The organism is Spirosoma radiotolerans (genome assembly GCF_000974425.1).
In the GTDB taxonomy this organism is placed as follows: domain Bacteria; phylum Bacteroidota; class Bacteroidia; order Cytophagales; family Spirosomataceae; genus Spirosoma; species Spirosoma radiotolerans.
This window is the reverse complement of record NZ_CP010429.1, coordinates 1,153,429-1,211,099: the sequence shown is the minus strand read 5'-3', so window position 1 is coordinate 1,211,099 and position 57,671 is coordinate 1,153,429. Positions and strand designations below refer to the sequence as shown.

Annotated in this window: 46 protein-coding genes and 1 riboswitch (2 of these 47 only partly in view); of the genes, 19 read left to right on the top strand and 27 right to left on the bottom strand. The window is 51.0% G+C overall.

Annotated elements, in window-relative coordinates:
- A protein-coding gene (locus SD10_RS04650) for a DUF5686 and carboxypeptidase regulatory-like domain-containing protein (RefSeq protein WP_046375901.1) crosses the window boundary here: on the bottom strand, positions 1 to 13 show its start. 2,708 nt of this gene lie to the left of the window's left edge; only the first 13 of its 2,721 coding nucleotides appear in the window; the start codon lies at positions 11 to 13; its stop codon lies off the left edge, out of view.
- A 213-nt stretch (positions 14 to 226) separates the two neighbouring features.
- Between SD10_RS04650 and SD10_RS04645 the strand changes: the two genes are divergently transcribed.
- Positions 227 to 1,594 (top strand): M24 family metallopeptidase, encoded by a 1,368-nt coding sequence (locus tag SD10_RS04645; RefSeq protein ID WP_046375900.1) that lies wholly within the window; start codon positions 227 to 229, stop codon positions 1,592 to 1,594.
- A gap of 81 nt (positions 1,595 to 1,675) precedes the next feature.
- Here SD10_RS04645 and SD10_RS04640 read toward each other — a convergent pair whose 3' ends face one another.
- The 3 genes from SD10_RS04640 to fbaA form a co-directional block, all read right to left on the bottom strand.
- Positions 1,676 to 2,812, bottom strand: a complete 1,137-nt coding sequence (locus SD10_RS04640; RefSeq protein WP_046375899.1) for an efflux RND transporter periplasmic adaptor subunit — start codon at positions 2,810 to 2,812, stop codon at positions 1,676 to 1,678.
- Positions 2,796 to 6,095 (bottom strand): efflux RND transporter permease subunit, encoded by a 3,300-nt coding sequence (locus SD10_RS04635; protein WP_046375898.1) that lies wholly within the window; start codon positions 6,093 to 6,095, stop codon positions 2,796 to 2,798. The genes SD10_RS04640 and SD10_RS04635 overlap by 17 nt, the downstream gene beginning before the upstream one ends.
- A gap of 504 nt (positions 6,096 to 6,599) precedes the next feature.
- Complete coding sequence (gene fbaA / locus SD10_RS04630; protein WP_046375897.1) at positions 6,600 to 7,679, bottom strand: class II fructose-bisphosphate aldolase; 1,080 nt, start codon at positions 7,677 to 7,679, stop codon at positions 6,600 to 6,602.
- Between the two features lie 338 nt (positions 7,680 to 8,017).
- Between fbaA and SD10_RS04625 the strand changes: the two genes are divergently transcribed.
- On the top strand, positions 8,018 to 9,583 hold the full coding sequence (locus SD10_RS04625) for a hypothetical protein (protein WP_046375896.1): 1,566 nt from the start codon (positions 8,018 to 8,020) through the stop codon (positions 9,581 to 9,583).
- Here SD10_RS04625 and SD10_RS04620 read toward each other — a convergent pair.
- The gene (locus SD10_RS04620) at positions 9,549 to 9,782 is read right to left on the bottom strand and encodes a DUF2905 domain-containing protein (protein ID WP_046375895.1); all 234 of its coding nucleotides are present in this window, start codon (positions 9,780 to 9,782) and stop codon (positions 9,549 to 9,551) included. The two genes, SD10_RS04625 and SD10_RS04620, sit on opposite strands and share 35 nt — an antisense overlap.
- Before the next feature lie 524 nt (positions 9,783 to 10,306).
- Here SD10_RS04620 and SD10_RS04615 point away from each other — a divergent pair.
- A complete protein-coding gene (locus SD10_RS04615; protein WP_046375894.1) occupies positions 10,307 to 12,472 on the top strand; it encodes a DEAD/DEAH box helicase in 2,166 nt (721 codons plus the stop codon).
- A gap of 154 nt (positions 12,473 to 12,626) precedes the next feature.
- Here the strand turns inward: SD10_RS04615 and SD10_RS04610 are convergent, their stop codons facing one another.
- Genes SD10_RS04610 through apaG form a run of 3 tightly spaced genes read right to left on the bottom strand, consistent with a single transcriptional unit; the run spans position 12,627 to position 15,222 of the window.
- Positions 12,627 to 13,991, bottom strand: coding sequence for a monooxygenase (locus SD10_RS04610; protein ID WP_046375893.1), 1,365 nt, complete (start codon positions 13,989 to 13,991; stop codon positions 12,627 to 12,629).
- 57 nt (positions 13,992 to 14,048) lie between these two features.
- Positions 14,049 to 14,828 (bottom strand): O-methyltransferase, encoded by a 780-nt coding sequence (locus tag SD10_RS04605; RefSeq protein ID WP_046375892.1) that lies wholly within the window; start codon positions 14,826 to 14,828, stop codon positions 14,049 to 14,051.
- A gap of 7 nt (positions 14,829 to 14,835) precedes the next feature.
- Complete coding sequence (gene apaG, locus SD10_RS04600; RefSeq protein WP_012924864.1) at positions 14,836 to 15,222, bottom strand: Co2+/Mg2+ efflux protein ApaG; 387 nt, start codon at positions 15,220 to 15,222, stop codon at positions 14,836 to 14,838.
- A 142-nt stretch (positions 15,223 to 15,364) separates the two neighbouring features.
- Here apaG and ung point away from each other — a divergent pair, with 142 nt between their 5' ends.
- Entirely contained in the window at positions 15,365 to 16,030 is a 666-nt protein-coding gene (ung, locus tag SD10_RS04595; protein WP_046375891.1) for a uracil-DNA glycosylase, read from the top strand.
- 52 nt (positions 16,031 to 16,082) lie between these two features.
- Here ung and lepB read toward each other — a convergent pair whose 3' ends face one another.
- From lepB to SD10_RS04555, 8 genes are all read right to left on the bottom strand, one after another.
- Positions 16,083 to 17,255, bottom strand: a complete 1,173-nt coding sequence (gene lepB / locus SD10_RS04590) for a signal peptidase I (RefSeq protein WP_046375890.1) — start codon at positions 17,253 to 17,255, stop codon at positions 16,083 to 16,085.
- Positions 17,256 to 17,366: 111 nt separating this feature from the next.
- Positions 17,367 to 18,101 carry a 4-hydroxy-tetrahydrodipicolinate reductase gene (gene dapB, locus SD10_RS04585; RefSeq protein WP_046375889.1) on the bottom strand — a complete coding sequence of 245 codons (735 nt, stop codon included), beginning with the start codon at positions 18,099 to 18,101 and terminating at the stop codon, positions 17,367 to 17,369.
- Between the two features lie 87 nt (positions 18,102 to 18,188).
- Complete coding sequence (locus SD10_RS04580) at positions 18,189 to 19,037, bottom strand: DUF5683 domain-containing protein (RefSeq protein WP_046375888.1); 849 nt, start codon at positions 19,035 to 19,037, stop codon at positions 18,189 to 18,191.
- A gap of 67 nt (positions 19,038 to 19,104) precedes the next feature.
- The gene (locus SD10_RS04575) at positions 19,105 to 20,019 is read right to left on the bottom strand and encodes a ParB/RepB/Spo0J family partition protein (protein WP_046375887.1); all 915 of its coding nucleotides are present in this window, start codon (positions 20,017 to 20,019) and stop codon (positions 19,105 to 19,107) included.
- An 83-nt stretch (positions 20,020 to 20,102) separates the two neighbouring features.
- Complete coding sequence (locus SD10_RS04570) at positions 20,103 to 20,885, bottom strand: ParA family protein (protein ID WP_046375886.1); 783 nt, start codon at positions 20,883 to 20,885, stop codon at positions 20,103 to 20,105.
- A 165-nt stretch (positions 20,886 to 21,050) separates the two neighbouring features.
- Positions 21,051 to 22,076 (bottom strand): SPASM domain-containing protein, encoded by a 1,026-nt coding sequence (locus SD10_RS04565; RefSeq protein WP_046375885.1) that lies wholly within the window; start codon positions 22,074 to 22,076, stop codon positions 21,051 to 21,053.
- Positions 22,077 to 22,214: 138 nt separating this feature from the next.
- Complete coding sequence (locus tag SD10_RS04560) at positions 22,215 to 24,215, bottom strand: alpha-amylase family protein (RefSeq protein WP_046375884.1); 2,001 nt, start codon at positions 24,213 to 24,215, stop codon at positions 22,215 to 22,217.
- A 130-nt stretch (positions 24,216 to 24,345) separates the two neighbouring features.
- Positions 24,346 to 24,927 carry a hypothetical protein gene (locus SD10_RS04555; RefSeq protein WP_227699144.1) on the bottom strand — a complete coding sequence of 194 codons (582 nt, stop codon included), beginning with the start codon at positions 24,925 to 24,927 and terminating at the stop codon, positions 24,346 to 24,348.
- A 109-nt stretch (positions 24,928 to 25,036) separates the two neighbouring features.
- Here SD10_RS04555 and SD10_RS04550 point away from each other — a divergent pair, with 109 nt between their 5' ends.
- Together SD10_RS04550 and SD10_RS04545 are read left to right on the top strand one after the other, a co-directional pair.
- Entirely contained in the window at positions 25,037 to 26,104 is a 1,068-nt protein-coding gene (locus tag SD10_RS04550) for an Ldh family oxidoreductase (RefSeq protein WP_046375882.1), read from the top strand.
- A 31-nt stretch (positions 26,105 to 26,135) separates the two neighbouring features.
- Complete coding sequence (locus SD10_RS04545) at positions 26,136 to 27,122, top strand: aldo/keto reductase (protein WP_046375881.1); 987 nt, start codon at positions 26,136 to 26,138, stop codon at positions 27,120 to 27,122.
- A 72-nt stretch (positions 27,123 to 27,194) separates the two neighbouring features.
- On the opposite strand, the gene SD10_RS29030 is transcribed toward SD10_RS04545, so the two are convergent.
- A complete protein-coding gene (locus tag SD10_RS29030) occupies positions 27,195 to 27,806 on the bottom strand; it encodes an outer membrane beta-barrel protein (protein WP_158500540.1) in 612 nt (203 codons plus the stop codon).
- Positions 27,807 to 28,133: 327 nt separating this feature from the next.
- The gene (locus SD10_RS04535) at positions 28,134 to 28,826 is read right to left on the bottom strand and encodes a PepSY-like domain-containing protein (RefSeq protein WP_046375879.1); all 693 of its coding nucleotides are present in this window, start codon (positions 28,824 to 28,826) and stop codon (positions 28,134 to 28,136) included.
- A gap of 430 nt (positions 28,827 to 29,256) precedes the next feature.
- Between SD10_RS04535 and SD10_RS04530 the strand changes: the two genes are divergently transcribed.
- The 4 genes from SD10_RS04530 to SD10_RS04515 all read left to right on the top strand — a co-directional run bounded on the left by SD10_RS04530 (position 29,257) and on the right by SD10_RS04515 (position 37,949).
- Positions 29,257 to 30,762, top strand: a complete 1,506-nt coding sequence (locus SD10_RS04530; protein WP_046375878.1) for a circularly permuted type 2 ATP-grasp protein — start codon at positions 29,257 to 29,259, stop codon at positions 30,760 to 30,762.
- 188 nt (positions 30,763 to 30,950) lie between these two features.
- A complete protein-coding gene (locus tag SD10_RS04525; protein WP_046375877.1) occupies positions 30,951 to 31,931 on the top strand; it encodes a glycosyltransferase in 981 nt (326 codons plus the stop codon).
- 75 nt (positions 31,932 to 32,006) lie between these two features.
- Positions 32,007 to 34,910, top strand: a complete 2,904-nt coding sequence (locus SD10_RS04520) for a T9SS C-terminal target domain-containing protein (protein ID WP_046375876.1) — start codon at positions 32,007 to 32,009, stop codon at positions 34,908 to 34,910.
- A 147-nt stretch (positions 34,911 to 35,057) separates the two neighbouring features.
- Positions 35,058 to 37,949, top strand: coding sequence for a T9SS C-terminal target domain-containing protein (locus SD10_RS04515; RefSeq protein WP_046375875.1), 2,892 nt, complete (start codon positions 35,058 to 35,060; stop codon positions 37,947 to 37,949).
- A gap of 31 nt (positions 37,950 to 37,980) precedes the next feature.
- On the opposite strand, the gene SD10_RS04510 is transcribed toward SD10_RS04515, so the two are convergent.
- Positions 37,981 to 38,694, bottom strand: coding sequence for a YebC/PmpR family DNA-binding transcriptional regulator (locus SD10_RS04510; protein ID WP_046375874.1), 714 nt, complete (start codon positions 38,692 to 38,694; stop codon positions 37,981 to 37,983).
- 137 nt (positions 38,695 to 38,831) lie between these two features.
- Positions 38,832 to 40,103, bottom strand: coding sequence for a diaminopimelate decarboxylase (gene lysA / locus SD10_RS04505; protein WP_046375873.1), 1,272 nt, complete (start codon positions 40,101 to 40,103; stop codon positions 38,832 to 38,834).
- A 42-nt stretch (positions 40,104 to 40,145) separates the two neighbouring features.
- Between lysA and SD10_RS04500 the strand changes: the two genes are divergently transcribed.
- The 6 genes from SD10_RS04500 (at position 40,146) to SD10_RS04475 (ending at position 47,502) form a co-directional block, all read left to right on the top strand.
- The gene (locus SD10_RS04500; protein ID WP_046375872.1) at positions 40,146 to 41,546 is read left to right on the top strand and encodes an alkaline phosphatase D family protein; all 1,401 of its coding nucleotides are present in this window, start codon (positions 40,146 to 40,148) and stop codon (positions 41,544 to 41,546) included.
- A 237-nt stretch (positions 41,547 to 41,783) separates the two neighbouring features.
- On the top strand, positions 41,784 to 42,515 hold the full coding sequence (locus SD10_RS04495; RefSeq protein ID WP_046375871.1) for a glucosamine-6-phosphate deaminase: 732 nt from the start codon (positions 41,784 to 41,786) through the stop codon (positions 42,513 to 42,515).
- 142 nt (positions 42,516 to 42,657) lie between these two features.
- Complete coding sequence (locus SD10_RS04490; protein WP_262507422.1) at positions 42,658 to 43,902, top strand: NCS2 family permease; 1,245 nt, start codon at positions 42,658 to 42,660, stop codon at positions 43,900 to 43,902.
- Between the two features lie 192 nt (positions 43,903 to 44,094).
- The gene (locus SD10_RS04485; RefSeq protein ID WP_046579048.1) at positions 44,095 to 44,922 is read left to right on the top strand and encodes a 5'-methylthioadenosine/adenosylhomocysteine nucleosidase; all 828 of its coding nucleotides are present in this window, start codon (positions 44,095 to 44,097) and stop codon (positions 44,920 to 44,922) included.
- Between the two features lie 148 nt (positions 44,923 to 45,070).
- Positions 45,071 to 46,255 carry a glycoside hydrolase family 1 protein gene (locus SD10_RS04480; protein WP_046375869.1) on the top strand — a complete coding sequence of 395 codons (1,185 nt, stop codon included), beginning with the start codon at positions 45,071 to 45,073 and terminating at the stop codon, positions 46,253 to 46,255.
- Positions 46,256 to 46,419: 164 nt separating this feature from the next.
- Entirely contained in the window at positions 46,420 to 47,502 is a 1,083-nt protein-coding gene (locus SD10_RS04475) for a lipase family protein (RefSeq protein ID WP_046375868.1), read from the top strand.
- A gap of 24 nt (positions 47,503 to 47,526) precedes the next feature.
- Here SD10_RS04475 and SD10_RS04470 read toward each other — a convergent pair whose 3' ends face one another.
- The 4 genes from SD10_RS04470 to SD10_RS04455 all read right to left on the bottom strand — a co-directional run bounded on the left by SD10_RS04470 (position 47,527) and on the right by SD10_RS04455 (position 51,417).
- Positions 47,527 to 48,255: an esterase family protein gene (locus tag SD10_RS04470; RefSeq protein ID WP_046375867.1), complete on the bottom strand. Its 729-nt coding sequence runs from the start codon at positions 48,253 to 48,255 to the stop codon at positions 47,527 to 47,529.
- A 74-nt stretch (positions 48,256 to 48,329) separates the two neighbouring features.
- Positions 48,330 to 48,923 (bottom strand): GDSL-type esterase/lipase family protein, encoded by a 594-nt coding sequence (locus SD10_RS04465; RefSeq protein WP_046375866.1) that lies wholly within the window; start codon positions 48,921 to 48,923, stop codon positions 48,330 to 48,332.
- Positions 48,924 to 48,929: 6 nt separating this feature from the next.
- A complete protein-coding gene (gene metX, locus SD10_RS04460) occupies positions 48,930 to 50,009 on the bottom strand; it encodes a homoserine O-acetyltransferase MetX (protein WP_046375865.1) in 1,080 nt (359 codons plus the stop codon).
- A 94-nt stretch (positions 50,010 to 50,103) separates the two neighbouring features.
- On the bottom strand, positions 50,104 to 51,417 hold the full coding sequence (locus tag SD10_RS04455; RefSeq protein WP_046375864.1) for an O-acetylhomoserine aminocarboxypropyltransferase/cysteine synthase family protein: 1,314 nt from the start codon (positions 51,415 to 51,417) through the stop codon (positions 50,104 to 50,106).
- A 211-nt stretch (positions 51,418 to 51,628) separates the two neighbouring features.
- Positions 51,629 to 51,732: riboswitch (SAM riboswitch) on the bottom strand.
- 188 nt (positions 51,733 to 51,920) lie between these two features.
- On the opposite strand from SD10_RS04455, the gene SD10_RS04450 reads away from it, so the two are divergent.
- Positions 51,921 to 52,247 carry a DUF721 domain-containing protein gene (locus tag SD10_RS04450; RefSeq protein ID WP_046375863.1) on the top strand — a complete coding sequence of 109 codons (327 nt, stop codon included), beginning with the start codon at positions 51,921 to 51,923 and terminating at the stop codon, positions 52,245 to 52,247.
- A 72-nt stretch (positions 52,248 to 52,319) separates the two neighbouring features.
- On the opposite strand, the gene SD10_RS04445 is transcribed toward SD10_RS04450, so the two are convergent.
- The 3 genes from SD10_RS04445 to SD10_RS04435 form a co-directional block, all read right to left on the bottom strand.
- Positions 52,320 to 53,132 carry a polysaccharide deacetylase family protein gene (locus SD10_RS04445; protein ID WP_046375862.1) on the bottom strand — a complete coding sequence of 271 codons (813 nt, stop codon included), beginning with the start codon at positions 53,130 to 53,132 and terminating at the stop codon, positions 52,320 to 52,322.
- Positions 53,087 to 54,082, bottom strand: coding sequence for a glycosyltransferase family 2 protein (locus tag SD10_RS04440; protein WP_046375861.1), 996 nt, complete (start codon positions 54,080 to 54,082; stop codon positions 53,087 to 53,089). Before SD10_RS04440 ends, SD10_RS04445 begins: the two co-directional genes overlap by 46 nt.
- Before the next feature lie 184 nt (positions 54,083 to 54,266).
- Positions 54,267 to 55,868 (bottom strand): Na+/H+ antiporter, encoded by a 1,602-nt coding sequence (locus SD10_RS04435; RefSeq protein WP_046375860.1) that lies wholly within the window; start codon positions 55,866 to 55,868, stop codon positions 54,267 to 54,269.
- 103 nt (positions 55,869 to 55,971) lie between these two features.
- On the opposite strand from SD10_RS04435, the gene SD10_RS04430 reads away from it, so the two are divergent.
- Together SD10_RS04430 and SD10_RS04425 are read left to right on the top strand one after the other, a co-directional pair.
- On the top strand, positions 55,972 to 56,964 hold the full coding sequence (locus SD10_RS04430; RefSeq protein WP_046375859.1) for an ion channel: 993 nt from the start codon (positions 55,972 to 55,974) through the stop codon (positions 56,962 to 56,964).
- A 103-nt stretch (positions 56,965 to 57,067) separates the two neighbouring features.
- Positions 57,068 to 57,671, top strand: the 5' portion of a protein-coding gene (locus SD10_RS04425) for a S66 peptidase family protein (RefSeq protein WP_046375858.1). The gene runs 308 nt beyond the window's last position; the window shows 604 of its 912 coding nt (coding positions 1-604); the start codon lies at positions 57,068 to 57,070; the stop codon falls past the right edge of the window.

Genomic DNA, 57,671 nt, shown 5'->3' with positions numbered 1-57,671 from the left:
ATGTAAATTTCATACAATCCGGCGGGTTGACAGTTTGCGAATGTACCTGTAAAACGAAGTACAGCTCAAATCTTTTCGATAAACGGAAAATTTCGATTCACCAACGAAATGAACTCATTTGTATTGGCAAGATGCGTACCTGAATATAAACGTTGCCTACCGATATTGTTAAAAATCTATAACGTCTTTGTGTATCTTGCTACAAACTGCTCATAATCTGAACCCTATGCACAAATCAGTACACTTCTTCAGTCAATTATTCATATTTCTGATTTGCCTATCGACGGCTAATGCCCAACTCTCCTCGCCATCCACTGTTCTGACGGAACGAGAGCGGTCGCGGGTTGTCGACGAAATTCTGGAAGACCGCTTCACCAATCTTCTTCCCCAGCTGATGCGCCGGGAAGGACTGGATATGTGGGTTATTATTTCCCGCGAATATAATGAAGACCCGGTTTTGCGGACAATGCTTCCCAGTACATGGCTCTCTGCCCGCCGACGAACTATAATGGTCTTTTACGATCAGGGGGGCGACAAAGGAATCGAGAAGCTGGCTATTGCTCGGTACGATGTCGGTAATCTGCTCAAAGGTGCCTGGGACATCGACGTTCGGCCGAACCAGTGGGAAGCACTGGCAAAAATTATCGAAGATCGAAAGCCTAAAAAAATAGGCCTCAACATGTCGACCAATTACGGGCATGCCGACGGGCTCTCCTTTTCTGAACACGAGGAATTCATCAAGAAGCTACCGGCCGACTATCAGAAACGGATCGTCTCTGCAGAGAAAGTCGCCGTTGGCTGGCTTGAAACCCGTACCGAAAAAGAGATGGCAATTTATCCGCTCATCTGCCGGTTGTCGCACCAGATTATACAGGAGGGCTTTTCGGAGCAGGTCATTCAGCCGGGCGTGACCACCACAGACGATGTAGTTTGGTGGTTCCGCCAGCGCATTACCGACCTGGGCCTAAGCACCTGGTTCCACCCAACAGTCGACGTACAACGCGCCGACCGGGAAGACTTCAATCACCTTCGTACGTTTTCAAAACGGCCCGACAAGCAGGTCATTCAACCCGGCGATTTGCTACATGTTGATTTTGGCATTACTTATTTACGCTTAAACACCGATCAGCAGCAACACGCTTACGTCTTGCGCCCCGGCGAATCTGACGTTCCAGAAGCCATCAAAACCGCCTTCAAACAAGGGAATCGCTTACAGGATATTCTGACGGAACAGTTCAGCGCGGGCAAAACAGGCAACCAGATGTTGCTGGCGGCCCTGGAGCAATCTAAAAAAGAAGGGATCAGTGGCACCATTTACTCGCACCCCATTGGTGTACATGGCCACGCGGCTGGCCCAACCATCGGCTTATGGGATCAGCAGAAGGGCGTTCCCGGCCCCGGCGATTACCCGTTGCTGGCCAACACCGCCTACTCCATTGAACTTAATGCAGCCGTCGAAATTCCGGAATGGAAGAAAATAGTACGTATTATGCTCGAAGAAGATGGCTTTTTCGACGGCAAAACCTTCCGCTACATCGACGGTCGCCAAACGGAGATTTACACCATTCCCAGAAAGTTAGGATACGTCAAGTAGAAACGCCTATTTGCGTCTCATTCGCGCCAGCAATAGTTAATAAACAAAACCATCCGGCGAATGAGACGCATACTTGCGTCTCTACTTGGTGTTCACCGGCGAGCCGTCCCGAATTTCTTCGTTAGCCTTTGCAATCAGTTGTTCGCCTTCGGTCAACGGGCCAAACAGTTCTACTTTCTCGTCAGCTTCAAGCCCTCTTTTTACAGGAACCCACTCTGCTTTTCCATTAACGACCTTAATCACAAATACGCCGGTGGTTGCATTGACAATAGCCGTTTTCGGGACGATAAATGTGCTATTCTTCGTTGGTAAAGGTACGGTTACCTCGGCAACCATGCCGGGCAGCAGTTTCTTGTCATTGTTGATGACATCGACCTCTACCCGCTCCGACCGTAGCCGCTTATCTAGGGCACCCGCCTGGCGCTTAACCTGCCCGGTAAATTTTTGATCGGGAAAGGCTTTGACGGTAAACGTAACCTGGTCATTCAGGTCGACATAGCCCGTATAAGCCTCAGGAATAGAAATAACCAGGCGTAGTTTCTTTTGCTCCGTCAGCACGAATAAGGGAAATTCGGAGCCCTTACCGGCGGGTCCGATGTAGGCGCCAGTACTGGCGTTCCGTGCACTGATAATACCATTGAATGGGGCGCGTATCTCCAGGTATTTCTTAAGATCAGCCACTTCCCGATAAGCCGATTTTGCAGCTTCCAGTTGAGCCAGGTCGGCATTACGTTTGGCAAGCGCCTGATCAACGTCGTTTTTCGATACGGCACCGGAGAATTTACTGGCTTCCAGAATCCGCTCATAATTGGCCTTGCTGGCAATAGAAAGTGCTTCCTGCGCCTTAAGCTTCGAGTCAGCGGAAGATAGTTGCGCACTTAATTCGGGGGCTTCGGCCAAAGCAAGCAGTTGTCCCTGCTTCACTTCAGTGCCTACATCGGCATTCAGCGATTTGATATAGCCGCTTACTTTGGCATAAATATCGACATCCCGAAACGCAACCAGTTCGCCCGGCACTTGCAACGAGGATGATAGTTTCCCGCGTTGCAGCGGGAAGACCTCAACCGTGGCGGGTGCATCCGCTTTCTTCGCTTCTTCTTTTTCCTTCCGTTCCTCTTTGCCTTCCGACGAATGACAACCGACTAACGAACCGATCAGAAGAACACTACTAAAGGCAACCAGTAAGCGATATATGGATAGATCAATTGGCCGTTTCATACGGGGAGGGAATATAAAATTTACTTTCTTTATCTTCAGGATCGAGCGACACCGACTCCGTCGAGGTATTGCCCTGTACCCAGGCAAATACCAAAGGTAGAATAAACAGAGCGGCAAAGGTCGACGCAATCAGACCACCAATAACGGCCCGGCCCAGGGGAGCCGTCTGCGACCCACCCTCACCCAGCCCCGAAGCCATCGGAATCATACCGACTACCATGGCCACGCTGGTCATCAGAATGGGGCGCATCCGCAGAGAAGCCGCTTCACGGGCCGCCAGCAACGCATTGCCACTTCGCATCCGCAGTTCCTCAGCGTTGGTAACCATCAACACGGCATTGGAAATAGACACACCCACCGACATAATCATGCCCATATAGGATTGCAGATTGAGCGTTGAGTCCGTAAGCATTAGCAACACTAAGGAGCCGACCAATACGGCGGGTACGGTGCACAAAACTACCAGTGACACTTTAAATGACTGAAAGTTGGCCGACAACATCAGGAAGATCACGACGATAGCCACCAGCAAGCCATTTTGCAGACTGTCGAGGGTGCTAATCAACACCTCGGTCAGGCCCTGCATTTTTACGGTCAATCCGCGGGGCAGCTCACCCAGCGAGTCGATTGCTTTCTGAACATCGGTAGCCGCTGTCCCCAAATCCATGTCATTCAAATTAGCCGTTACTGACAGCACCGGAATAGCGCCAACGTTGTCATTTTCGCCATAGGTTGTTCCTTTTTGCAGCGTAGCAACATCACTCAGAACCGGGCGGCTCGCATTGGGCGAAATGGGTATTTCGCCTAGATCACTGATAGTAGTCATCTGATTTTCAGGCACCTGAATCTGCACACTGTAGCTTTGGCTCGATTTCGGGTCGATCCAGACACTTTTCTCCGTATAACGCGACGACGAGGTGGCTGCCACCAGCGAGCGTGAAATCGCTGAAATATCCGTTCCGAGCTGGGCGGCCCGTGTCCGGTCAATCGTTACATTGATGGCGGGGTATTTCGTAGCCTGCCCAATCTGCACATCACGCAGGTACGGGATTTGGTTCAGCTTGGCAATTACTTTGTTAGCGTACTCTTCGTTCTGCTTTTTGTTTTTACCAATAAGTCGTACCTCAATCGGCGTTGGCGAGCCCTGGCTTAGAATCTTATCCGTTAATTCAATGGGCTCAAACGACAGCTTAACCCCAGGCAGCGCTTTTTTCATGCGGGCTCTGAATTCATCCTTCAACTCATCCAGATCAACCTCATAATCTTCGTTCAGACTCACCTGCAAAACGCCCTCCTGCGGACCCGCCATAAACAGATAGATCGGGCTCGTTGAGAATTGGGCGCCGTGCATACCGACCATGGCTGAGGTAATCTCGACATTCTCTTTACCGACCAGGTTATTTAGCACATCGATGGTTTTCAGCATCGTGGCTTCCGTTTTTTCGAGTCGGGTTCCGTCGGGGTTCCGGAGCCGAACCTGAAACTGCCCGGCATTGCCTCGGGGCAACACATCGCGCCCAATCACTGTAATGAGCAATGCCGCGAGCCCCAGGGCTCCAACAACATACACCAGCACAATCGGTTTTCGATACGGTAATATTCGGCCGATAAAGCGCACAAACCGAACCCGAATCCGCTCGAAATAGCTGAGCTTACCGTCGTGATCAATGTCTTTCTGATGGGCCAGTTTCTGCTTTTCCTCCAGCAAATCGCCATGCGATCCTTTTCCATTACCCGATACCATCCCATTGGTATGAAGCACTTTTCCATTCACAGGGTGCGTAGCCTGACCATTGTTGACCTGCGTGTGTTCTTTCATCATCCAGTTGGCCAGCACCGGCACCAGCGTCTGAGCCATCAGGTACGACGTAATCATCGAAAACCCGATCGCCAGGGCAAGCGGTAGGAACAAGGCTCCCGGTATGCCTTTCATGGTGAAAGCAGGCGCAAACACGGCCAGAATACAGAACAGAATCAGCAGCTTAGAAAAGGCGATTTCCTTACAGGCATCCCAGATAGCCAGCGCTTTGGGTTTCCCCATATCCATATGCTGGTGGATGTTTTCAATCGTTACAGTACTTTCATCAACCAGAATACCGATCGCGAGTGAAAGGCCACTCAACGTCATGATGTTGATGGTTTGCCCAAACAACGACAGAAAAAGCACGCCAGCAATGATACACGTTGGAATGGTGATGATCACGATCAACGCTCCCCGAACATCGCCCAGAAACAGGAGCACCATTAGGCCCGTCAGAATCGCGCCAATGGCCCCTTCGGTCATCAGGCTTTTTACGGCGTTGATCACATAAACGGATTGGTCGAATGTGTAGGTCAGGGTTACATCTTCGGGCAGTAGCGCCTGAAAACGGGGCAGAGCCGCTTTCAGATTCTGGACAACCTCCCAAGTCGACGCATCCGACGACTTGGTGATGGGCAGATACACCGAACGCTTTCCATTAACGAGCACATATCCCTGCGTAATATCGGCACCGTCTTCAATGGTAGCGACATCCTTGAGATATAGATTCTGAACCGTTCCGGTGAAAAGTGGAATGTTACCAAAATCCTTAATGTTCAGAACGGTCGTATTGGCGGGCGTAAAGTAGTTCAGGTCGCCCACGCGCACATTTCCGGCCGGGGTTGCCTGGTTATTAATTCGCAGCGCGGCCACCAATTGGTCGGGCGTCAGGTTGTGCGAGCGTAATAACTCCGGGTCGGCTTTAATCACGATAGACCGTGAGTTGCCTCCAAACGGGGCGGGCGATACCAGACCGGGAATGGAGGTGAAGCCGGATCGGATATACACGTTTGCCAAATCCTGGAGTTCATTATTACTACGAATCGGACTGCTCAGAACGAGCTGCCCTACTGGTAGTGTAGACGCATCAAACCGCAGAATAAAGGGTGGTTGTGATCCTGGCGGAAACTGCGCCTGAGCCCGGTTTGAGTAAGCGGATACTTCAGCGGCCGCCTGCGCCATATTTGTGCCTTCGTAGAACGATAATTTCAGCAGCGTTATCCCCTGGATATTTTTCGTCTCGATACTTTTTACCCCCGACACATAGAGGAGCAGGTTTACGTACTGCTTTCCAAAAAATGCCTCCATCTGGTTGGGTGTATACCCACCAAAAGGTTGAGAAATATAAATTACGGGTAAATTCAGGTTCGGGAATATGTCAATCTTGATGGTACGGACGGCGCTGATTCCGAAAAAAAACAAGCTTGCCACTAACACCAGAACGGTTATGGGCTTGCGTAACGCTGATCGTATTAAATTCATAGTTAATTAAAGTACTATTAAACTCGCCAGTTAATACCGCTGGTAAATTAGGCATCCTCTGGCTTATCTTCTCAGTAGAAAATTAATTCAGACAAAAGCCAATTTTTTCCACAATACATCATATCTACTGATATATCTACCTGAAAGTTAACGAATTCGGCTGGTAATTAGAAGTGCCATCCAGCATAATGAATGGCAACCCTACACCTGTTTAACAGCCTAAAAATTCACCTTCAGTGCATCCAAAAGTTATCGATTAAGTATAAACACTTAGCCTAAACCAAGTAGCACAAACATCAATATTATGCTGATAATCAACACAGCTTGTTTATTGTTTATAAATGTTAAAACGATCAGGCTCTTCCGAGTTACCTATGTATAAACAGGGCAATTACCTACGCTAAATTATTTATAAATTTTTCTCGTAGACGGGCAATAAATTGGGGATAACAATCAGCTAAAAAGCTAATTCGTCATCCCCAATTAATCAATCTTATTTAAAGATTAAGCCAGCCGGTTGATGCAGTTCAAATCTTCGAAAGCGATTTTTAACCGTTGCACCATGCTTTCTTCGCCTTTACGAAGCCACACCCGTGGATCATAGTATTTTTTATTTGGCGAATCAGCGCCTTCAGGGTTACCCAACTGCGATTGCAGATAGCCTTCTTTGGCTTTGTAGTACTTCAGGATGCCTTCCCACATAGCCCACTGCATGTCGGTGTCGAGGTTCATTTTAACGGCACCATAACGAATGGCCTCCCGAATTTCTTCCCGACTCGAACCCGACCCACCGTGGAACACAAAGTTCACCGGCAGCGCGCCCGTTGCATATTTCTCCTGAATATACTTCTGTGAGTTATCCAGAATGACAGGCGACAGTTTCACGTTTCCTGGCTTATACACACCGTGTACGTTTCCAAAGGCAGCCGCAATGGTGAAGTTCGGCGAGATTTTACTTAGTTCTTCATACGCATAGGCCACTTCAGAAGGCTGGGTGTAAAGTTTCGAATCATCAACATCCGAATTATCGACACCGTCTTCTTCACCACCCGTTACGCCCAATTCGATTTCAAGCGTCATACCGATTTTGGCCATGCGCTCAAAATATTTAGAGCAGATTTCGATGTTCTCTTCGATTGGCTCTTCCGACAAGTCGAGCATGTGCGAGGAATACAATGGCTTACCCGTTTGGTCAAAGTGTTTTTCACCCGCTTCGAGCAGACCGTCGATCCAGGGCAGGAGTTTTTTAGCACAGTGGTCGGTATGCAGAATGACCGGTACGCCGTACAGCTCAGCAACATGGTGAACGTGCAGGGCACCCGAGATAGACCCGGCAATGGCGGCTTGCTGTTTGTCGTTTGGCAGAGACTTGCCTGCGTAAAAGATTCCGCCACCATTCGAGAACTGGACGATTACCGGCGAGTTAACAGCTTTAGCCGTTTCCAATACGGCATTAACGGAGTCCGTTCCAACAACATTGACGGCAGGAAGGGCGTAATCATTTTCGTTGGCGTGACGGAAAATTTCGGTGACGCCTTCGCCGGTCACAACGCCGGGGGCAAAACGGGTGGCTACTTCACTCATAGTTAGGACTAATTTTGGATTCGTTCAAGAAATAGTTTACCGAAAATGAGGACGGCTAACCTATTTGACTTCGGAAGGTAAAGTTGGGGATATTGTAAAAAAAATACTAATCTTACCGAAATGCTTCTTGGGAAAACGAATGATTTATATTCGTTTTCCCATCTTTCTGCCAGAAGCAGAAAGACATGGCCCTGGCTCATCTTCGCCGATGATCAGGCCAGGCAGGTGAAGCGGCCCATAACCCGAGCAGGAACTTACAGCAGGAGGTATGATTTTTGTTAGGTATTCTAGGTAACTTCGTAAACATACAATACGCCATCGGTCATAAATCTATTTTCATGCTTCGTATCCTTTACATAATCTGCCTGCTGCTTTTGGCTATCGGATTTCGACCGGCGTGTGCTCAGTTGGCGCAATCCTTACGCCTTGAAATTCCCTCAGACCCAAACGAGGCCGAAGCATTTGATGTGACCCCACTGGACGAACGAGGCCTGTTGATGACAGTTCGTACCGGCAACTTCGTCGACAATACACCGGTTAAACTTAATTTCAGGCGATATGACGTTAACCTCAAATTACTCTGGCAGACCGAATTTAAACAGGATATTAAGTTCAGACAGGTGTCGACTTATGACTCCGACCGGTACGTGTATCATCTTTTTCGTGAATATGATTCGGATGAGTACCAATTTGTGCGGCTGCACCTCGACGATGGTGTTGTTGAGACGTTTGACGGTACGTTGATTGACCAGTTGGATGTTCAGCAGTTTAAGGTGATGGGAAGCCAGGCTTACGTGAGTGGGTATCATCACGGCCGTCCGGTAGTCATGTCTTTTTCTTTTTTCGACCGCACGGTCAAAGTGCTCCCTGGCCTATATGTTAACCGGATGGAGATCAGCAGCCTCGAAATCGATGAAGCCCGGCAAGAGGTGCATGTATTGGTTCATTCGCTTCGGCGTCACTGTAAATTCTCAATACGTACCTACAACTACGATAGTAAACTCATTCGAACGCTTGACTTCGATGGGGCGTCAAACAGCCTGATTTCTGGAAAATTGCTGCCTGTCAATCAACAGGAGTCGTTGTTAGTAGGCAATTACTCGACCGACTGCACCCCTTACTCACAGGGAATCTATGTGACACGCATTCATCACGGCGATACAGGTACTGAACCGGTTAGCGCTATGCAGTACATTGAGTTTTCGCAGCTTCAGAACTTTTTTAACTACTTAAAACCACAACGGCAGCAAAAATTGCTGGCCAAGGCACAGAAGAAAAAGCATGAAGGCAAAGATTATAAGTTTCGTTATCGGCTTCTGGTGCATGACCTGAAGCCTACCGCTGATGGCCTTACCCTTGTTGCCGAAGTCTACTATCCTCAATATCGGGGCAGTACGCTGGCGTATGGCGGCTACCTGCGCGGAAATGACCGCTACGAGGGCTTCCGCTACACCCACGCGTTTATTTGCCGGTTCGACAAAAAAGGCAAGCTCCTGTGGGATAATTGCTTCCCGATCAAGGAACTGGTCAGTACGGATTTAACCGAGATGGTCCAGGTCTCTCAGCAGGGAGATCGGGTTGTGCTGGCTTACCCGAGCGATGGCGAGATCACGACGGAAGTTATTGAGGGCAGTAAAATTCTCAAGGAAACGGAGAAATTTAAATTACAAACCAATGCCGAGAACGAAAAAGTAACATTTTCGGCCCAGGATAACCTGATGGCGTGGTATGGTCAGCATTTTCTAGCGTGTGGGTTCCAGAAAATAGCGCCTTCCAAAACAGCACAGCGGGATGTACCACAACGGGAGGTGTTTTACCTGAACAAGCTGACCTATAGCGAAGACAGCCCAAGCAGGGATTCTGGCAAGGCTACGACCCGAAAAAACGGCGGATCAGGACGATAACTAGGTTTAAAATAAGGCTGACGACAATACAGGTCACGATTGGGAAGTAAAAACCTCCGCCGTCTTTGCCTTCTACCCGAATATCACCAGGTAACCGACCCAGCCAACCGAGTTTGTCTCCGAAAAAGTAAATCACAAGGCCAATTAGCACGATTACGGCCCCGATCAGGATAATAGTTTTGCCAAATGAAGGTGTCATATCATTACTTACAAGTGTATGAAGAATAGACTATTCGTTTATTTTAAACGCAGTTGGCAGCTCATAAAATTTCAGCGAATAATCCTACGGCAATAGGTTGACAAGCCTTGCAGGTAAGTCGTTTCTCAAATAAATACAATATTTCCAAACTAATGCTTGCTTTTCGGATAATTTATCTGTACTTTTGCGTCAGATTTTACAAGCGACATCCGTTCGCGTCTCTGTTTCTCTCCTTTTTTACGTGTTGAGTTAGGTCTGGCAGAGCTTATGTACGGATGTACAGGATGGGTTTCTGTGTGGACGTCCCGCCGTGAGCGGGACCTTAGCGCGTGGGCTAATCGTCAATCAGTCGACCGGTAGATCCGGTTCGTTGTCTTTATTCCCCTTGAAGAGGTTCGGGGAGGTGGTCCTGTTGGGTCGTTGGGCAGCTTGGTTCGTTGGGCAATTCTCGCATTATCGCGCCGTTCACTGGCACATACTCGTCTTCGCTTGGATGATTTACGTATTTAATCATTTCCAAGTTAATGAAAACGAAAACAAATAAATCCGCCGATCAGGATGCACTCCTGGACATTGAAAAAATAGCCACGGAAATGGCCGCTAGTGCGGTCGCTCCAGCCGATGAGGCAACATCTGAATCTAAAACGGCTAAGGTTCCTAAGAAGAAAGTTGCCAAACCAGCCGTTGAATCTGAAACATCGTTTGATGATACCGCTACAGAACTCATTGCTGACGGCATTGCCGATAAGGTAGTGATCGTTGCCGATGAGCCCATGCCAACAGCCGACGCAGCCGCGCCAGTCGTTGCTACAGCCCCAAAAGCTGATCCGAATCAATTGTTATTCTCTGATCTGGCTATTTCGGCAGAACTGCTATCGGCCGTTACAGACATGGGTTTTACGAGCCCATCGCCGATTCAGGCAGAAGCCATTCCCCCTATTCTGGAAGGTCGCGATGTAATCGGACAGGCACAAACCGGCACCGGTAAAACGGCAGCTTTCGGTATTCCCGCGCTCGACCTGATCGACATTCAGGATCGTTCGGTGCAAACGCTTATTCTTTGCCCAACCCGCGAACTGGCGTTGCAGGTAGCCGAAGAAATTAAGAAACTGGCAAAATACAAGCGGGGCGTTCGGATCGAGGCTATCTATGGGGGCGACTCCATTGAGCGGCAAATCCGGTCTCTCAAAAGTGGTGTGCACATCGTTATTGGTACGCCCGGTCGCGTTATGGACCATATGGAACGTAACACGCTCAAACTCAACAACGTGAAGATGATGATTCTTGACGAAGCTGATGAGATGCTGGACATGGGCTTCCGCGAAGATATTGAGAGCATTCTGGAAGAAATGCCTGAAGAGCGGCAAACGATCCTGTTCTCGGCAACGATGTCGAAGCCGATCATGCAGATCACCCAGAAGTTCCAGAAAGATCCTGTCCTGGTGAAAGTTGTCAAAAAAGAACTGACAAACGTTAATATCGAACAGGTCTATTTTGAAGTAAAAGCGAAAGCAAAAGTGGAAGTGATGTGTCGTTTGATCGACATGTACGACCTCAAATTGATGTTGGTATTCTGTAATACGAAACGGAAGGTCGACGAAATCGTTGAAGATTTGCAAATCCGGGGCTATCAGGCCGAAGGCTTGCATGGTGATCTACGCCAGGCGCAACGGAACAACGTGATGAGCAAATTCCGGGCGGGCACAACCAACATTCTGGTAGCGACCGACGTAGCCGCTCGTGGTATCGACGTTGACGACGTCGATGCAGTTATCAACTTCGATATTCCCCTCGACGAAGAATATTACGTACACCGGATCGGCCGGACGGGCCGCGCGGGTAAATCGGGTCGGGCCTTCTCGTTTGTTGGTCGCGATGAGAAATATCGTTTCCGTGAAATCCAGACGTATACGAAAGTTAAGGTGGAGAAAGGGGTTATTCCTTCCTTCGAAGATATCGTTGGCGTACGGAAGGCTCGTTTCATCGAGCAACTCCAACAAACGATTCAGGAGAGTAAAGACCTGAACCTGTACGACGACTTACTGACGCAGTTAAATCACGCCGGTTTCTCGACTGAACAGGTTGTGGCTGCCCTGGTGAAACGGAGCATGGGTCTGGAGAAAAATGAGTTTGCCGATCAGAACCTCAACCTGGAAGATGATCGCCGGAATGGCCGCGACAAGTACGCGGATCGTGGCCGGGGTGACGGGGCCAGTCGTTTTGAGGATCGTCGGGGTGGCCGGAGCGACAGTTCGTCCCGTTTTGGGGATCGTCGTAGCGACGATCGCGGTGGGTCACGCTTTGGTGATCGCGATGGTGGCCGGAGCGACTCCCGTTTCGGTGATCGCCGGAGCGCTGGCGCTGAACGCCCTCGTTTCAACGACCGGAATGACGGTGGTGAGCGTAAGCCTTATTTCGAACGCGATGATCAGCGCGCACCCCGTGAGCGTGATGCCAACATGACTCGCCTGATGGTGAGCATTGGTCGGAAAGATTTCGTTCGTCCGGGCGACATCGTTGGTGCCATTGCTGGTGAAGCGAACATTCCGGGCAGCAGCATCGGTAGCATCGATATCTTCGACAAGTTCACCTATGTTGACGTACCGAAAGATGTAGCCAACCGCGTTGTCGACGCTATGGAAGGTAACACAATCAAAGGTCGCCGGGTTAATATTGAACTCGCCCGGTAATCCTTAAGTAGGTAAGCAAAATTATTTATAACCACATCGGACCGCCGAAGCGAAGGCACAAAGAGTACAGAGTTTTTTTACGACTCTGTGCTCTTTGTGCCTCCGCTTCGGCGGTCCGATGTGGTTGATATATGTAGGTTTTATGAAGAGCCCATTATTCTTCGTAATAGTAACCGAATATAATTCCCATTTCGTCTTCGCTGGTTAACCCAAAACTGACCGCCTTACCTGTGGTATTGTTGTACGTTATCTCGGAAATAAGCCCCTCCCCTTTTTGCAGTTCAATGGGCGTTTTAAACGTAACAATATCGGGATGCTCCCAATCGGTAGATGTATAAACGACTTCCCCATTCCGAGCGCCCCCTACTATTTTGATCACGAATTTCTCGCCCAGTTTATGCATGTGCGAAGTGAGCGTAAGTATCTTACGAGGCTTATTAAACGTAAACGACTTGGTTAGCGTCACACGCTTGTTGGCGGGAATAGTTAGGTTTGTGTTACTCAAATCCAGTGTCTGTACAATCTGCTTTACCTTCGACTTATCGACTGTGTACAGATTAATCTGGGCCTCTCCTTTCATAACCGTCGTCGTTTTATTGACGAAATGGGAGTTAAGGTCGAGCGAAGTCCCTGCCGGGATCAGCAACGCAGCTCCTTCGGGAAAAACATAGTCCTGATACTGCGCCTGTGAGCCCGCCAGATACACGTGGTTGGACATCGTCAGAGCCGTCAATATATTAAGGGAATTATCGGGATTGCGTAAGTCACGAATGTCGTTCAGATTCGGCAGCGCCGTTTTACTTCGAAAATCGTAGGCAACGAAATGGTGGCTGCCGCTCCGCATTTTCGTTTCATACCGATTCACGTAAATATCCTGCGTATTACCGACCATCCGCCGGGTGAATAACTCCCGCTCAAAGTTCGGCTGGATGTCAAACGAAGGCACAGCCATCTGAAACCCCGTTCCAGCAGCGGGCACCGTTAGTGGTTCATAGACGGTAGGCGTCACGGTTTTATCGTCCAGCAAAGTAGCCTCGGCGATTGTACCGGTTTTGGGCGCACCGGCATCAATCCACCGTCTGACAAACTCAACTTGTCCGTCAGACAGCAGAACGCCCCCCAACGGCATCGGATTGCCATATTGTTTGCCTGAATGATGGCTGGCTGTAGTAGTCAGTTTGTGGTAGAGCAGACTCTCCAATGACGCAAAGGCTTTCACCCGTTTTAGTCCGTCGGCTTTCGCATCGCTGTTTTTTGGATCAACGCCAACCAGATTCTGATACGCTACCCCGTCGGCCAGCACAAGTCCATGCTGAAAGAACGTAGCATCTTTTTCGGACAAATGGCAACCCGATGTGGCGCAGGTCGGCGTCAGGATTTTCTGCTGAATCAAATCGAATGATGACGTGGCAGCCGGTGCCTCAGGCTCTGTACTGCTTTTCGTACAGGAGGTTGTATGCAGCAGCAAAGCCAACACGCCAATAGGCAGGCCTAATCGGGTATAAGTCAGGAAGTTCATGTGTGCTAGGCGGGCAAAAAAGCCGTTGAAAGATACTATAATTTGCTCGCTATTCCGTCAAAAACGGAGGATAAAATCCTGCTTTGGCTGCTCCCGCCGAAAGAAGACCAGCCCTACCCAAAACAAATCAACCGTGACGCTGACAGCTGGGTGTGCTTTGATGTACCCCCATGCCTGCTCCATTTCGTCCGACCAGTGAATGTCGTCAAAGACAAATACCGTATCGTTGTGAATTTTGGCTAAACAAGTTTCAAAATAACGGACTGTGGGCTCGTAGCGGTGATTGGCGTCAAAAAAAACAAAATCAACCGAATCAAGAGCCGCCAGTTGGGGAGCCAGCGTCTCGTCCAGATTACCCACTACGATCGCTACATTCTGAATAGCCAATTGCTCAAAATTCTGACGCGCCACAGCCGCTGTTTCAGGGCATCCTTCAAAGGTGAGTACATGACCGCCATAAACCTTGGTCGCTTCAGCCATGTAGGCCGTCGTCATACCCAGGGATGTACCCAAATCCACGATGTTCCTGGCCTCAAACCGCTGAATGAGCCGAAACAGCAGTCGGCCAAACCGGGCGGTTTTCTGGGAGTTCCGGGCAATATCGCCCACAGTACGTTGCCGGGACTCGTTCACTTTAGACCCGGCCCCATAGTCAGCAATAGTAATGACCTGGCGACTTTTACGAAGTTCTTTACGCAAGGCCCGTATAGGGGCAAACAGGGCTTTCGAGCCGGTTTTTGCCCGAATAACCTGTGTATATAACGCAAACAGAAAGGGAGAATGAAGCGCGTGTTCGTCGCGGGCGCGACTCAGATACCGAAAATAAGCAAGCAGCAAGAATGAATCAATTTAACTTATAAGGCACAACCATTGTGAACTCAGGAATACTGACCCGTAGTTGTTTGCCGTCAATAATACGTTCGACGAGGTAGGTACCGGCCATTTTCCCAATGCTCGAACGCAGATTACAGCCCGACACATATTCATGGACCTCCCCCGGCTCCAGCACGGGTTGCAGCCCAACAACACCCTCTCCTTCGACCTCCCGAACGGTGCCATTGGAATCGAAAATCAACCAATGACGCCGAAGCAACTGAATAGTATAGTCGCTCGCGTTTTCGATGGTGATTCGATAAGTAAAAACATAATGCGCCTGGAGCGGACTAGAGTAATCAGCCTGATACTCTGTCTTCACGCTAACTTTTACGCCTTCTGTGACTGACGAAACCATAAATTAGTGTCGTTTTGCAACCTTACAACGAAAATTAGGTTTATTAGTTTTGTTACGCAAGGGCCGCTCTCAATTTTTTTTTCGGGAGGGGATTCTGGCGTTTGTAGGCCTATAATGCCTAAACACTCTTATCAGTTCCTTCATGAATGTATCTATTGCCGAATCCTGGCGAAATCGGCTCCAACCCGAATTCGACAAACCTTATTTTGGCGAGTTAGCTCAATTTCTGCGACATGAATACAGTACGCAGCGTGTTTTTCCTCCCGGCGCGTTGATGTTCAATGCCTTCAACAAATGTAGTTTCGACGATACCCGCGTTGTCATTCTCGGCCAGGATCCTTACCACGGCGAAGGGCAGGCCAATGGGTTGGCTTTCTCGGTAGCTGATGGTATAACAAAACCGCCATCATTGGTCAACATTTTTAAAGAAATCCAGGATGATCTGGGCAAGCCCATTCCTAAATCGGGCAACCTGGAACGCTGGGCCAGCCAGGGAGTTATGCTCTTAAACGCAACATTGACCGTACGGGCCGGTCAGGCGGGTTCGCACCAGGGAAAGGGTTGGGAAACGTTTACCGACGCTGTTATCAAACTCATTTCGGATGAGAAAAAGTACGTCGTTTTTATGCTTTGGGGCGCTTATGCCCAAAAGAAGGGCGCTATTATCGACGGCAAGAAACACCTGGTTCTGAAAGCGAAACATCCGTCACCCATGGCCGCTAATTACGGCGGCTGGTTTGGCAATAAGCATTTTAGCCAGGCAAATACGTATCTGGAAAGTAAAGGATTGCCGCCTGTGGAATGGTAAAGTATCTAAATGAAACAGGCGGGCCATTTGGCCCGCCTGTTTCATTTAGTCATTAGTCAATCGTTCTGAACAGTCGGTTCCAGCGGATTTTATTCCAGGCATTGGCCGGGTTCGGGTCCAGCGACATCCAGACAAACACGGCCTTGCCCACAATATGGTCTTCGGGGACAAACCCCCAGAAACGGGAGTCGAGCGAGTTGTCGCGGTTATCGCCCATCATAAAATAGTAGTCCTGCTTGAAGGTGTATGACGTAATAGGCTGCCCGCCAATTTTGATTACATCCGGCGCTACCTCTACTTTTTCGTTGTCTTCATACAACTGAATGACCGGGCCGTAAAGAGCAATCGTCTGTGCATTGAGTTGAATAGTCGCTCCCTTTTTCGGAATCGTGATTGGGCCGAAGTTGTCGTGATTCCATTTAAACGTTGGCGTACCATAAATCATTGGCGCCATCTCGCCCGGCTTATCGGACATGGGTTCAACGCCTTTCACAAAATCAAAGCTTTTGAATTTAGCAATGACGTCCTGCGTCGTGTTAACGCTATAGCCGACCATAACCGAGGTTTTAGTCGAATCGTTATATTGCTCCAGCGGTTTCCAGTTCTCGGTTGGCTGACTTGGGTCGCGGTAATCGTTCACAATGTCGTACTTACGAAAGAACGTTGCGTCGAGGACTTCGGTCGTTTTGATAAAGTATTTCTGCTCCGAACGGGGTGGCGTTGGAAACGGCTTTCCATTGATGAACACCTCGCGTTGCCGAACCTCAAGTACATCGCCGGGAATACCGATACACCGCTTGATGTAGTTCGTTTTTAGATCAACGGGGTAGTCGATATTGTCGTTCAGGTATTTGGGTGGTACGTTAAACACGACCACGTCTCCATTTTTTACATGGGTGAAACCCGGTAACCTATAAGAAGGCAATTGAATAGCCGTGCTATAAGACGGAATGTTGGTTCCCCATATTTTCTGATGCGTCAGCGGTACCTGCAATGGTGTACGAGGTGTGCGGGTGCCATAATGCAACTTACTCACAAACAGGAAATCGCCTACCATCAGGCTATTTTCCATCGATGGCGTTGGAATCGTGAAGGCTTCCATAAACAACCAGCGGATAAGCGTGGCCGCGACAACGGCAAACAGAACGGAATCGAACCATTCCCGAATGGGCGATTTCCTGGCTTTAGCCGGTCTAGTTTCGGCCTTCGTTTGAGTTACTGACACGTTTACTGAATGATGAATGATAAATGATAAATTATGAATGGGTTGTCGGACTATGCACGATTTGCTACGAAATTACGAAGATGAACTGGTTTTTAGCTAACCGCTCATCATTCAATTCCCCAACAGGTCATCCATCCCGAATATACCCTCACGACCAACGAGCCATTCAGCCGCCACAACAGCGCCTAAAGCAAAGCCCTGCCGACTGTGTGCCACATGCGAGATCTCAATCTGGTCAACGTCAGAGTCGTAGCGAACCGTATGCGTACCCGGCACGGCACCTTCACGAAACGACTGAATTTCAATAGCATCTTCGCCTACCGGCTGTGGCGCATGACCCGCTTCGTTACTAATCCAACGGCGTTTGCTAGCCAGCTGTTCCATAACACCCTCGGCCAGAGTGATGGCGGTTCCGCTGGGCGCGTCTTTCTTTTCTGTATGGTGAATTTCTGTCATTGACACATGATAAGACGGATATTTCCGCATGAACTGCGCCAGGACTTTATTCAGTCGAAAAAACAGATTAACGCCAATGCTGTAGTTAGAGGCATAAAAAAACGCGCCTTTTCTGGTTTTACAAAATTCTTCAATGTCGGCCCGGCGGTTCAGCCAGCCCGTTGTACCACAAACGACCGGCCAGCCACGTTCCAGGCAATAGGTAATGTTTTCGGCTGCCGACTCGGGTGAGCTGAATTCAATAACGACGTCGACGGCGTCGGAGGCAAGGTTGGTTAACTCAGCGTGGTTGTTCGCATCGATTCGGGCTGCAATCTGGTGTCCTCGCTCAAGCAAAATCTGCTCAATCGTTTTACCCATTTTGCCATAACCCAGCAGAAGAATATTCACTTGGTGTTGGGGTTTACGGTTTGTAGTTTACGGTTGGCTGACGCGCCCAGTGTACCTGCGTCAGCCAACCGTAAACTACAAACCCAGTCATTTAAACGTAAACGCCACCCGAACCGCCGGGATAAAACCCATTCCAGGGGCAGGTAGCACATTGGGTTCGACGGTCATCGAAATGTCGTCGGTTAAATCAAACGTCTTCAGATGAGCGGCTACATTGGCTTCAACAATATTTAGTGCCCACAAAACACCGGACAAAAGCAGGTTCAGATCCCGATAACGCCGAAACGTATCATAGGCATTTTTGGCGTTGGCCGTCGTTCGAAAAACAACTTTATTATCGTTGAACGGGCTTACCCCAATTAACACCTCCTCTACTTTAATGTACTGATCCGGCGTGTTAATTAGAGGTCCTCTGATATCCGGGTATAGAGTGGGGTTGAGTTCAGCCTTAAATCCATCGCCTACTTTATCGCCATAAAGCAAACGTCGGTAGCCCGTTTCGGCTTGTTTAGCCAGGCCTCTGTATTTGACAAATAGATAGCCCATTACCCCAAATCCAACATAGATAAACGGTATTTTGTAATACTGCCGGTTATAGGCCTGTCCTAAACCAGGCAGCACCAACGACCGCATTGTCGCCTTTTTCGGGATGATCTTGTGGATTTTAGCTTCCTGCCTAGCCGATACCTGCACCGTGTCGGGCGTATCGAGCGAGGTGGAATCATCGTCTGTCAGCACTGATTTCCCAACCTGAATCTGAACACCGTTACGGCGTATCGTTGACGGAATGGTGTCAAAGGCTGACTCCCCTGTTCGGCTCGAATCAATAGCGGCTGGCGTTGGGGCCGGGCGAATAGCCGGCCGTTGCGCAAACGCGGTAGCGATGGGCAAGCAGAACAGCAGGGTGATTATCAGTAAGAAGAAAGACTGCTTCATGCCCAAACAACGGCCCGTGACCTATTTTTCGGGCCGTTCGTTCACCTTTTAAGGTAATTTAACAGAGTTATGCTTGTGAGTTCAGTACTTCCAGGATCTTGGCCAATTCTTCCTGAGAGGTAAACGGAATCTTTATTTCGCCCTTGTGCTTCTCATCGGCTTTGATGGATACGCGGGTACCGAACATAGAAGACAGCTTGAACTGCAGGCTTCGCATTTCCTGCTTAGGCAGGGTAACGCTGCGTGTAGGGGCCAGTTCGCTGGCATCATCGGATAAATTCCGAACCGCTTCTTCAACCTTCCGCACCGACCATTCTTCATCGACAGCTCTGGTAAAGAGCCGTATTTGTGTTTCTGGATTTTCGATGTTGATAATGGCGCGGGCATGGCCCATCGAAATACGATTGTCACGCAGCGACGCCTGAATGACGGGCGGGAGCTTCAGCAGCCGGATGTAGTTGTTAACGGTTGTGCGGTTTTTACCTACCCGCTCACCCAGTTCCTCCTGCTTCAGGCTACATTCGGTAATGAGCCGCTGGTAGCTGAGCGCAATTTCTATGGCATTCAGGTTTTCCCGCTGAATGTTCTCGATCAACGCCATTTCCAGCATTTGCTGGTCATTGGCCGTCCGGACATAGGCTGGAATGTGGCTCAGACCAACAATTTTGGAAGCCTGCAGACGCCGTTCACCCGCAATAAGCTGATACCGTTCCTTTCCTAACTGACGGACCGTAATGGGTTGAATAATTCCTTGTGTCCGAATTGAGTCGGCCAGTTCCAGCAGCGCTTCTTCATCGAAACGCGTTCGAGGCTGAAAAGGGTTTGTTTCAATCAACGACAAACTGATTTCAGTCATCGTACCGATCGACTCAAATGGGGACGGCTTCGATTGCCGACTGACCGATTCACTATCGTGCAACAAGGCACCCAAGCCGCGGCCCAATCCTATCATCTTCTTATTCGGTGCTTTGGTGTTGTCCATACGTAAAGATGTATGCTATAGGATGTATGATATATGTATGAGTGCCTGTGCGCATACACCCTATAGCATATATCATACCTCATTTAAGCTTCCTGTGGCATCATGCCATTCTTAATCAGAATTTCGCGAGCCAGATTCAGGTAACTGACGGCTCCTTTGCTGTCGGCATCCTGCGCCAGAGCAGGTACGCCAAAGCTGGGCGATTCGCTCAGCCGAATGTTACGCGGAATGATGGTACTAAAAACCATTTGCTGGAAATGGCTTGTGACCTCACCAACGACCTGATTGGATAGCCGAACGCGCAGGTCGTACATCGTCAGCAGAATACCCTCAATCGCCAAATGCGTATTGAGTCTCGATTGAATAATCTTAATGGTATTGAGCAGTTTACCCAGACCTTCCAGGGCGAAATATTCGCACTGAACCGGAATGATCACCGAATCGGCCGCAGTCAGGCTGTTAATTGTAATCAGACCAAGTGATGGCGAGCAGTCGATGATAATGAAATCGTACTCGTCGCGAATGCTGTCGAGCGTCGTTTTCATTTTATCCTCCCGATTCTGGAGGTTGATCATCTCGATTTCGGCCCCAACGAGGTCGATATGTGATGGCAGCAAATCCAGATTCGGAAAATCGGTCTGAATAATAGCATCCTGAGGGCGAACGCCCTCAACCATACATTCGTAAATACTGTTCTCGATTTCTTTCGGATTGTAGCCGAGCCCTGACGTGGAATTCGCCTGTGGATCAGCATCAACAATGAGCGTCTGAAATTCGAGGGCGGCCAAACTGGCGGCCAGGTTGATTGTTGTTGTGGTTTTACCGACGCCCCCTTTTTGGTTGGCGATAGCAATGACTTTACCCATGGCTCTGTACGATGCAGGTTCAAAGATGCCGGTTAGTTTTCACGAAAGCAAGAACTGTTTCACGGAATGTTTCACAAAAAGTAAAGAGCGAATGAGTGAATGAGCGAATGAGTGTCTAAACTTGACTCCACTTTTTCGCTCTTTCACTCATTCGCTCTTTACTTTTTAGTCAGCCCAGACCTTGGTGCCTTCTGTACAGTTGCGGCACATATCGATCTCGGAGCGGGACCGGAGTAAGGTCTGGCGGAAATCGGTGTAGGCCGCACCTTGCCAAAGGTCAGCGAAGGATTCGGTCTGGAGGTCGCCGAGTCGATGGTGGGCGTCTTTATCGAAGCAGCAGGGAACAACGAGTCCATCCCAGGTAATGACGCAGGAATGCCACATCTTCCAGCAGTGATCACCAAAGCCGTTTTTGATTCGATACGTCCCGTCGGCTTGTGGCGCATACCGGCTATACTTATCCAGGGTCGGTATCAGGTCGGAGCCATGCTCGTACTCGTAAATCTGAGCCGTTTTCAACCCCACTTCGTCAACACCCAGTTCGCGGGCCAGTTTGTTCACTTCAGCAATCTGGTGCTCGTTGGGCTTCACAACGAGAAATTGAAAGACCACATGTGGAGTGCGCGACTTGAGCTCTTTTTTCCAGCGAATAATATTTTTTGTACCCTCCAGCACTTTCTCCAGCTTCCCACCTACCCGATATTGCTCATACACGTCCTGCGTGGTGCCATCAATCGATATAATCAGGCGATCCAGGCCCGATTCTACCGTTTTACGGGCGTTGGCATCCGTTAGATAGTGTGCATTAGTACTGGTCGCCGTATAAATATTACGATCTGTAGCATAGCGTACCAGTTCCAGAAATTGAGGGTGCAGGTAAGGTTCGCCCTGAAAGTAGAAAATCAGATAAAGTAGAGTTTCGTGCAGCTCGTCGATGGTTCGCTTGTAAAGCTCTTCGCCCAGCATTCCGGTTGGGCGGGTAAAGGATCGTAATCCGCTGGGGCACTCCGGACAGCGCAGGTTGCAGGAAGTCGTTGGCTCGAATGAGACCGACATGGGTAAGCCCCGGTGCGTGGCTTTCCCCGTTCGCCGGGACTCATAATAACTATACACCACCTTCAGCGCATTGGCGATGCGTTTGGGCGTTAGTTTAGAAGCGAAGTTAAGACCGTCAAGTACGTTGCGATTCATGTAGTAAAGGTACACTCAAGCGATGGCATTTGGCTTAATAAAGCATCCGCCATTCATCAACTTTTTGTTGAGATAACTCTCCGGGGTAAGAAGAAGGTTTTTCCTTGGACCGTGTCCTCACGGCCCACGGAGTATAAACTAATCACGTAGCTTCGGCAATTGATAAACCTGACAGCCTGCTTCCTCAAAAACCACTTCGCCAGGCACAAGTCCCAAGCCGGTTTTTGGTAAATCGCCAGTCATACTGGCCACAAAGGTATACCCGGTTGGTTCGGTGTGTGTCCAGACTATGTAGCTCTTGCCATCCGTCGGGCCAACCAGCCAGCGGGTTTCTTTACCGGCAATAGCAGACCAGATACTTTCCGCAAAAACCCGCATTCGGCCGATAGCTGCAAATTGTTCCGCATTTTGTCCCCAGATAAACGGGCCATGCGTTACCTTGTCGGGCTGGCGGTCGTCTTCAATCTGAAAAACATAGAGTTTTGTGTACTCTTCGTTGAGTCCCCGTTTTTCGTGCCGATTCCGCACTTCGAAACCCAGCCCGACGTAGCTGGGCATGTCTGTTAAAAACAGTGCCGTGAAATAACGAAACAGATTACCGGTGCGATAAAACGCATCGAACCTTGGGTCGTCCTTATCGGCAGTCATCACGGTAAAGTTAGGCGCAAACCGACGCGTTTTGAGGTGATCGACATAAGTGGCAAACTGCCGACGGAATTCCGGCGAGCCCACGACAAGCGATTGCAAATCGCCCAGGGTCGAATCAGCTTCGATGGCCTCCAGATGATCGAGTTCGTCGCCATAACCCATTGTGTCGGGCGGAGCCAGAAAGGTTTCGGCAAAAAATGCATAATACGGAACGCCACTCGCCTGTACGTATTTTTTTATGGCCTGTAAGGGATCATAAAACGCATCGGGATTGGCCGGAACGCCCGACGGACGAAGCTGCACATGGGCCATATCACCCCGCATAAAGTCGAAGTTATATTTCTGCTGGCAGTCTTTCACCTTCCGGCAGATGTAATTCCAGGCAGGCAGATTGGGCCGATCGAAGTCAAGTTCCCAATGCTCATTATTGTCCTTCGATTCGTAAAAACGGTACCGCGCCAGCGGCCCGAACACCCGCGACATTTGCTGAGGCTTATCGAAGGCATACTGGTACCAGATTTGCCCAAAATCGTCCGTCGTAAAGTCGTCCGCATCGATGTGTAAACCACGGTACGGGGGCGCCATGGTCATGGGCAGCGTCTCCAGCCCCTGCGCGGTGAGGTGACGGATCAGGCCCAGCCGTCTGGTCAGCCGACCGTTATAATCATTCGGCAATCCGAATAGAATCCGCTGGCGCTGATCATCGGTCAGTCCGGGTACACCAACCGTCGAAGTCGTTGCAAAGAAAGCGTCTTTGGTGAAGGTTAAAGGAGTTCCATCGGCAGCTCCACGGAACTTAAGAAATTGCCAGATCGCTTCCTCTACGTAGCGATACACCAGGCTCGAGTGATCCAGTAACGTAGTCGGGTTCCCGCCCTTTTCGTCGCGTTGCACCCACTCGAATAACGATGGCGATGCCAGCACCATCTCCGAAAAGCGATCGGTATGCGGAATCACGTCCATGCCCACAGTTCGCCCCATGGCGTGAAGCAGGTTGGTGACTACCTTCAGTTGTTTTTCGACGGAGTCGAGGCCGGGGACAAAACGAGCCAGTTCGACATCAAAAAACTCTGGATTGATTTGCCAGCTCACCATGCCATACAAACTCCCGACGACTCCCGGCTCCCAGATGGGCAGCAAATGGATACTGTCGTGACTGGCGGGTAAGGTCAGTACATAGGTAATCACTTTCCAGAAGGAGCCCAGGGTACGAACATTCACCCCAACCATATTACTGCGTTTCAGCCATGAACCATCCGAATAGATCTGGGCAGGACTATCCAGCGTTTCGGCCGGGTCCAACGCCCGGCGAAGCGTTTCATGACCAAGTCGTTTATGCAGAATTTCCAGCGTTTGATACACCGAAAACTGCACAGCCGTTTGCGGCAACAGGTTGGCTATAAACGACAAACGACCCGATTGATAGGCCTCTGTATACGCAGCGTATTGCTGATACCAATCGGCTTGAAGCGTTTCGATGGAGGTTGACATGAGACAAATGTAAAACGGTTTTGATAAAACCAAATACGCCCTCTTTTGTGTCAAAAGAACACAGAGTAAGCCGTTGTACCCCTCGTAGCAAGTTCAAAGAACCGTCAACACGTGCCTCTTGGTCAGCTTGTCAATACGTTCGCAATACTTTTAGCTGGTGGTTTTTATTGATTCGGATGTGGGGATTACTAATGATATGGAACAAGGCTCCGCTCAGCACCAATGTCCCCACAACGGGTAGTGTGTTGCTGTAAAATCCGCGATTATTGACGATATCTGCCAGCAGATAAACACCCCCGGCAATGGGAAAAAGCGTGCCGGCTGCCGTGACAAACGGTATCCGACGATGCAAATAAACTTTCTGAACATCAGTAAAGCGGAAGGTTACGGGTTCATCCCGGTTCATGACCTGATTAGCCATCAGCACACTGAACGTGCTATCCGTTACGTCATAGAGTTCTTCACGGTATTTTTCGCCCCCTGCTTTGAAATGTAGTTCATCGCCCACAAAAAACCGGTATCGCTGAAAGCCGCCCAGCAAATGGTTTACGTCGAGGGCCAGGTAGCGGGATGGCCTTAGCAAAGCCGTGTAGGCCGTGCCTTTGCGCTGCAACAGTTGTTCGGTGGTGAGGGTATCCTGTGGTTGAGCAATGGCGTATTGGCCTACCAGGACAAAAGCCACCATAAGCAGACGTCGGAATATTGACTTCATAAGCTGTGTGCGTGAATGAATCTATGGTCAATAACAGTATATTTTACGTAGTGGCCCCATTTTTTAGAAAAATTTAACCCATTCCCCAGCTGTTGGCTAATTTGCGACCATGATTACCGCGAACCAACTCCGACTATTTACCGAACAAATTTTCCTGGCCATTGGCTGCTCCGAAACGGATGCCCAACTGGCGGCCGATGTCCTCGTTAGTGCCGACCTGCGGGGTGTCGACTCACACGGCGTTGCACGTTTGCCAGGCTACATACGGCTTTACGATAATGGCCGAATTAATCCGCAACCTCATATTCGTGTCGTTCATGAAACGCCTTCAACGGCGGTGGTCGATGGCGACCGTGGCCTGGGTCTGGTGGTAGGTCCCTGGGCCATGCAGGTAGCCATCGAGAAAGCCCGCCTAGCCGGGACCGGCTGGGTGGCCGTGCGCAACTCCAACCACTTTGGCATTGCCGGCTATCATGCGCTCCTGGCTGCTGAACATGACATGATCGGGCAGGCGATGACGCATGCGGCCCCGCTGGTAGCGCCTACCTTTTCGTTGGATAAGCTTCTGGGTACTAACCCGATAGCGGTAGCCATTCCAGCCGCCACAGAACCGACCTTTCTGGCCGATTTCGCGTCGACAGCGGTGGCGTATGGCAAACTCGAAATTTTACAGCGTAAGGGGCAGGATGTTCCCCTGGGCTGGGCGCAGGATGCCGACGGCCAGCCGACAACGGATGCCAACGCGATCCGAAATGGTGGAGCACTGCTTCCGCTTGGCACCGACCGCGAACATGGTTCTCACAAGGGTTATGGGCTGGGCGCTATTGTCGATATTTTTTCGGGCGTGTTGTCGGGTGCCAATTACGGACCCTGGGTTCCTCCGTTTGCGACGGCAGGCTTTATGCAGGCTAATGAAGGCGTTGGCGCAGGAACAGGGCATTTTTTTGGTGCCATGCGCATTGATGCGTTTCGGCCCGCCAACGAGTTTAAAACCCACATGGACACCTGGATTCAACGATTCCGGCAAGCCAAAGCCATTGACGGAAAACAGGTACTGATTCCTGGCGACCCTGAACGGGAGATGGAAGCGGAACGACTCCAAAACGGCATTCCCGTTGTCGATCCCGTCATCAAAAGTCTGGAGGAACTCGGTGAACGCTTTGGGATTAAGTTGTAATTACAATCAACCCTTATACAAACTCGACTAGATGAAATACCGAAAACTCGGCAAAACAGGTTTTACCATTTCCGAAATCAGCCTCGGCACCTGGCAGGTAGGCGGCAAATGGGGCGATCCATTCAGCCACAATAACGCCGACCAGATTCTTAATGCGGCCGTGGATGCGGGCATTAATTTTATTGACACCGCCGATGTATATGGTGATGGGGAAAGCGAAAAAGCCGTTGGCCGACTTGTCCGGTCACGATCCGAACGGATTTACGTAGCCACCAAATGCGGTCGTCGGCTGCAACCGCATACTACTGAAGCGTATCAGCCCAACGTGCTGCGTGCCTTTGTGGAGGATAGCCTGCGCAATATGGGCCTGGAAACCCTTGACCTTATTCAATTGCACTGCCCGCCAACCGACGTTTTCTACCGGCCCGAAATCTTCGCCGAATTCGACCGGCTGAAGCAAGAGGGAAAAATCCAGCATCTTGGCGTCAGTGTCGAGAAAGTAGAGGAAGGCCTGAAAGCCATTGAGTTTCCAAACGTGACGACGGTGCAGATTATCTTTAACATGTTCCGGCAACGCCCTGCTGACTTGTTCTTCACCGAAGCCCTTCGGCGGGATGTGGGCGTCATTGTACGGGTGCCGCTGGCGAGTGGGTTGCTAACCGGCAAGTTCAGTGCCGATTCGACCTTCTCAGCCAATGATCACCGGAATTTTAATCGGCAGGGCGCAGCCTTCGATAAAGGGGAAACCTTCTCTGGCGTGGATTATGAAACAGGCCTGGCCGCCGTCGATGAACTTAGAGCTGTTTTCCCCGACGATGCTAACCTCGCCCCAGATGCCCTGCGTTGGATTTTAACCTTCGATGCGGTAAGCTGCATTATTCCCGGCGCGTCGAAACCCGACCACCTGACCTCCAATCTACAGGCTCTTGACCGGCCCGCGCCATCCGCCGACCAAATGGCGGCAGTGAAGCGAGTTTACGATGAACGAATCAAGAACCCAGTTCATTATTTGTGGTAATTCAAGTTGCGAGCCACCAAGGCGATCGCTAATATGGCCGCCTTGGTGGCTCGCAACCTAGAGTACAAGTGTTTATTTTCCCAGGAAAATCTGAAAGCCAATAGTTAATGACAAGAACTTTGAGGTTGACGTGGTATTCTCAATCGGATTTCCAGAAGCATCATAAAATTGGTTACCATTATTATATCGTTCCCATACATAATTCAGGCCAGCACTCAGGGCTACCGAACGATTGATAAAATAAGCGACCCCAATGCTTGGCGATACAATCGATGTAAATCCGCCGGATTTAAGCGTCTGATAACCCATTTCCGATCGTTGTCTTGTTGACGAGTAGGTGTAAGAAACACCTACATAAGGCTTTAACTTGTTGCTACCAACATAGTAACGCACATAAGGAGCCAAACCGATGCCCGTGCTTCTATAATGGACTTCTCCGTTTGAGTTGTAATATTTACTTGTATTTAAGCTAAGTGGTACGCCAGTGCCCACTACTAAATTATTCGCCACAAAGTAACCTGCCGAAGGGGATATACTCCCGGAGAATGAATTGTATCCATTATGGGTGCTGTATTGAAAATTTCCCACTTGGGCACCAACGGTCCAACGCCCTTTCTCAGTTTGGGCTATTACGGCCGAGAATCCCAGCAAAACAAAGGCTAGTGTACATACTATTGTCTTCATAAGTGTTGACATGTTAATCATTGAATACAATAGTAAACTATACGCTTCCCCTAATACAAATTTTTAGTATTATTTAACGCGAACTAGACGTTTTTGGGCGCGTAGCACTTTAATGTTTGTGGCAAAAGCGTCTTTTGAGTCAACCTGCATGCTGTAGGTACGTCCAGCTTGTCCATCAGGTCATTTTGCTATAAACCTTCCGTTTCTATGGTACTTAATCTACTCGTAATCAATAACAAGATCCCATATTCCGCATTATTATTTAACAAAAAAAAGACCCAACTAATGTCGGGTCTTTTCATAAAAAAAATAGTCCAGGTCTGTCTGCTAGCGACCCGTCACGGCTTTCTTGAAAGTGCCGTCTGAACCAAACAGCAGGGCAACCCGCTTTTTGTCCGTTGTGGTAATCGCAACGAGGTAATCGCCGGATATTTTTTCCTGCACAGCTTTATCGATCGTAGCACCGGCATAATTCGTATTGATGTACGATGTAATAGCGGCTGGCAGGCTAGACGCGGCTACAGGTGTCACATCCGGACCCTTGCCGGGGTGAGGATGATGGGCGGAATCAGCCTTCGGTGGTCTTGGATGATTTACAGAATCGCCGGGCGCGTGTTTGGGGTGATGTGCGGAATCGCCGGGGGCATGGTTGGCAGAATCGCGGGGAGGACGACGAGGCCCACCCTCGGCTACTTTTACGAAGGTACCATCAGCCTTGAACAGCAATAATTTAATGGTGCTGTTGACTGTAATCGCCACCACATAATTTCCTTTTTCATCTTTCAGGGCTTCCTTAATGGTTGCGCCAGCATAGTTCGTGCTGATGTACGTCGTAATGGCGGCAGGTAGCGTCGCGGCATCTACGGCGGTCAGGTTGTGCGGTCCGGTAAGCGACGTGCTCACGACGCCACCCGAACGGGCAGAAGCATCAGCAGTGGATGGATCGACGGAGTTACGGTTACAGGCATTCAGGCTTACCACCAGGGCAGCCACGCAACTAAACACAAGCAGTGCTTTCATAAATGTATTAGGTTGGTTTTGTTAAAAAAATGTAAACGGAAACTAAACCCAAAGCAGACCCGTTTCCCGGCAATGTTCACTGTACGTACTAGGTATATCTACCGTTGCAGTCAGAAGAAAAAAAGTAAGCCAGCCTCCATTCATGAATAAAATCGCAGTAATCTGAAACGTTATAAGCGCTTAAGTATAAACAGTGTAGCGCATCCGCGATAGCCATTTTTGTCGCGCTGACGTCAGCGCGACAAAAATAAACTAAGGCATTGCTGAATAGCCGATCTTATAGATTGCAGCTGATACGTATACTTCTGTCTTATTATCCGTTAATTTATAAGCAACTACAATCCTTTATATTTACAGTGATTTCTTTGTACATTATGCGCCCAAACATGATTCTGTTTGGCAAATTATTTCTGTCGCCATATATTGTTCTATGAAAAAACAAAAGGCCCACCAATCACAATCGCAGACACTCAATGGAATGACTCAATCACAGGGTCAGGACAATGGCAATTTTTCGTTCAGCGATTATAATACGGAAGATTTTTTTGATGAGATGTTCGCCAGCCAAATGCAGGTAAGAGACGGATACGTTCCGTTTCAGCAACGCGTTGAACAACTCACCCGCGAGGATCTTATTGGGCGACAGCATGCAGCCGAACGGGCGCTGATGAGCATGGGCATCACCTTCAATGTCTACTCGGAAGGCGAAGGAACCGAACGCATCATGCCCATCGATATCATTCCCCGCATCATCGAATCGGCCGAATGGGATCGACTCGAAGCAGGCCTGATTCAGCGCATTAAGGCCATCAATATGTTTCTGGACGATGTGTATAACGAGCAGCGTATCTTGAATGACGGCGTTGTACCGCGCGACCTGATCGAGTCCAGCAAATCCTTTTTGCCTGCCTGTCTGGGTGTCAGGCCGCCAAAAGGCATCTGGTGCCACATTACCGGCACCGACCTTATCCGGGGTGCCGATGGCACCATGATGGTTCTGGAAGACAACCTGCGCTGTCCGTCGGGCGTTTCGTACATGCTGGAAAACCGGGAACTCAACAAGCAGACATTCCCGGAAGTGCTGGCCCAGACCGGAGTTAGACCGGTGTCCGATTATCCTACCCGGTTGCTCCAGATGCTTCAATACATCGCCGACCGACCCAATCCAACGGTGGTTGTACTAACGCCAGGTATTTACAACTCAGCTTATTTCGAACATTCGTATCTGGCCCAGCAAATGGGCGTCGAGCTGGTAGAAGCCCGCGACCTGGTCGTATCCGGTGGGTATGTGAAGATGCGCACTACCAAAGGATTCCAAATCGTCGATGTCATTTACCGCCGGATCGATGACACCTTCCTGGACCCACAGGCGTTTAATCCGGATTCAATGATTGGCGTACCCGGCATTTTTGAAGTCTATAAAAAAGGACGGGTGGCCTTGGCCAATGCGCCTGGTACCGGTGTCGCCGACGACAAAGTAATTTATGCCTACGTTCCCCGTATTATTCAGTACTACATGGGCGAAGAACCCATCATTCCAAACGTGCGAACATACATCTGCCGGGAAGAAGAGGATTGCCAATACGTCATGGATAACATCGAACAATTGGTCGTTAAAGAAGCCAACGAAGCTGGAGGATATGGTATGCTTATCGGGCCAAAAGCCTCACCGGAAGAGCACGATTCGTTCCGTCAGAAAATCAGGGAAAATCCTCGCAACTACATTGCTCAGCCTACTATTTCGCTTTCGAGAGTTCCCTGCATTGTGGGCGACCATGCCGAAGGTAGACACGTAGACCTGCGCCCATATATTCTCTACGGGGATGGGGTAAATGTTATTCCGGGCGGCCTCACCCGAGTAGCCCTTCGTAAAGGTTCGCTCGTTGTTAATTCCTCGCAGGGCGGAGGAGGCAAAGATACCTGGGTGTTGTATTGAGGTTTGTGGTATACGGGTTGAGGTTTACGGTTGTGCATCCGTGGCCCGTGTCTTCACGGGCCACGGAAAACTGATTCGAATGTGGTCCGTGAGGACACGGACCACGAAAACGACACATCCCCCAAATGCACAACCAAAAACCGTAAACCACAACCCATCTCTTTCTCCTCCATTACCACAAAATTGCTTTGCCTGATCTGTCCATTATCATTGTTAATTACAAGACGCCCCAGCTCATATTGAATTGTCTGGCGTCGATTTATGCGTATACGGAAGGCATTACGTTTGAGATACTGGTCGTCGACAACCAATCGGGAGATAACAGTCAGGCGATTATCCAGACAGTTTATCCAGCCATACGGTGGTTTCAGATGGGCTATAATTCGGGCTTTGCCCGAGCCAATAATTTCGGCATTCGTCAGGCTCAAGCGCCTTTACTTCTTTTACTCAATTCAGACACACTCCTGGTCGACAATGCGCTGGCCAGCGCTGTCAGGGTACTGCAAAACCAGCCGGATGTAGCGGCCGTGAGTGCGGTACAGCTAAAAGCGGATCGGCAACTGCGCCCCAATCTGTACACTACGTTTGGGCAGATGCGCCGGGCATTTTATATCCTGCCTGGCGGAGAAGCAGCCGAGCGACTGCTGAACCGGTTGATGCCCGATCCCCATTTTGCTGACCCAAATCAGGTAGAATGGCTGTCGGGCGCGTTTTTGATGACCCGCCAATCCGTCATCGACAAAGCAGGCATGATGGACGAATGTTTTTTCATGTACGGTGAAGATGTTGAGTGGGGTTATCGACTGGGAAAACAGGGACGTCTCCTACTATTGCGTGATGTCCAGTTCATTCATCTGGAATATGGCAGTAGTGAAGATAACCAGCAACACGTGGTTACGCACATCAACCGCTTTAAATCACAGGTGCAGGTATCGCAACTACTCTGGGTACGTAAGCAGTATGGAATGAGCGCGTACCTGGTGCTTATATTCCATTATATCCTGATGATTCCTGTCGTATTCGTCTGGAAACTAGCCGTTAACATTCGGGATCGGCAACTCCTGTTCGGTGGTCTGGAAAACCAACGGGCGTTTGCCAAACAGGTAGGCGTTTTCCTCCAATTCTTCTGGAAAACCGTCTTTAACAGACCGGGTTTTTACAAAGTTTAATCACGGCGTTAGTCACCAGCAAAAAGAATACGCTTTTCCATTTGTTTACGTTTAAGATGCAAATGGACTAATCGTATGCGATTTATTTACAGTCTTGGCCTTCCGGTTTTCTTCCTAAGTTGTATCCTATTGCCGGGCGTCAGCCAGGCCACCCACGTACGGGCGGGGGAAATCACGACAAAACGGATTTCCACAACCTCCCTGACGTACGAGATTACGTTTACCGCCTATTATGACTATACCACCGGCCCAAATGGCGGAAAGCAGGCAGCCGATTTGGCTAACGAGTATACCATGTGCTTTGGCGACGGGACCACCGAGGTAGTTAAGCGAAGCAAAATAACGTACATCAACGGCAACACCTCATCCATAAACATTTATAAGACTACGCATACCTATGCTGGGCCGGGCACCTTCACCATTGGCATTACCGTTGTCAATCGCAATAAGGGAACGATTAATCTGCCTCCACCCGATCAGTCATTAATCATTCCTTTTTTCGTCTCCACGACGATTTACATCAATGCAGCCCTGCTGACCAACTCCACCCCGGTGATGCTCAACCCACCCCTAGACTCGGGACGGGTCGGCCAGAAGTTTTGCCACAACCCGGCCGCCTTCGATGCCGATGGCGACAGCCTCGCCTACCGATTGAGTGTGCCCAAAACGGCACCTACCGATAATAGTTGTGTCGGACGGGCAATCGCAGTTTATCAGGACCCTACCCGCTTTAGCACCGCCCGCGAGGACGGCGGTGCACCGCCTACCTTCTCAATCAACCCCATCACCGGCGAACTCTGCTGGGATGCCCCTGGTGAACTCGGCCAATTTAACTTCGCTTTCATCATCGAGGAGTGGCGTAATGGCGTGCTCATTGGCGAGATCACCCGAGACATGCAGATCATTGTGGTCGACAGCCCCAACAAACGACCCCTTATCCAGCCCATCCCCGACCTCTGCGTCGAAGCGGGCACCCTCATCAACCAACCCGTCACCGCCACCGACCCCGATGGACAACGCGTCATCATCTCCGGCTTCGGCGGGGTCTTCAACATCGGAGCCGACCGGCAGCCCCTGCCAGCGGCCGAGCTCATCCAGCCCGCTTACGCCCGACTCATCAACGGAGACATCACCCAAAACCAACCTGCCACCGCCACCTTCACCTGGCAGACCAACTGCAACCAGATCCGGGAAACCCCCTACGACGTCACCTTCAAGGTCACCGATGTGCCCCCCAAACCCACCCCCTCCCTGGTCTCCTTCCAGACCTTCCGCATCCGGCTCATCGGTCCACCCATCCAGAACCTCACCGCCCGGCCCACCGCCACCGCCAACGGCAGAGCCATCCAGCTCAACTGGAGCCCCTACACCTGCGGACTGCCCGGTACCAAGCTGGCCATCTACCGCAAAGAGGGCTGTGAGCCCCTTGTCCTGGACAAGTGCTCCACCGGGGTGCCACCGGGCTACACCCTCATCGCTCAGGTGCCCACCTCCGCCACCACCTACACCGACACCTCCGCCCTGCGACGGGGCGTCACCTACTCCTACCGACTGGTGGCCCTCTACCCCGATGTCAACGGGGGCACCAACGGCGGAGCCAGCCGGGCCTCCGAGCAGGCCTGTCTGAACCTGCCCCTGCTGGCACCCGTCATCACCCAGGTCACCGTCGACTCCACCCAAACCGCCACCGGACAGATCACCGTCCGCTGGACACGACCCATCGGGCTCAACCCCGGCGACCTGGGCGGGCCCTACCAGTACCGGCTCCAGCGGGCCACCGGCCTGGACGGCACCACTTACACCCCCATCGCCACCATCAACACCTCCCTCCAGCCTTCAGCCGCTGACACCGTCTACATCGACCGGGGAAGCTCCACCTCGGCCCTCAACACGGTGGCCAACGCTTACCGCTACCGCCTGGAGTTCTACTACACCGACCCCACCACGGGCCAGCTCACCCGGCTCGATGTGACCGAGCCGGCCTCCTCGGTGCGCCTGGCGGCCAGCCCCGCCAACCGCCAGATCACCCTCTCCTGGCAGGCCAACGTGCCCTGGAGTAACGACAAGCAGACTCACGACATCTACCGCAGCCGGACAGGACCCAACGGCCCCTTCAACAAGATCCGCGAGGTGGCCGTCCAGGCAGCCCCCTACGTCTTCACCGATGACGGCACCGATAGCTTCCTGGCCGATGGCAACACCAGCCGGGTGCTCTCGGCCGATTCGAGCTACTGCTACCGGGTGATGACCCGTGGGCAGTACACCGATGCTCAGCTGACCCGCCTGGGCATCCTGACCAACTACAGCCAGATCCTCTGTGCCAGCCCCACCGACACCACCCGGCCCTGCCCGCCCAGCCTCTCGCTCGACAGCCTGGCCTGTGCCAGGCTGACCAATGAGAGCCTCTGCGACCAGACCAGCTTCACCAACCAGCTCAGCTGGACGCCGGGCGGGGGGCCCAGCTGTGATGCCAACGTGGCGGCCTACAAGATCTACTACGGTCGCTACCGGCAGGACACGCTGGCCGCCCTGAGCAGCGTGGCCGTGCCTGCCACCCGCTTCGAGCACAGCAACCTGAGCACGGTGGCGGGCTGTTACTATGTGACGGCGGTGAGCCAGCGGGGGCTGGAGAGTGCGCCTTCCAACAAGGTCTGCAACGAGGCCTGCCCCTCGTTTGTGCTGCCCAACGTGTTCACCCCCAACGGGGATGGCAAGAACGATGTGTTTACACCGTTGAAGTGTCCTCGGTTTGTCGAGCAGGTGAGCTTTGTGGTCTACACCCGGTGGGGGGCCAAGGTCTATGAGAGCACGGGGGCAACGCTGAGCTGGGATGGGCGGGGCAGCGACGGGTCGGCTTTGCCCACGGGTTTGTACTACTACCAGGCCACGGTTCGGTTTGCCTTGCTGGACCGCAACGCCCCGCCCCTGATCCTCAAAAGCTGGGTCCAGATCATTCGGGAGGAGATGACGTTGCGGTAGAAAATAGGCTAATGAGTGGCGTAAAAGGAGAAAGAAATAGCCACAAACTATTTCTCTTTCTCCTTTTTTCTTTTTACCTTATCTTACAACCTAATATTAATACACTTTTCACCCGGTGAAGCGTTTTAAGAAAAACGCGATAATTCTATGCGGTTTCTTTATCTATCTGGGCTTTTGAGCCTTTTTTTGGGTGCTGTACTCTACCCCAGCATTAGTCAGGCAACCCACGTTCGGGCTGGCGAGATTACGACTAAACGTATTTCCCAAACTTCCCTAACATACAAAGTAACCTTTACGGCCTATTTTGATGAAGTGAAAGGTAAACCGGCAGCCGATCAGGCAGAAAATTACACGTTCTGCTTTGGTGATGGCACAACGGCTGATGTTCGGCGCAGTAGCCGTGTTTACATTAATGGCCGGACGTCATCGGTTAACAGCTATACGGCTATTCATACCTATCCCGGACCTGGTACTTACACCATTGGGGTTACTGTACCTAACCGAAACGCTGATACCAAGAACCTTCCGCCAGCCGCCAGCTCTGACCAAATTCGATTCTTTGTATCGACGACGATTTACATCAATGCAGCCCTGCTGACCAACTCCACCCCGGTGATGCTCAACCCACCCCTAGACTCGGGACGGGTCGGCCAGAAGTTTTGCCACAACCCGGCCGCCTTCGATGCCGATGGCGACAGCCTCGCCTACCGATTGAGTGTGCCTGCAACTAGTTTGACGGATAACGGATGTGTCGGTCGAGCGATCCCCGCCTATCAGGATCCGACTCGCTTTAGCACCGCCCGCGAGGACGGCGGTGCACCGCCTACCTTCTCAATCAACCCCATCACCGGCGAACTCTGCTGGGATGCCCCTGGTGAACTCGGCCAATTTAACTTCGCTTTCATCATCGAGGAGTGGCGTAATGGCGTGCTCATTGGCGAGATCACCCGAGACATGCAGATCATTGTGGTCGACAGCCCCAACAAACGACCCCTTATCCAGCCCATCCCCGACCTCTGCGTCGAAGCGGGCACCCTCATCAACCAACCCGTCACCGCCACCGACCCCGATGGACAACGCGTCATCATCTCCGGCTTCGGCGGGGTCTTCAACATCGGAGCCGACCGGCAGCCCCTGCCAGCGGCCGAGCTCATCCAGCCCGCTTACGCCCGACTCATCAACGGAGACATCACCCAAAACCAACCTGCCACCGCCACCTTCACCTGGCAGACCAACTGCAACCAGATCCGGGAAACCCCCTACGACGTCACCTTCAAGGTCACCGATGTGCCCCCCAAACCCACCCCCTCCCTGGTCTCCTTCCAGACCTTCCGCATCCGGCTCATCGGTCCACCCATCCAGAACCTCACCGCCCGGCCCACCGCCACCGCCAACGGCAGAGCCATCCAGCTCAACTGGAGCCCCTACACCTGCGGACTGCCCGGTACCAAGCTGGCCATCTACCGCAAAGAGGGCTGTGAGCCCCTTGTCCTGGACAAGTGCTCCACCGGGGTGCCACCGGGCTACACCCTCATCGCTCAGGTGCCCACCTCCGCCACCACCTACACCGACACCTCCGCCCTGCGACGGGGCGTCACCTACTCCTACCGACTGGTGGCCCTCTACCCCGATGTCAACGGGGGCACCAACGGCGGAGCCAGCCGGGCCTCCGAGCAGGCCTGTCTGAACCTGCCCCTGCTGGCACCCGTCATCACCCAGGTCACCGTCGACTCCACCCAAACCGCCACCGGACAGATCACCGTCCGCTGGACACGACCCATCGGGCTCAACCCCGGCGACCTGGGCGGGCCCTACCAGTACCGGCTCCAGCGGGCCACCGGCCTGGACGGCACCACTTACACCCCCATCGCCACCATCAACACCTCCCTCCAGCCTTCAGCCGCTGACACCGTCTACATCGACCGGGGAAGCTCCACCTCGGCCCTCAACACGGTGGCCAACGCTTACCGCTACCGCCTGGAGTTCTACTACACCGACCCCACCACGGGCCAGCTCACCCGGCTCGATGTGACCGAGCCGGCCTCCTCGGTGCGCCTGGCGGCCAGCCCCGCCAACCGCCAGATCACCCTCTCCTGGCAGGCCAACGTGCCCTGGAGTAACGACAAGCAGACCCACGACATCTACCGCAGCCGATCAGGACCCAACGGCCCCTTCAACAAGATCCGCGAGGTGGCCGTCCAGGGCACGCCCTACGTCTTCACCGATGACGGCACCGATAGCTTCCTGGCCGATGGCAACACCAGCCGGGTGCTCTCGGCCGATTCGAGCTACTGCTACCGGGTGATGACCCGTGGGCAGTACACCGATGCTCAGCTGACCCGCCTGGGCATCCTGACCAACTACAGCCAGATCCTCTGTGCCAGCCCCACCGACACCACCCGGCCCTGCCCGCCCAGCCTCTCGCTCGACAGCCTGGCCTGTGCCAGGCTGACCAATGAGAGCCTCTGCGACCAGACCAGCTTCACCAACCAGCTCAGCTGGACGCCGGGCGGGGGGCCCAGCTGTGATGCCAACGTGGCGGCCTACAAGATCTACTACGGTCGCTACCGGCAGGACACGCTGGCCGCCCTGAGCAGCGTGGCCGTGCCTGCCACCCGCTTCGAGCACAGCAACCTGAGCACGGTGGCGGGCTGTTACTATGTGACGGCGGTGAGCCAGCGGGGGCTGGAGAGTGCGCCTTCCAACAAGGTCTGCAACGAGGCCTGCCCCTCGTTTGTGCTGCCCAACGTGTTCACCCCCAACGGGGATGGCAAGAACGATGTGTTTACACCGTTGAAGTGTCCTCGGTTTGTCGAGCAGGTGAGCTTTGTGGTCTACACCCGGTGGGGGGCCAAGGTCTATGAGAGCACGGGGGCAACGCTGAGCTGGGATGGGCGGGGCAGCGACGGGTCGGCTTTGCCCACGGGTTTGTACTACTACCAGGCCACGGTTCGGTTTGCCTTGCTGGACCGCAACGCCCCGCCCCTGATCCTCAAAAGCTGGGTCCAGATCATTCGGGAAGAAACCAGTTTACGCTAAATAGAAAAAGGCCGGTTCAACCGGCCTTTTTCTATTTCATGTTGTGATAAACCATCTGAACATCGTCGTCCTCTTCGATTCGCTCAATGAGCTTCTCTACATCGGCGGCTTCCTCGTCCGTCAACTCTTTATAGTCATTCGGGATACGCTCAAACTCAGCCTGTTTAATTTCGTACCCTTTCTCTTCCAAAAATTTCTGGACACTGCCAAATGCCGTAAATTCACCATAAATGATGTACTGATTGGCTTCTTCATCGAATTCTACTTCATCACCGCCTACGTCGATCAGTTCAAGTTCAAGCTCTTCCTGGTCGATGCCTTCGGCGGGAATCCGGAATACCGACTTCCGGTCGAACATAAAGTCGAGCATGCCCTGCGTGCCCAGGCTACCCCCCAGTTTGTTCAGGTAACTACGAACGTTGGCTACAGTGCGGTTATGGTTATCCGTAGCCGTTTCAATTACGAGCGCAATGCCATGAGGAGCATAGGCTTCGTACACGATTTCTTTGTAATCCTCCTGCTCCTTGGACGATGCCTTTTTAATGGCCCGGTCTACGTTTTCTTTCGGCATGTTAGCCGCCTTGGCATTCTGGATAATAGCCCGTAGCCGACCGTTGGTGTCAGGATCTGGACCACCGCCCTTAACGGCCATCACAATGTCTTTACCGATACGGGTGAAGGTCTTGGCCATCTGCCCCCATCGTTTCATTTTTCGGGCTTTCCGGTATTCAAATGCGCGTCCCATTATTCGTTTTTGGTTTGTGCGTTTCGGGTTTTGGTATACAGTTTGTGGTTTACGGTTGGCTGACGCAAAAGTGGCCCGTGAGAGCACGAGCCACGGATGCAGCCGGTCCGCTGTAAACTACACACCGTAAACCTATTTTACTGCTCTATTACTTCCAAATTTAATGCGGGTATATCGACCTGGCCCCGTAACAAGTCATCGAACGTTTCGCGTTGACGGATCAGGTATGGACGTCCCTCATACACAAGCACTTCGGCAGGGCGAAACCGGGCGTTGTAATTCGATGCCATACTGAAGCCATACGCGCCCGCATTCTCGAACGACAGCACATCGCCGGGTTTTACTTCAGGCAATGAGCGATCAGTAGCAAAGGTGTCCGTCTCGCAAATATACCCGACGACGTTGTAGGTTTTCTCAACTGGCGTTTCGTCCGCCACCGATGGATTCGAGATGTTTTTGATGTCGTGATACGCATCGTACATCATGGGGCGAATCAGGTGATTCAAGCCAGAATCAACAGCTACAAACGTGCGTGTCGGATTCTCCTTAACGATATTGGTTTTAACCAGCAGATGCCCGCTTTCGCTGACCAGAAACTTACCCGGCTCAAACCAAAGCTCGATATCGCGCCCGTATTGCTGACAGAAATTCTGAAAAGCCGCTGATACTTTACGGCCCAGCTCGGCCACGTCAGTTACGTGATCGCCTTCTTTGTAAGCTACTTTAAAGCCACTGCCAAAGTCGATGAATGTCAGATTTGGGTAATCGGCAGCGAGGTCGAACAGGATATCCGCTCCACGCAGAAAGGCATCGGCGTTCTTGAAATCCGAGCCGGTATGAATGTGCAGCCCAGAAACCGGAATCTGGTACTTTTCAGTCAGTTCACGAATGGCGTCCCGCTGCAGAATTGAAACACCAAATTTGGAATCGGCATGACCCGTCGAAATCTTGATATTGCCGCCCTCGCTAATGTGCGGGTTGATCCGGATACTAACCGCGACCTGACTTCCATACGTTTGACCCACCCATTCCAGCAGCGGCAGGCTGTCTACATTGAGCTGTAAGCCCAAATCAACCGCTTCGCGGATCTCCTCAAACGACACGCCACTGGGGGTAAACATGATCTGGCCCGGTGCAAAACCAGCCAGCATACCCATGCGGGCTTCGTTGACCGATACCGAATCCATTTCAACGCCCTGCTGACGCATCAACTTCAAAATTGATATATTGGTCAGTGCCTTGGCCGCATACTTTATCTTTAGGTTGACTCCGCTAAAGGATGACCGGAGCAAGCCGATTTTTTCGATAATTTTGTCAGCGTCGTAGACGTATAAAGGCAAACCGAATTCATCGGCTATATCCAATACATTGACATCCTGAATCTGGTAAGTACGGTTATTTAGTTGCATGACTTCATTGAACGAACCGCAAAATTACGCCATCTTTCCCCCATGTACAAAATTCAGTTACTCTTAGTCCTTCTATTATCTGGTCAGGCCGTGTTATATGGCCAGTCGACGGCGAAGCGACAGGCTCCCGTTGCCCGAAATGGCAAAAAAAATGCAGTGCAGACGAAGGTGCTTCAGTCGGGGCCGATGGTTGGCTATTCGGACATGCGCGAGGTAAAACTCTGGGTGCAAACCAGTCAGCCGGCTCATGTCCAGATCCGTTACCATGAAGACAAAAGCTCGGCTGACGGCAACCCGCCGACCAGTTATGTGACCAACGAAGTATACACCAACCGGCAAACGGCTTTTACAGCCCACCTGCTCGCCGATCAGGTGGAACCCGGAAAAAAGTACACGTACGAACTGTTGATCGAGGGCCAGAAGGTGAGCCTGCCCTACCCGACTCAGTTCCAAACCCAAAACCTGTGGCAGTGGCGGACCGACCCTCCGACGTTTCACTTCGGCGTCGGAAGCTGCACTTACGTCAACGAAGCTAGGTTCGACCGGCCCGGAACGCCCTACGGCGGAGGTTATGAGATTTTTACGGCGCTGGCGGCCCAGAAGCCCGATTTTATGCTCTGGACGGGCGACAATACCTACACGCGGGAGGCAGACTGGAACAGCCGTAGCGGGGTGTTGCGTCGGTATACCCATACGCGCTCGTTGCCGGAGATGCAGCCGCTGCTGGCCGCTACGCACAATTACGCCATCTGGGACGATCACGATTATGGGCCCGACGACTCCGATCGCTCTTACTGGTTGAAAGAAGTGACCCTCGACGCGTTCAAGTTATTCTGGGCAAATCCGAATTTTATATTCCCCGAAAGCTGTGCCGGTACGTTCACCTGGAACGACTGCCAGTTTTTTATGCTCGATGACCGCACGTTTCGGGCGCCCGACAAAATGCCCGACGGTCCCGACAAGACCTATTTTGCCGATAAACAACTTCAATGGTTATTGGACGCTCTAACATTCAGCAAAGCAACGTTCAAGTTTATCGTAACGGGTGGGCAGATTGTTAATCCAACCAAGTCATTTGAGAATTACGCCATTTACGGCACTGAACGCGACCGGCTGTTCAAAGCCATTTCGGACGCCAAAATTCCCGGCGTCCTGTTCATCACTGGCGACCGCCACCACTCGATCTTACACAAGCTGGATCGAGCCGGAACGTATCCGTTGTACGATCTAACCATATCGCCCCTGACGTCTAGCCCGGCAAAACCGCTGGCCGACGAGTTAAAGTTGCCGACTTACGTCGATGGCACCTTGGTCACAGACCGTAATTTTGGCCTTCTGAGTGTCAGCGGCCCCTTGGCCGATCGGGTGCTCAACATCAAAGTTTACGATCAGAAAGGCACTGAGCGCTGGAGCCGCGATGTGCGGGCGAGCGAGTTGAAATAAGTGTTCGGTATTCGGTTTGTGGTTATGCATCCGTGGCCCGTGTCCTCACGGGTCACCTTCACGTCAGAAACCGTTTCATGTCAGAAAAGTGGCCCGTGAGGACACGGGACACGGAAAACGATACGGGTCACGGATGCACAACCGTAAACATCAAACCGTATACCACAAACCTCAATACTACAAACCCTGAACCACGAACCGTAAACCGAATACCCTAAACCACAAACATAAAAAAACGTGACCATTCAGAAATTTCCCGACCACGCCACCCTATCGCAGTATACGGCGGAGCATCTTGCCGCCATCATTAATCAGAAACCTGACGCAACGCTCTGTCTGGCATCGGGCGATACACCGATTGAAACCTATCACCGGTTTGTTGAACTGGTCAAAGCGGGCCGCGTAGACGTTAGCCAGTGTACCTTCGTTGGGCTCGACGAATGGGTTGGCTTCGGGCCTGACGACTTCGGAAGTTGTTCGTACTATGTATTTCGGGATTTATTCGTCCCGTTGGCGCTTCGCCCCGATCAGATTCATGTTTTCGACGCTAAAGCCGCCGATCTCACGGCCGAATGTACCCGAATCGATGCGCTGATTCAGGCAAAAGGAGGACTTGACGTACTGCTTGTTGGCATGGGTATGAACGGACACATTGCCCTAAACGAGCCGGGTACATCCTTTACATTAGGGTGCCACATCTCGGAATTAGCCGAAAGTACCAAAACCGTTGGGCAGAAATATTTTGAGAAAGAAACCACACTCACTCAGGGCATTACGCTCGGTTTGCGCCACCTGACCGAAGCCCACCAAGTCATTCTGCTGGTTAGCGGGGCGAAAAAAGCGGGCATTTTACGCGACGCTCTGCAAGGACCCGTTTCGGAGCAAATTCCAGCCAGCATCATGCAAACGCATCCGAATGCACAGATTTGGGTCGATGAAGCGGCCGGAAGTTTGTTAGCAGGCGTTTGAGTTTGTGGCGGGTAGTTTGTAGTTTGTACCGCTTGACCCTTACAACCGCCCAACCCAAACCCTATTCCTCTTGTCTACTGCGTTTACTACTTCTTCCCGTCGAACTGAAGTTCTTGCTGGTATTTCCACGTTTCTGGCAACAATGTACATCATTGTTGTCAACCCGGCCATTCTGAGCCAGGCAGGTTTGCCATTTAGTGGTGTATTGACAGCAACGGTGCTGCTCTCGTTTTTCTGCAGTCTGATGATGGGGCTTTATGCCCGAAATCCGATTGTTGTCGCGCCGGGCATGGGCATGAATGCCTTCTTTACGTTTACCGCCGTGAAGGGCATGGGCATCCGGCCCGAAGTGGCCCTGGGAGCCGTGTTCTGGGCGGGCATGTTGTTTCTATTGCTGTCAATATTCAATATTCGGTCGGCCATTGTGCGGGCCATTCCACAACCCTTACGCTATGCCGTTTCGGCGGGTATTGGGTTGTTTATCACCCTTATTGGTTTCGAAAACGCCCGATTTATTGTGGCCAATCCGGCTACCTTAGTGAGCATTGCATCATTCAACGACCCTATCGTACTGACCTTTGTTTTTGGTCTTTTGCTCATGAGCGTGCTGGTGGTACGCGACATACCGGGGGGCATTATTATCGGCATTATCCTGACAACACTCGCAGCCTGGCCCATTGGGCGTTTTTGGGGCGATGCCTCGGCCGTTAATTTCGGGCAAAAAACGCTGGTCAATTTCCAGGGCATCTGGTCCATGCCTGATTTTTCGATGATTGGGAAACTAGATCTGGTCGGTTCACTTTCGTGGTCGCTCTGGCCCGTTATTTTCGCCTTTGCCTTTACCGATCTGTTCGATAGCCTGTCTACGTTCGTAGGTGTTGCCGAAGCTGGCGGCCTGCAGGATGCGGATGGCCAGCCGCGAAACCTGAACCGATCGCTCCTAACCGATGCCGTGGCAACTACGCTGGCGGGCCTAGTGGGCACCAGTCCCGGAACGGCCTACATTGAGTCGGCGGTGGGCATTGCTCAGGGTGGGCGTACCGGGCTTACGGCCATCGTAGCAGGCTTTTGTTTTCTACCCTTTCTATTCCTGTCGCCTTTGCTTTCCATTATTCCGTCTATTGCGACAGCTCCGGCGCTGGTGCTGGTGGGAGCTTTTATGATGAAGCCCATTACGCGCATTGAGTGGGACCAATTAGATGATGCACTACCCGCTTTTCTGGCGCTTGTCCTGATTCCGTTCAGCTACTCGATCACCCAGGGATTGATCTGGGGATTTTTATTATGGACCGTTATCAAGGTATCCATTGGCAAAAGCCGCGAGGTGCCCCTGGGCTTGTGGATTGTCGATATTTTTTGCGTATTGGCTTTAGCCAGCGGGCACTGATCTTCTTAAGGTGATGTCAGTTACAGTGGTGTCAGTTTCTTAAAACTGACATGCAAGGTTTCTTAAAACCTTACTAAATAGCCTGAACGAGGTTTTGAGAAACCTCACTATGTGGGTTTTAAGAAACCGACAGCACAGGCATGGTACGGCCAACGCTATTTGCAGGAATTCATATTTTTTAAATACAACCAGATGAAAAAAGTAACCCTGATTTTCCTTCTTCTCGCCAATGTGTCCCTGGGTCAGCACTACAAACCCCGCCCTGTAACGGGTTTATTAGGGGCGTTCGGAGCCGAAGTAGCCTTGGTCAACCAATCTTTGAAGAAACCCAAAACAGTTATTGTCGATGGGATCACATTCACGACCGGACGAATTGGTAATCAACGGGTTGTCGTAGCGGAGACAGGAATAGGCAAAGTGAACGCTGCCATGACAACAGCTCTGTTACTTGACCATTTTCGGCCGCAACGGGTTTTATTTACGGGTATTGCCGGTGGCACAAACCCCGATCTTCAACCTGGCGACATCGTCATTGCCGGACGAACAGCGCATCATGATTACGGCTCGATTACCGATAAAAATACACCGACCCGGCAAACCCGAAACGCGCTGACCAAACAATTTAACCCAGTCTACTTCCCGGCCGACTCCGCGCTGCTAAAAGTAGCCGAAACGGTCGTAAAAGGTGTGTCGCTGGAAGGCATCCCGCTGGCGTCGGGGGGCGTGTCGAACCGGCCGGTAAAGGTGATGACGGGCACGGTGGTTACGGGTGATGTTTTTGTGGCCTCGCCGACCAAAGTGAGCAGTTTGCGGGCTGATTTTGGCGCTGATGCTACTGAGATGGAAGGCGCTGCTGTGGCACAGGTTTGTTATCAGATTCAGGTCCCGCATCTGATTATTCGCAGCCTAAGCGACCGGGCCGATGCCGAAGCGCACATTGCTTATGATAAATTTTACCCGACGGCTGCCCGCAACTCGGCCAAACTCGTGATTGCTATTGTTCAGGCGCTGGGTAAGTGACGACGTTTAACGTTCTACCGGATCTCCATGAAACAGCCTGGCCAGTTCATGATACTTAGCTAAATTAAACCTTTGCCTCAGAAAAGGGACCAGTTGTTGACGGCTGTCTTCCTTTTCCTGATATTTGGGTATACCAACCACTTTCTCCTTGCTACTCAACTCAACAACCTCGCCATTCACAAATCCTTTCCAGTCCTTTTGGTGGGCTGGTTACGAATGCAGCGACCAGCTAAACTGCTTCGGAAACCGAGTCGATTTATTACGCCAGTCGGGACATGTACAACTGATCCGTGAAGATTACCAGCAAATCCAGACGTTCAATATTCGAACCGTTCGGGAAGGTATTCAATGGAGCCATGTTGAGAAAAGACCGTATCAATACGATTGGAGCGTTGTCAGCGCCATGATGGCCGAAGGACATCGACAGGGTATTCAGCAGGTTTGGGATTTATGCCACTTCGGCTATCCCGACGACCTGACGCCCCTACACCCGATGTTTGCCCGACGCTTTGCGGCTTTATGCCGGGCGTTCGTTACGTTTTACCGCGAACACTACCCGTACGAAACACTGATTGTGACGCCCATCAATGAGGTAAGCTTCATGTCGTGGCTGGGGGGCGATGCCTGCGGTACCTCACCCTATTGCACCAAACAAGGCTGGGAAGTAAAAATTGGTTTGATGCGTGCCTACATTGAGGGAATCGCGGCCATGCGTGAACTCGACCCCACCATTCGCATACTAACTACCGAACCGCTGGTGCAAATGGTGCCCCCGCTCAATGCAACTGAGGAACAGATCATTAACGCAGCGATTGCCGATGAAAACCAGTTTCAGTCGGTGGATATGCTGGCGGGTAAACTAGCGCCTGAATTAGGCGGATCTCCCGAATACGTCGACCTGCTGGGTTTCAACTACTATTACAATAACCAGTGGATTGATGGAACAGGTACGTTTCTGGGCTGGAATGATCTCATTCCAGATCCACGTTGGGTGCCCCTACGTCACTTGCTGGTAAAAGCCTACCGACGTTATGGGCGGCCCATCGCCCTCACCGAGACCAGTCATTCGGGAATCGACCGGCCCATTTGGGTCAAAATGATTGCTCGTGAATGTCTGGCCGTTTTACAAGCCGATGTACCACTTCTGGGTGTATGCTTATACCCGATCATCGACCGCCCCGATTGGGACCACACCGACTATTGGCATCATTCCGGCTTATGGGATGCCGATCTGTCAACGAATCCGGTCGGTCGGGTACTGGTGGAGCCTTACGCCCGAGCTTTAGTGCAAGCGCAGGCAATTGTCCAGGAAACCAGCCTGCTAACAAGTTAACCTTTTGCCGTACAACTCGTTAAGGAGGCAACTTTCGACTACTAAAGAATGATCCTCCTTAACGTGTACCGGCCATCATGAGTAGGGTAAACGTCCTGCGGCTGATCAATTAGAGCGTCATTCATCAACCTGGCAGCATACGTATCCAAAACCATTCCCTACCGATGAAATACCTATCTACTTTTGTCGCTCTGCTCGTACTTCCGTGCGCCGTTCTCGGCCAAAAACTCAAACCGGGCTTCGACAAGGCCGAGTACATTGAACTACTCAAAGTGTCGGCCCAGTTTGGCGATTCTACCTACGTCAGTTCGTTTCCGGCTCCGCAACAATTTAGACTTGCCTATCGGTCGCCCGTCATGGGGCTAGACAATCGTTGGGATTTATGGGCCGATAATCAGTCCGTAGCCGTCATCAGTATTCGGGGAACGACCGCCAATAGCGTTAGCTGGCTCAGCAATTTTTATGCAGCCATGGTGCCGGCAAAGGGCGAAATTCAGATCAGCGATTCCGAGAAATTCAGTTATCAGCTGGCAGACGACCCTAAAGCTGCCATTCACGTGGGCTGGCTGGTCGGCACGGCTTTTTTGGTGAAAGACATGTTGCCCAAGATCGACTCCTGTTACCGGGCAGGTATCAAAAACATGCTCATCATGGGGCATAGTCAGGGGGGTGCTATTGCTTATTTGCTGACCGCCCACCTGAAAAGTTTACAGAAGCAGTCCCGGCTTCCGGCCGATATTCAGTTCAAGACCTATTGCAGCGCAGGGCCAAAACCGGGCAATTTATACTTCGCCTACGAGTACGAAGCGGCTACACAAAATGGCTGGGGCTATAACGTCGTTAACTCAGCAGATTGGGTACCCGAAGTCCCTTTTTCCATTCAAACGATCAACGACGTCAACACCACAAACCCGTTCAAGGGGGCACCGGCTCTGATCAAAAAACAGAAATTACCCCAACGTATTGTGCTCAAGTACATTTACAATAGCTTGAGTAAACCGGCACTGAAAGCGCAGCGAAACTACCAGAAATACCTGGGACGGCTGGCTTCCAAAACGGTCAAGAAGAACCTCAGCGGCTACGTGGCCCCCAGCTACTACAACAGCAATGACTATGTACGAACCGGGACAACAATCGTTTTGAAAGCAGATAATGAGTACTTTAAAAAGTACCCGGATAGTGAGGAGAAGATTTTTACCCATCATTTTCACCCACCTTATTTATACCTGGCCGAAAAATTGCCTTAACACCTTATAGGAGCAGGCAGCTTTCTATAAATACAGTTGCACCATTTTCTGCCAATCGCTGGCCTGGTGAGCCCGGCCTTCCCATACATACAGTTCGTGGGCAATTTGCTTGTCCTGAAGGGCTGAACTTAAGGTGACATTACTAGCCAGAAACGGGTCTTCGGCGCCAATAGTCATCACAATTTGCAGGCGACGTAGCGAATCGAGCAGAGCGGAATCGTCCAGATTGGGCAGGAAATGGTTGGGGCTGTGAAAATAAATTTCTTCGTCGTAATAGTCATCAAACAAGCCACGAAACTCCCCAACAGGCTCCGACAGATTATAGCGGCCACTAAACGCGACGACCTTGCCAAACCACTGTGGATGCCGAAAAGCAATGTTTAACGCATGGTAAGCGCCCAGGCTACAGCCGTGCGAGATCATAAATGGCTGCGGGTTTTTGAGCCGCGACAGAGGCAGCACTTCGTTAATGATGTACTGCTCATATTGTCCATGCCTACGAATACGATCATAGGGATGAGCCTCGCTATTATAGACGCTTTCGCGATCTATGCTGTCTACGCAATAGAGCTGCAGCCACCCATTTTCGATTTTCTCGGCCAGCGCATCTACTAAACCTAGTGTTTCATACTCATAGAACCGCCCACGACGAGTGGGAAATACCAGCACACGGGCACCAGCATGACCCAAAATAAGCAGTTCCATGTCGCGGTTTAGGTTGGGGCTAAACCATTTATGATACTCACGGTGCATAACGTCGGCATTAGGTACCTGTGAAATTGCACTAATTAAGGAGAACCTCAACGACTATGTGGATAAACAAATCGTTAAAAAATCTGCGCCTGCTGCTGCAAAGCCTGTTGCCATACCCGATAACCGACCGGACTCAGGTGCAAGCCGTCACCTTCAAAAAACTCCCGGCGCGGTTTACCATCAGCGGCCAGCAAAGGCGTCGTCATATCAACATACTGACAATCAGGCACATTAATTAACTCATCACGAATCAATTTATTTGTTTCCAGAATCTGCTGAGAAATCCCCCAGCGAGCAGGGCTGACTTTGATGGACAAAAAATACCAGGGGACACCAGGTAGTAACCGGCTCATTTTTTCGGCAAATGCGCAAAAAAACAAGTAAACTTCCTGCGGATGGCGACCATCGCCGAGGTCATTATCACCCGCGTAAAAAACCAGTGACTGGGGGGCAACCGGGACAATCAATCGCTCGAAAAACCAGGCACAGGCAGCTAATGTTGAGCCGCCGAATCCTGTATTAAGCGTTTTACTGTTGGGGAAATCCTGTGCCAGTGTTGTCCAGAGCCGAATGGATGAACTCCCATAAAAAACAACCCGATTGGTTGCCTGAGGTATAGCGGCTACTCTATTTTCTACTTCCCGAACGTCGGCTTCGTACCAAACCATAATGAACTATTTAACCGACTGATTGCTATCTAGTAACGAGTTGGCTGTCGGAACCACGGCAGCCGAAGCTGCACTCGCCATCCACTTCCGGATAATGCCCGTCAGTGGTTTGAATTCAATTAAAAAACCATCGTGCCCATACAAGGAGTCGATCTCTTCATAGAACGCGTTAGGAATGTGTCTGGCCAGAAACTGCTGTTCAGAGGGCGGAAAAAGCAGATCAGACCGGATACCAACAACCAAGGTCCGGGCCTTCACCTGTCCCAGTGCATTTAGAATGCTGCCTCGGTTTCGACCTACATTGTGCGAGTCCATCACCTTCGACAGTACCCAATACGTAAACGCATTGAACCGGTCAGCCAGTTTTTCACCCTGATACCGCTGGTAGCCTGCAGCTTTAAACCCATCTAATTGCTCATTGTTATCAAGGGCCTGGGTAAACCCGTACGTATCGTAGTTTCGGTACGAAATCATGGCCATGGCCCGGGCAGCTTTCATGCCTGCCAGACCGGCGTCGTCACGTTGTTCAGCCCAGGTCGGATCGGCTTCAATCGCCATCCGTTGCGCTTCGTTAAACGCAATGCACCAGGGAGAGGCAATGGCGCTAGCCGCAATCAATACCAGATTTTCGATCAGGTTCGGCTGCAAAATGGCCCATTCAAGCGCCTGTTCGCCCCCTACGGATCCACCAATGCAAGCATGAATTTTTTCGATGCCTAACTCCTGGCGAAGCAAATCCAGGGCCGCTACCATATCCCGAACCGTAATCATTGGGAAATCGTGGTGATAGGCTCTACCCGTCGCCGGATTGACTGACAAGGGCCCTGTCGATCCATAACAGGAACCAATAACATTGGCGCAGATTATAAACTTGCGTTCCGGGTCGTAGTATTTACCCGGCCCAACCATACCGCCCCACCAGTCGCCAGCATCCGCATTTCCCGTTAAGGCATGGCAAACCCAAACAACATTCGATTGGTCGCTGTTGAGGGTACCGCGTGTGGTATAAGCCAACCGGAACCCCGGCAAGCTTTCTCCCGATTCGAGCGGAAACGAATACTTATAATCGAAGTAGTTAAGATTCAATCGAAAAAAATTTATGGTTTATGGTGTACAGTATACGGTCAGGGGCCTTTGTGGGTAATAACCGTATACTGTACACCATAAACCAAACCTAAAACTAGCTTAATACCGGTTCGGCAATCTTGGCGAAAGCCTGCTCGAAGTCAGCTTTAATATCGTCTATATGTTCAATCCCCGCCGACACACGCAGAACGCCCACCTCAACGCCTGCACTCGCCTGTTCCAATTCACTTAACTGTTGGTGCGTGGTAGCGGCAGGGTGAATAATGAGCGTTTTTGAATCCCCAACGTTGGCCAGATGGCTCACCATTTTCAGATTGTTTACAAACTGATCGGCGGCCTCGCTGCTTCCTTTTACTTTAAAAGAAAAAACACCTCCGAAACCGCGCTTCAGGTATTTTTTAGCTAAATCGTGGTACGGGCTGCTTTCCAGACCAGGGTAGTTGACGGCTTCAACCTGCTCATGCTGTTCGAGCCATTGAGCCAGCGCCAGGGCATTCTGCACCGTACGATCGACCCGTAAGGATAGTGTTTCGACACCCTGTAACAACAGGAACGAGTTGAATGGACTAATGGCCGGCCCCCAGTCACGCAAGCCCTCAACGCGGGCGCGAATAATAAACTGGATGTTGCCAAATGGGCCACCCACTCCAAATACATCACTGAATACCAAGCCATGATAACCTTCTGATGGCTCGCTGAACTGCGGGAATTTGCCATTGCCCCAGTTGTAGTTTCCACTGTCGATGATAACGCCCCCAATGCTGGTGCCATGCCCGCCAATCCACTTCGTCGCTGATTCGACAACCACGGCGGCTCCATGCTCGATGGGGCGGAAAAGATAGCCACCAGCCCCGAACGTGTTATCCACAATCAGCGGCAGATCATGCTCTTTTGCCAAAGCGGCAAACGCATCGAAATCAGGGATATTGAATCCGGGGTTACCAATCGTTTCGAGGTAAATCGCTTTCGTTTTCCCATCGATCAGTTTGGCGAACGACTCGGGTTTGTCGCCATCCGCGAAGCGGGCTTCGATACCAAGCCGTTTAAACGAAACCTTAAACTGGTTGTAGGTTCCGCCGTATAGAAATGAAGTCGTTACGAAGTTATCGCCCGCACTAAGAATGTTGCTCAGCGCAATAAACTGAGCCGCCTGACCCGATGCTACTGCCAGCGCAGCCACGCCCCCTTCGAGAGCCGCAATACGCTTCTCAAACACATCGGAGGTGGGGTTCATAATTCGGCTGTAGATATTACCGAATGCTTTTAGCGCAAATAAATCAGCGCCATGTGCCGAGTCATTAAAGACAAACGAGGTCGTTTGATAAATGGGGACAGCCCGGGCATTGGTTGCTGGGTCGACCTCCTGGCCAGCATGCAGTTGTAGGGTATCAAAATGTAGTTCAGCCATGGATTTAGAAACAGTTTGTGGTTTTATCGATTGAGGTTCGCGGTAGGCTAGCCGGATTGGCGCTGCATTCTGGCAACGTCAACCGACAAACCGTCGACCATCGGGATAGTGAAAAGCACGACAAACCCTCCCGGTTTTCGTGTCGGTTGGTGGAGATGCCTAGTAAGCCCCGGAGGACATACATTGCTGAAGATAAAGCATGTGTGTTAACGATTTATAGTCCCTAAATAACTTTAGGCAGGAGTTAGCACCTTGCCATGCGGTAGGTTGCCAGCGGTTCACAGAGCCTGATCTCTCCTCGCTTCTTTATAAATCAACGCGCGTCGTAAGTCATAGAGATGACGCGTTGCAATTGACTTGATGGCGCAAGTATACTAGCCAAACGGCGTGAATCCAAACACCACTTCTTTTTTCTACATGATTAACTTTTTTTAATACGGTTCGCTTCCCTCCGCTCAATTAAGTCAATTCATTGTTTACTTTTGCAATAAGAACCCCTCCCCATGAACCAGACGTACCGCTATAATCGTGAAAATGCCACCCGCGTGGCCGGAGTTACGTCCTTAAAAGATGCTATTGGGCAGTTGTTGAAAGCCTACCAGCTTCAAACCCGATTCAATGAGACGTACCTTGAAGCGTTCTGGGGTCGTATGATGGGGCCATCCATTGCCTCCCGCACGAACCGGCTCTACGTCCGTGATCGTAAGCTCTATATCGAAATTGCCTCAGCGCCCCTTCGTAACGAACTCGTCAACGCCAAGCAGAAACTCATTCAGCTTGTCAACAAAGACATGGGTACGGAGGTGATCGACGATGTCATTTTCATCTAGACAGATAATATCCCAAATGCAAAAGGGCGCACAGCATTGAAACTGTGCGCCCTTTTGCATTTGGGATACCTTTTAGATTACTTTTCCGACGGATGTATGTAAGCTCAAGGTATTGGCAAATTCACCCATCGTCACAAATTGACCAAGCGGCTTCAGATAGCGCAACAACTTTTCGACCCGGTCCAGTAGTTCATCCCGCGAGTGCCGACGGACGTATCCAGGGATTTTTTCATAAGCTGACAGGTCAGTGAATTCCCAGGGGTGAACATACAGGTTCAGAAAACCGTCTGCTCGCAGCGTTTGACGGCAAAGCTGTTTATAATATGCAAACGGGAAGTTTTTCAGGCTTAACCAGAATAGCGGTAAGCGCAGTGTAGGCGTTACTGAAGCCGGAATCTGCCAGACGCCTGATTCGCGGAACGGGTGACGGGGTTCGCCCCAGTGGTTATACCGGCCAGGCAGCCAGGTAGGATGCAGCGATGAATTGTAGGTATAGCCCGCCTGATGTACGTCTTCGGGATCAACGAACCCCATTCGTGCCCGCCGGAAACCCGTTATGGGTTGATTTAACAAGGCTTCCAGGGCTAGCCGGGATTTCAGGAGATCGGCAGGCTCGAACGTTGTATGAAAATAGCCGTGCGACGCGATTTCATGTTTGCGGGCCAGCGACCGAATGAAGGCAGGTTCGTGAAGGGCATAATTGGCCGTTGTAAACAGCGTTGTTCGGGCGCCAACCGACTCAAATCGCTCGGCCAGTAAGGTTAACCCACGCGTTGAAACGGCCACTTGTTCACTTAAGGGAATATCGTGACCGAATTCAACGGCGGTATCAAACTCTTCTACGTCAACGGTGAATAAAATACTTCCTGAATTGGGGCTTGCCATGTCGTTACGCTCTCCTCTATCTCGCTCGTGTCGCCAATAATATAAGCCGGGCGGCCTTTGACTTCCACGAACGTTTTGCCCAAATATACACCGATGATTCCAATCATTATAAACTGGACGCCCCCAATGAGCACCATCAGCAGGACCAGCGTTGTCCAGCCAGATACGGTCGCATGCGTAAAATAATGTTCATACAACGCTTCCGCACCGAATAAAGACGCCAGAAAAAACATACCGAATCCGAGCAAAACAGACATGTATAGCGGTCTTGTCGAAAAAGACGTGATGCCCATGGCTGCCAGTTGCAGCATTTTCCGGAATGAATACTTCGACCGGCCAGCGTATCGGGCGGCTGGTTCGTAAAGAATACGGCACTGCCGGAACCCTACCCAGGAGATAGCACCCCTTAAAAAAAGATCGTTTTCTTTAAACTGCTTCAGCGTGTTGACCACTTTGCGATCGAGGAGCCGGAAATCAGCGGCCCCATCTTCAATCTGTAAGTTGGAAACGTTGCGAAGTAATTGATAAAAGTATTTCGATGTCGTTCGTTTGAACCACGACAATTTGGGATCAGCTTGCCGAACGGTGTACACCACTTCGTAGCCTTCGCGCCATTTGTCAATCAGGGTTGGAATCAGTTCTGGCGGATGTTGCAGATCGGCATCCAGACAAATAACGGCTTCGCCACGCGCATTATCGTAGCCAGCCCGTAAAGCCATTTGATGCCCGAAATTTCGGGAAAACGACAGGAACCGAACGACAGAATAGGCTTGGCTCAACTGCCGAAGTACATGACGCGTCTGGTCGGTACTACCGTCATCAATAATCAGAATTTCGTAAGAATCGTATGGTTCCATGACAGTCATGAGTCGATGAACCAGTACGGATAAGTTCTCTTCTTCGTTGAAAGCTGGTACGATTAAACTAATCATACCTGACGGAAATTTCATATTTTCTTTGTTGTTAAGGATCGTTACGGACGATTTCCTTTATTTTCGCACCAAATTAAGTATTATTACCTAATTGATTGCTACTATACCTATAAATTTTAATAGCAAACTAACGATCCTATTTAATATAGTTCAACAAGTGTATATAGTATTCGCTTTTATATATTAAAAAATACAGTTTAGTTCATATAACAGGCTGTACCAGGGAGAGTCGAGCGGCTTCCAGATCCAACTCCTGTTCCAGCTTTCGGAGTGTGTCATCATCCAGCAAACTATCCTTGCGCTGTTCACTTAACACCGCCCGCTCTACGGACAGTAACTCCAGTTGAAGTCGAATGGCTTCCTGATACAGTTCGGCGGGCCGGTTTGATGCGTTATTTGCCCTAAGCATTCCATTGAGCTCATTGATGCGCAACTCATATGCATTTTTTACATAATTCAGCACATCGTCATGAACCGATCCTGCTGAGTGGTTGGCCTCCAGATGTGTGATAACTTGTTGCGCCATTTTTCGTCTGAGCTTACGCTCTTCCAGCTTTTCATCCACCACCGCGCGCACATTTAACTCATCAATCAGGACAGGGAGTGTGAGTCCCTGCAACACCAGCGTGCAGAAGATGACGCCGAAGGTGATAAACAAAATCAGGTCACGGCCCGGAAACGGCTGGCCATTGGGCAATGTGAGCGGCAAAGCCAGCGCACCGGCCAGGGAGACAACACCCCGCATACCAGCCCAGCTCACAACCGAAACCTGCTGCCAACTGGGTTTTACCTCTCGCTGACGAATGCGTTTGCTAAACCATCGGGGCAGGTAAGCGCCCGGAAAAACCCAGATAATCCGACAAATAATGGCGACAGCACTGATAAGCAGAGCATAGTTGAGCGCCTGCGTAAGCGTATAGCCATTCAACTCCGATACGATAGTAGGCAATTGTAGACCAATCAGGATAAAGACCAGTCCGTTGAGCAGAAACACGACGGTTTCCCAAACCGAGTTTGTCTGCAACCGGCTTTGGTAGGTAAATACGTCCACACTACGAGCCGATACATACAAGCCAACCGTTACGACAACCAACACACCGGAGATGTGTAATTCTTCGGCGATCAGATAAGAGCCATACGGGATCAATAAAGTGATGGCGGTATTTGTGACGGTGTCCCGGCTGATAGCCTTGTGGACGAAGATAGCGACCCAGCCAATCAGTAAGCCTAATAACACACTAGCCAGCGCAATACCAATAAATTGCAGGCCCGCCTTCCATAATACAAACTGACTGGTTAGAATAGCAATTAACCCGTAGCGATAAATAATCAAGCTACTGGCGTCGTTTATCAGGCTTTCGCCTTCCAGTACGGTTGTAATGCGTTTGGGTACGTTCAGTCCTTTCATTACCGACGAGGCTGCAATAGCGTCGGGTGGCGCAATGATGGCGCCTAGTAAATACCCCTGCGCCAACGAAAAACCGGGAATGAACGTGTAGGCAACCAGCGCCACCACGGTGGAAGTAAACAGCACCAACCCAACTGCCAGAAACGATACTGAGCGGCTATACAGCTTCAGTTCCACATTGTCGATCTGCCAGGCGGCATAGTAAAGCAGTGGGGGTAGAAATACCAGAAAAACAGCATCGGGGGATAAAATTACGGGTGGCAAACCAGGAACCCAGCCAATAACTAGTCCGGTAATAACCAGCAGTATGGGATAAGAGATGCGTAGCCGACGGGCAATGACCGCCAGTAGTGTTGTTACACCGAGTAAACTGGTTACAATCTCAATTGGGTGCATAGGTTAAACAGAATTTCAGGTTGAGCAGTGAAGAGCGGGTCAAATTTGCAATAACTTTGTTAATCGGCCTATCGAACTACTTTCGCAGCCCGACCGATCCACCATGAATACTGCAAATCAACGCCTTTTCAACCAAACAAATAAAGAAAGTAAATTAGTTGAGCAGGAAGTTCGGCGCGACGATATCGGCTTTGGCACTAAATTAACCGATTCTCATTCGCGGCTCATCAATCAGGATGGCACCTTCAATATTGTCCGGGTCAATAGCTCCTTATGGGATCGGCTCAATGTATATAACCGGCTGATCACCATGGGCTGGATTCAGTTTCTGAGCTGGCTGCTTGTGTTTTATGTAACCGCCAATACGTTGTTTGCCGAGGTGTATATGCTGGCCGGGGCCGACAGCCTTAAAGCCGCCGATGATAAGGTACTCTACAGCCCTTTCTGGAAATGCTTTTTCTTCAGTTCACAAACGCTCACCACGGTTGGCTACGGTCATATTTCGCCGGATAGTTTCCTGACCAGTTCCATTGCCGCCTTTGAATCCATGATGGGATTACTGGCGTTCGCGCTGGCCACAGGCTTGCTTTACGGGCGTTTTTCCCGTCCAATGGCGCACATTCGATTTTCGAAACAAGCGGTGTTTGCTCCTTATCTGGACGTCAATGGCTGGATGTTTCGCATTATCAATACGAGGGCCAATCAGCTTATTAACCTGGAGGTTTCGGTATCCATGTCGCGGGTGGAACCAAAATCCGATGGGGCACTATCCAGAAAGTATTACAACCTGAGTCTTGAACGGAACAAGGTGTCTTTTTTCCCGACAAACTGGACGCTGGTTCACCCCATTACCGAACACAGCCCCTTGTATGGCTGCACTCCCGAAGATCTTGAACAATCAGACACGGAGTTTTTGGTTTCCGTCCAGGCGCTGGATGACACCTTTATGCAAAATGTGCACACCCGCTTCTCTTACCGATACAACGAAGTAAAATGGGCTCAAAAGTTTCGACCTATGTTTGACGGCAGCGAGCAGACGCCAGTACGGCTTGATCTGGATAAACTCGACGAAACCGAAGAGGCTCCCCTAAATTAAGCGTAGGTACTCGGTTGTTGGTAGCCGCTGCTTCCACTACCTCAATGCTATCTTTTGCAGGCCATAAACCAAATACCGTTAACCCTAAATCAGACACCGTAACGTGATTGTACCTCCTTTTTTGTCGCCCGGCGATACCGTCGGGGTGGTGGCCCCAGCCAGTTGGTTTCCTTATGATGAGCTGGCTGAAGGATTACATATCTTACGCCACCGCTGGCAGCTTAATGTAATCGAAGGCGCTAGCCTACACGCAACGGAGGGTCCCTTTGCGGGCTCTGACGACCTCCGCCGGGCCGATCTCCAGCGACTTTTCGATGACCCAACAGTGCGGGCGGTATTTGCGGCTCGGGGCGGTTATGGTTGCTACCGTATTGCTGATGGACTCGATTTGTCAGGGCTACAGGCCAGCCCTAAATGGCTTGTCGGCTTTAGCGACGTAACTGTCCTGCTGAGTTTACTGTGTAATCACAAGTTGGTGAGTCTGCATGGCCTTATGCCCCGGCAATTTGGTGATCCCGACCGGGCCGAGTCACTGGAATCTGTAAGGCAATGGCTGTTTGGCATGCCTCCAACTCATTATGACGCCCCGATACATTACCTGAATCGACAGGGTCAGGCAACCGGCCAACTTGTGGGTGGAAACCTGACCATGCTGATCAACTCGCTGGGCACGCCAACGGATCTCGACTTTAGCGAAAAAATTCTCT

What these genes read in the sequence shown, in the direction of transcription:
- SD10_RS04645 (WP_046375900.1), top strand. Translation starts at nt 227, where the DNA reads ATGCACAAATCAGTACACTTCTTCAGTCAATTATTCATATTTCTGATT.
- SD10_RS04640 (WP_046375899.1), bottom strand. Translation starts at nt 2,812, where the DNA reads ATGAAACGGCCAATTGATCTATCCATATATCGCTTACTGGTTGCCTTT.
- SD10_RS04635 (WP_046375898.1), bottom strand. Translation starts at nt 6,095, where the DNA reads ATGAATTTAATACGATCAGCGTTACGCAAGCCCATAACCGTTCTGGTG.
- fbaA (WP_046375897.1), bottom strand. Translation starts at nt 7,679, where the DNA reads ATGAGTGAAGTAGCCACCCGTTTTGCCCCCGGCGTTGTGACCGGCGAA.
- SD10_RS04625 (WP_046375896.1), top strand. Translation starts at nt 8,018, where the DNA reads ATGCTTCGTATCCTTTACATAATCTGCCTGCTGCTTTTGGCTATCGGA.
- SD10_RS04620 (WP_046375895.1), bottom strand. Translation starts at nt 9,782, where the DNA reads ATGACACCTTCATTTGGCAAAACTATTATCCTGATCGGGGCCGTAATC.
- SD10_RS04615 (WP_046375894.1), top strand. Translation starts at nt 10,307, where the DNA reads ATGAAAACGAAAACAAATAAATCCGCCGATCAGGATGCACTCCTGGAC.
- SD10_RS04610 (WP_046375893.1), bottom strand. Translation starts at nt 13,991, where the DNA reads ATGAACTTCCTGACTTATACCCGATTAGGCCTGCCTATTGGCGTGTTG.
- apaG (WP_012924864.1), bottom strand. Translation starts at nt 15,222, where the DNA reads ATGGTTTCGTCAGTCACAGAAGGCGTAAAAGTTAGCGTGAAGACAGAG.
- ung (WP_046375891.1), top strand. Translation starts at nt 15,365, where the DNA reads ATGAATGTATCTATTGCCGAATCCTGGCGAAATCGGCTCCAACCCGAA.
- SD10_RS04580 (WP_046375888.1), bottom strand. Translation starts at nt 19,037, where the DNA reads ATGAAGCAGTCTTTCTTCTTACTGATAATCACCCTGCTGTTCTGCTTG.
- SD10_RS04575 (WP_046375887.1), bottom strand. Translation starts at nt 20,019, where the DNA reads ATGGACAACACCAAAGCACCGAATAAGAAGATGATAGGATTGGGCCGC.
- SD10_RS04570 (WP_046375886.1), bottom strand. Translation starts at nt 20,885, where the DNA reads ATGGGTAAAGTCATTGCTATCGCCAACCAAAAAGGGGGCGTCGGTAAA.
- SD10_RS04565 (WP_046375885.1), bottom strand. Translation starts at nt 22,076, where the DNA reads ATGAATCGCAACGTACTTGACGGTCTTAACTTCGCTTCTAAACTAACG.
- SD10_RS04560 (WP_046375884.1), bottom strand. Translation starts at nt 24,215, where the DNA reads ATGTCAACCTCCATCGAAACGCTTCAAGCCGATTGGTATCAGCAATAC.
- SD10_RS04555 (WP_227699144.1), bottom strand. Translation starts at nt 24,927, where the DNA reads ATGAAGTCAATATTCCGACGTCTGCTTATGGTGGCTTTTGTCCTGGTA.
- SD10_RS04550 (WP_046375882.1), top strand. Translation starts at nt 25,037, where the DNA reads ATGATTACCGCGAACCAACTCCGACTATTTACCGAACAAATTTTCCTG.
- SD10_RS04545 (WP_046375881.1), top strand. Translation starts at nt 26,136, where the DNA reads ATGAAATACCGAAAACTCGGCAAAACAGGTTTTACCATTTCCGAAATC.
- SD10_RS29030 (WP_158500540.1), bottom strand. Translation starts at nt 27,806, where the DNA reads ATGAAGACAATAGTATGTACACTAGCCTTTGTTTTGCTGGGATTCTCG.
- SD10_RS04535 (WP_046375879.1), bottom strand. Translation starts at nt 28,826, where the DNA reads ATGAAAGCACTGCTTGTGTTTAGTTGCGTGGCTGCCCTGGTGGTAAGC.
- SD10_RS04530 (WP_046375878.1), top strand. Translation starts at nt 29,257, where the DNA reads ATGAAAAAACAAAAGGCCCACCAATCACAATCGCAGACACTCAATGGA.
- SD10_RS04520 (WP_046375876.1), top strand. Translation starts at nt 32,007, where the DNA reads ATGCGATTTATTTACAGTCTTGGCCTTCCGGTTTTCTTCCTAAGTTGT.
- SD10_RS04515 (WP_046375875.1), top strand. Translation starts at nt 35,058, where the DNA reads ATGCGGTTTCTTTATCTATCTGGGCTTTTGAGCCTTTTTTTGGGTGCT.
- SD10_RS04510 (WP_046375874.1), bottom strand. Translation starts at nt 38,694, where the DNA reads ATGGGACGCGCATTTGAATACCGGAAAGCCCGAAAAATGAAACGATGG.
- lysA (WP_046375873.1), bottom strand. Translation starts at nt 40,103, where the DNA reads ATGCAACTAAATAACCGTACTTACCAGATTCAGGATGTCAATGTATTG.
- SD10_RS04500 (WP_046375872.1), top strand. Translation starts at nt 40,146, where the DNA reads ATGTACAAAATTCAGTTACTCTTAGTCCTTCTATTATCTGGTCAGGCC.
- SD10_RS04490 (WP_262507422.1), top strand. Translation starts at nt 42,658, where the DNA reads ATGTACATCATTGTTGTCAACCCGGCCATTCTGAGCCAGGCAGGTTTG.
- SD10_RS04485 (WP_046579048.1), top strand. Translation starts at nt 44,095, where the DNA reads ATGAAAAAAGTAACCCTGATTTTCCTTCTTCTCGCCAATGTGTCCCTG.
- SD10_RS04475 (WP_046375868.1), top strand. Translation starts at nt 46,420, where the DNA reads ATGAAATACCTATCTACTTTTGTCGCTCTGCTCGTACTTCCGTGCGCC.
- SD10_RS04470 (WP_046375867.1), bottom strand. Translation starts at nt 48,255, where the DNA reads ATGCACCGTGAGTATCATAAATGGTTTAGCCCCAACCTAAACCGCGAC.
- SD10_RS04465 (WP_046375866.1), bottom strand. Translation starts at nt 48,923, where the DNA reads ATGGTTTGGTACGAAGCCGACGTTCGGGAAGTAGAAAATAGAGTAGCC.
- SD10_RS04455 (WP_046375864.1), bottom strand. Translation starts at nt 51,417, where the DNA reads ATGGCTGAACTACATTTTGATACCCTACAACTGCATGCTGGCCAGGAG.
- SD10_RS04450 (WP_046375863.1), top strand. Translation starts at nt 51,921, where the DNA reads ATGAACCAGACGTACCGCTATAATCGTGAAAATGCCACCCGCGTGGCC.
- SD10_RS04445 (WP_046375862.1), bottom strand. Translation starts at nt 53,132, where the DNA reads ATGGCAAGCCCCAATTCAGGAAGTATTTTATTCACCGTTGACGTAGAA.
- SD10_RS04440 (WP_046375861.1), bottom strand. Translation starts at nt 54,082, where the DNA reads ATGAAATTTCCGTCAGGTATGATTAGTTTAATCGTACCAGCTTTCAAC.
- SD10_RS04435 (WP_046375860.1), bottom strand. Translation starts at nt 55,868, where the DNA reads ATGCACCCAATTGAGATTGTAACCAGTTTACTCGGTGTAACAACACTA.
- SD10_RS04430 (WP_046375859.1), top strand. Translation starts at nt 55,972, where the DNA reads ATGAATACTGCAAATCAACGCCTTTTCAACCAAACAAATAAAGAAAGT.